This window comes from Synechococcus sp. CCAP 1479/10 (genome assembly GCF_019038515.1).
In the GTDB taxonomy this organism is placed as follows: Bacteria; Cyanobacteriota; Cyanobacteriia; order PCC-6307; family Cyanobiaceae; genus Cyanobium.
The window spans coordinates 1-55749 of the sequence record NZ_JAFKRJ010000029.1 but is presented as its reverse complement, the minus strand read 5'-3'; the positions used below and the strand labels follow the sequence as shown (position 1 = coordinate 55749).

General features: G+C 70.1%; 52 protein-coding genes (1 of these 52 only partly in view). 21 read left to right on the top strand and 31 right to left on the bottom strand.

The annotated features are described in order from the left end of the window. The 3 genes from KUG39_RS10975 to KUG39_RS10965 form a co-directional block, all read left to right on the top strand. A protein-coding gene (locus tag KUG39_RS10975; RefSeq protein ID WP_216912790.1) for a calcium/sodium antiporter crosses the window boundary here: on the top strand, positions 1-340 show its end. The gene continues 752 nt to the left of window position 1, outside the view; the window shows 340 of its 1092 coding nt (coding positions 753-1092); its start codon lies off the left edge, out of view; it ends in the stop codon at positions 338-340. Positions 341-412: 72 nt separating this feature from the next. Further along, the gene (locus KUG39_RS10970; RefSeq protein ID WP_216912788.1) at positions 413-832 is read left to right on the top strand and encodes a nucleotidyltransferase family protein; all 420 of its coding nucleotides are present in this window, start codon (positions 413-415) and stop codon (positions 830-832) included. Continuing rightward, complete coding sequence (locus tag KUG39_RS10965; protein ID WP_216912786.1) at positions 819-974, top strand: hypothetical protein; 156 nt, start codon at positions 819-821, stop codon at positions 972-974. The genes KUG39_RS10970 and KUG39_RS10965 overlap by 14 nt, the downstream gene beginning before the upstream one ends. Positions 975-1336: 362 nt before the next feature. Here the strand turns inward: KUG39_RS10965 and KUG39_RS10960 are convergent, their stop codons facing one another. Together KUG39_RS10960 and KUG39_RS10955 are read right to left on the bottom strand one after the other, a co-directional pair. After that, positions 1337-2164 (bottom strand): DUF8758 domain-containing protein, encoded by an 828-nt coding sequence (locus KUG39_RS10960; RefSeq protein WP_216918302.1) that lies wholly within the window; start codon positions 2162-2164, stop codon positions 1337-1339. A 7-nt stretch (positions 2165-2171) separates the two neighbouring features. Then, positions 2172-3041 carry a DUF488 domain-containing protein gene (locus KUG39_RS10955; RefSeq protein ID WP_216912782.1) on the bottom strand — a complete coding sequence of 290 codons (870 nt, stop codon included), beginning with the start codon at positions 3039-3041 and terminating at the stop codon, positions 2172-2174. Between the two features lie 1013 nt (positions 3042-4054). On the opposite strand from KUG39_RS10955, the gene KUG39_RS10950 reads away from it, so the two are divergent. Both KUG39_RS10950 and KUG39_RS10945 read left to right on the top strand, forming a co-directional pair. Beyond that, positions 4055-4762 carry a hypothetical protein gene (locus KUG39_RS10950; protein ID WP_216912780.1) on the top strand — a complete coding sequence of 236 codons (708 nt, stop codon included), beginning with the start codon at positions 4055-4057 and terminating at the stop codon, positions 4760-4762. Between the two features lie 110 nt (positions 4763-4872). Then, on the top strand, positions 4873-5253 hold the full coding sequence (locus tag KUG39_RS10945) for a thermonuclease family protein (RefSeq protein WP_216912778.1): 381 nt from the start codon (positions 4873-4875) through the stop codon (positions 5251-5253). A gap of 25 nt (positions 5254-5278) precedes the next feature. On the opposite strand, the gene acnB is transcribed toward KUG39_RS10945, so the two are convergent. After that, positions 5279-7921, bottom strand: coding sequence for a bifunctional aconitate hydratase 2/2-methylisocitrate dehydratase (gene acnB, locus KUG39_RS10940; protein WP_216912776.1), 2643 nt, complete (start codon positions 7919-7921; stop codon positions 5279-5281). A 148-nt stretch (positions 7922-8069) separates the two neighbouring features. Here acnB and KUG39_RS10935 point away from each other — a divergent pair, with 148 nt between their 5' ends. Beyond that, positions 8070-9143, top strand: coding sequence for a 3-deoxy-7-phosphoheptulonate synthase (locus tag KUG39_RS10935; protein ID WP_094586423.1), 1074 nt, complete (start codon positions 8070-8072; stop codon positions 9141-9143). 148 nt (positions 9144-9291) lie between these two features. After that, entirely contained in the window at positions 9292-9648 is a 357-nt protein-coding gene (locus KUG39_RS10930) for a hypothetical protein (RefSeq protein ID WP_094586421.1), read from the top strand. A gap of 11 nt (positions 9649-9659) precedes the next feature. Here KUG39_RS10930 and KUG39_RS10925 read toward each other — a convergent pair whose 3' ends face one another. The 7 genes from KUG39_RS10925 to KUG39_RS10895 all read right to left on the bottom strand — a co-directional run bounded on the left by KUG39_RS10925 (position 9660) and on the right by KUG39_RS10895 (position 18805). After that, the gene (locus KUG39_RS10925) at positions 9660-11123 is read right to left on the bottom strand and encodes a mechanosensitive ion channel family protein (RefSeq protein WP_216912774.1); all 1464 of its coding nucleotides are present in this window, start codon (positions 11121-11123) and stop codon (positions 9660-9662) included. Further along, positions 11123-11794: a diacylglycerol/polyprenol kinase family protein gene (locus KUG39_RS10920; RefSeq protein ID WP_216912772.1), complete on the bottom strand. Its 672-nt coding sequence runs from the start codon at positions 11792-11794 to the stop codon at positions 11123-11125. The genes KUG39_RS10925 and KUG39_RS10920 overlap by 1 nt, the downstream gene beginning before the upstream one ends. 20 nt (positions 11795-11814) lie before the next feature. Beyond that, complete coding sequence (locus KUG39_RS10915; protein ID WP_094586415.1) at positions 11815-12840, bottom strand: sigma-70 family RNA polymerase sigma factor; 1026 nt, start codon at positions 12838-12840, stop codon at positions 11815-11817. 117 nt (positions 12841-12957) lie between these two features. After that, positions 12958-15099, bottom strand: a complete 2142-nt coding sequence (gene ppk1, locus KUG39_RS10910) for a polyphosphate kinase 1 (RefSeq protein WP_286190979.1) — start codon at positions 15097-15099, stop codon at positions 12958-12960. Between the two features lie 55 nt (positions 15100-15154). Continuing rightward, on the bottom strand, positions 15155-16435 hold the full coding sequence (locus KUG39_RS10905) for an MFS transporter (RefSeq protein WP_190609962.1): 1281 nt from the start codon (positions 16433-16435) through the stop codon (positions 15155-15157). A gap of 7 nt (positions 16436-16442) precedes the next feature. Beyond that, positions 16443-17747: a glycosyltransferase family 4 protein gene (locus KUG39_RS10900; RefSeq protein WP_216912770.1), complete on the bottom strand. Its 1305-nt coding sequence runs from the start codon at positions 17745-17747 to the stop codon at positions 16443-16445. A gap of 65 nt (positions 17748-17812) precedes the next feature. Continuing rightward, entirely contained in the window at positions 17813-18805 is a 993-nt protein-coding gene (locus tag KUG39_RS10895) for a glycosyltransferase family 2 protein (RefSeq protein WP_216912768.1), read from the bottom strand. 138 nt (positions 18806-18943) lie between these two features. Between KUG39_RS10895 and KUG39_RS10890 the strand changes: the two genes are divergently transcribed. Together KUG39_RS10890 and KUG39_RS10885 are read left to right on the top strand one after the other, a co-directional pair. Then, a complete protein-coding gene (locus KUG39_RS10890) occupies positions 18944-19591 on the top strand; it encodes a succinate dehydrogenase/fumarate reductase transmembrane subunit (protein WP_216912766.1) in 648 nt (215 codons plus the stop codon). Between the two features lie 8 nt (positions 19592-19599). Then, a complete protein-coding gene (locus tag KUG39_RS10885) occupies positions 19600-21510 on the top strand; it encodes a fumarate reductase/succinate dehydrogenase flavoprotein subunit (protein ID WP_286194004.1) in 1911 nt (636 codons plus the stop codon). On the opposite strand, the gene KUG39_RS10880 is transcribed toward KUG39_RS10885, so the two are convergent. After that, entirely contained in the window at positions 21467-23200 is a 1734-nt protein-coding gene (locus KUG39_RS10880; RefSeq protein ID WP_216912762.1) for a putative bifunctional diguanylate cyclase/phosphodiesterase, read from the bottom strand. The two genes, KUG39_RS10885 and KUG39_RS10880, sit on opposite strands and share 44 nt — an antisense overlap. Before the next feature lie 229 nt (positions 23201-23429). Here KUG39_RS10880 and KUG39_RS10875 point away from each other — a divergent pair, with 229 nt between their 5' ends. Beyond that, entirely contained in the window at positions 23430-24173 is a 744-nt protein-coding gene (locus KUG39_RS10875) for a succinate dehydrogenase/fumarate reductase iron-sulfur subunit (protein WP_216912760.1), read from the top strand. Between the two features lie 4 nt (positions 24174-24177). Here KUG39_RS10875 and KUG39_RS10870 read toward each other — a convergent pair whose 3' ends face one another. The 3 genes from KUG39_RS10870 to KUG39_RS10860 all read right to left on the bottom strand — a co-directional run bounded on the left by KUG39_RS10870 (position 24178) and on the right by KUG39_RS10860 (position 28441). Further along, complete coding sequence (locus tag KUG39_RS10870; protein ID WP_216912758.1) at positions 24178-25281, bottom strand: acetate/propionate family kinase; 1104 nt, start codon at positions 25279-25281, stop codon at positions 24178-24180. Then, entirely contained in the window at positions 25278-27710 is a 2433-nt protein-coding gene (locus KUG39_RS10865) for a phosphoketolase family protein (protein WP_216912755.1), read from the bottom strand. The genes KUG39_RS10870 and KUG39_RS10865 overlap by 4 nt, the downstream gene beginning before the upstream one ends. Before the next feature lie 110 nt (positions 27711-27820). Further along, a complete protein-coding gene (locus KUG39_RS10860; RefSeq protein ID WP_216912753.1) occupies positions 27821-28441 on the bottom strand; it encodes a histidine phosphatase family protein in 621 nt (206 codons plus the stop codon). Between the two features lie 151 nt (positions 28442-28592). Here KUG39_RS10860 and KUG39_RS10855 point away from each other — a divergent pair, with 151 nt between their 5' ends. Beyond that, positions 28593-30791, top strand: coding sequence for a molybdopterin oxidoreductase family protein (locus tag KUG39_RS10855; RefSeq protein ID WP_216912751.1), 2199 nt, complete (start codon positions 28593-28595; stop codon positions 30789-30791). Here the strand turns inward: KUG39_RS10855 and KUG39_RS10850 are convergent. From KUG39_RS10850 to KUG39_RS10825, 6 genes are all read right to left on the bottom strand, one after another. Then, positions 30762-31343 (bottom strand): Crp/Fnr family transcriptional regulator, encoded by a 582-nt coding sequence (locus KUG39_RS10850; protein WP_216912749.1) that lies wholly within the window; start codon positions 31341-31343, stop codon positions 30762-30764. The genes KUG39_RS10855 and KUG39_RS10850 overlap by 30 nt on opposite strands. A 20-nt stretch (positions 31344-31363) precedes the next feature. After that, positions 31364-32197: a nitrate ABC transporter ATP-binding protein gene (locus KUG39_RS10845; RefSeq protein ID WP_216912747.1), complete on the bottom strand. Its 834-nt coding sequence runs from the start codon at positions 32195-32197 to the stop codon at positions 31364-31366. Positions 32198-32235: 38 nt separating this feature from the next. Further along, positions 32236-34272 (bottom strand): ABC transporter ATP-binding/substrate-binding protein, encoded by a 2037-nt coding sequence (locus KUG39_RS10840; RefSeq protein WP_216912745.1) that lies wholly within the window; start codon positions 34270-34272, stop codon positions 32236-32238. A 2-nt stretch (positions 34273-34274) separates the two neighbouring features. After that, complete coding sequence (ntrB, locus tag KUG39_RS10835; protein ID WP_094586387.1) at positions 34275-35108, bottom strand: nitrate ABC transporter permease; 834 nt, start codon at positions 35106-35108, stop codon at positions 34275-34277. Between the two features lie 52 nt (positions 35109-35160). Further along, on the bottom strand, positions 35161-36474 hold the full coding sequence (locus KUG39_RS10830) for a CmpA/NrtA family ABC transporter substrate-binding protein (protein WP_094586385.1): 1314 nt from the start codon (positions 36472-36474) through the stop codon (positions 35161-35163). A gap of 206 nt (positions 36475-36680) precedes the next feature. Next, the gene (locus KUG39_RS10825) at positions 36681-37733 is read right to left on the bottom strand and encodes an anthranilate phosphoribosyltransferase (RefSeq protein ID WP_353617164.1); all 1053 of its coding nucleotides are present in this window, start codon (positions 37731-37733) and stop codon (positions 36681-36683) included. 349 nt (positions 37734-38082) lie between these two features. Here KUG39_RS10825 and KUG39_RS10820 point away from each other — a divergent pair, with 349 nt between their 5' ends. Genes KUG39_RS10820 through KUG39_RS10810 form a run of 3 tightly spaced genes read left to right on the top strand, consistent with a single transcriptional unit; the run spans position 38083 to position 40927 of the window. Then, a complete protein-coding gene (locus KUG39_RS10820) occupies positions 38083-39678 on the top strand; it encodes a ferredoxin--nitrite reductase (protein WP_286192888.1) in 1596 nt (531 codons plus the stop codon). A gap of 7 nt (positions 39679-39685) precedes the next feature. Continuing rightward, positions 39686-40378, top strand: coding sequence for a hypothetical protein (locus tag KUG39_RS10815; protein WP_216912739.1), 693 nt, complete (start codon positions 39686-39688; stop codon positions 40376-40378). A gap of 30 nt (positions 40379-40408) precedes the next feature. Beyond that, the gene (locus tag KUG39_RS10810; protein ID WP_094586375.1) at positions 40409-40927 is read left to right on the top strand and encodes a universal stress protein; all 519 of its coding nucleotides are present in this window, start codon (positions 40409-40411) and stop codon (positions 40925-40927) included. Here the strand turns inward: KUG39_RS10810 and KUG39_RS10805 are convergent. The 5 genes from KUG39_RS10805 to KUG39_RS10785 are packed head-to-tail and all read right to left on the bottom strand — an operon-like array spanning position 40888 to position 45771. Further along, a complete protein-coding gene (locus tag KUG39_RS10805) occupies positions 40888-42492 on the bottom strand; it encodes a glycine betaine ABC transporter substrate-binding protein (protein WP_216912737.1) in 1605 nt (534 codons plus the stop codon). The two genes, KUG39_RS10810 and KUG39_RS10805, sit on opposite strands and share 40 nt — an antisense overlap. Continuing rightward, positions 42489-43865 carry an APC family permease gene (locus tag KUG39_RS10800; RefSeq protein WP_216912735.1) on the bottom strand — a complete coding sequence of 459 codons (1377 nt, stop codon included), beginning with the start codon at positions 43863-43865 and terminating at the stop codon, positions 42489-42491. The genes KUG39_RS10805 and KUG39_RS10800 overlap by 4 nt, the downstream gene beginning before the upstream one ends. Before the next feature lie 23 nt (positions 43866-43888). Beyond that, positions 43889-44992: an oxygenase MpaB family protein gene (locus KUG39_RS10795; protein WP_286192887.1), complete on the bottom strand. Its 1104-nt coding sequence runs from the start codon at positions 44990-44992 to the stop codon at positions 43889-43891. Positions 44993-45000: 8 nt separating this feature from the next. Further along, positions 45001-45546 (bottom strand): DUF924 family protein, encoded by a 546-nt coding sequence (locus KUG39_RS10790; RefSeq protein ID WP_216912733.1) that lies wholly within the window; start codon positions 45544-45546, stop codon positions 45001-45003. Between the two features lie 3 nt (positions 45547-45549). After that, a complete protein-coding gene (locus tag KUG39_RS10785) occupies positions 45550-45771 on the bottom strand; it encodes an amino acid transport protein (protein ID WP_190609996.1) in 222 nt (73 codons plus the stop codon). Positions 45772-45834: 63 nt separating this feature from the next. On the opposite strand from KUG39_RS10785, the gene KUG39_RS10780 reads away from it, so the two are divergent. Further along, positions 45835-46593, top strand: a complete 759-nt coding sequence (locus KUG39_RS10780) for a type 1 glutamine amidotransferase (protein WP_216912732.1) — start codon at positions 45835-45837, stop codon at positions 46591-46593. On the opposite strand, the gene KUG39_RS10775 is transcribed toward KUG39_RS10780, so the two are convergent. After that, the gene (locus KUG39_RS10775; RefSeq protein ID WP_286192886.1) at positions 46538-47689 is read right to left on the bottom strand and encodes an anthranilate phosphoribosyltransferase; all 1152 of its coding nucleotides are present in this window, start codon (positions 47687-47689) and stop codon (positions 46538-46540) included. The genes KUG39_RS10780 and KUG39_RS10775 overlap by 56 nt on opposite strands. Before the next feature lie 40 nt (positions 47690-47729). On the opposite strand from KUG39_RS10775, the gene KUG39_RS10770 reads away from it, so the two are divergent. The 6 genes from KUG39_RS10770 to KUG39_RS10745 are packed head-to-tail and all read left to right on the top strand — an operon-like array spanning position 47730 to position 53689. Further along, positions 47730-48386: a CbiX/SirB N-terminal domain-containing protein gene (locus KUG39_RS10770; protein ID WP_216912730.1), complete on the top strand. Its 657-nt coding sequence runs from the start codon at positions 47730-47732 to the stop codon at positions 48384-48386. A gap of 7 nt (positions 48387-48393) precedes the next feature. Next, positions 48394-49203 (top strand): uroporphyrinogen-III C-methyltransferase, encoded by an 810-nt coding sequence (cobA, locus tag KUG39_RS10765; protein ID WP_094585372.1) that lies wholly within the window; start codon positions 48394-48396, stop codon positions 49201-49203. Between the two features lie 20 nt (positions 49204-49223). Beyond that, positions 49224-50042 (top strand): molybdate ABC transporter substrate-binding protein, encoded by an 819-nt coding sequence (gene modA, locus KUG39_RS10760; RefSeq protein ID WP_216912729.1) that lies wholly within the window; start codon positions 49224-49226, stop codon positions 50040-50042. Next, positions 50042-51898 carry a molybdate ABC transporter permease subunit gene (modB, locus tag KUG39_RS10755; protein WP_216912722.1) on the top strand — a complete coding sequence of 619 codons (1857 nt, stop codon included), beginning with the start codon at positions 50042-50044 and terminating at the stop codon, positions 51896-51898. Before modA ends, modB begins: the two co-directional genes overlap by 1 nt. 41 nt (positions 51899-51939) lie before the next feature. Further along, positions 51940-52455, top strand: a complete 516-nt coding sequence (gene moaC, locus KUG39_RS10750) for a cyclic pyranopterin monophosphate synthase MoaC (RefSeq protein ID WP_216912720.1) — start codon at positions 51940-51942, stop codon at positions 52453-52455. Continuing rightward, positions 52448-53689 carry a molybdopterin molybdotransferase MoeA gene (locus KUG39_RS10745; protein WP_216912718.1) on the top strand — a complete coding sequence of 414 codons (1242 nt, stop codon included), beginning with the start codon at positions 52448-52450 and terminating at the stop codon, positions 53687-53689. The genes moaC and KUG39_RS10745 overlap by 8 nt, the downstream gene beginning before the upstream one ends. A gap of 1 nt (position 53690) precedes the next feature. On the opposite strand, the gene KUG39_RS10740 is transcribed toward KUG39_RS10745, so the two are convergent. Genes KUG39_RS10740 through KUG39_RS10725 form a run of 5 tightly spaced genes read right to left on the bottom strand, consistent with a single transcriptional unit; the run spans position 53691 to position 55621 of the window. Then, complete coding sequence (locus KUG39_RS10740) at positions 53691-54272, bottom strand: pyridoxamine 5'-phosphate oxidase family protein (RefSeq protein ID WP_216912716.1); 582 nt, start codon at positions 54270-54272, stop codon at positions 53691-53693. A gap of 34 nt (positions 54273-54306) precedes the next feature. After that, positions 54307-54792 (bottom strand): molybdopterin synthase catalytic subunit, encoded by a 486-nt coding sequence (locus KUG39_RS10735; RefSeq protein ID WP_216912714.1) that lies wholly within the window; start codon positions 54790-54792, stop codon positions 54307-54309. A 3-nt stretch (positions 54793-54795) separates the two neighbouring features. Then, entirely contained in the window at positions 54796-55083 is a 288-nt protein-coding gene (locus KUG39_RS10730) for a MoaD/ThiS family protein (protein WP_216912712.1), read from the bottom strand. Positions 55084-55087: 4 nt separating this feature from the next. After that, complete coding sequence (locus tag KUG39_RS17335) at positions 55088-55213, bottom strand: hypothetical protein (protein WP_286194003.1); 126 nt, start codon at positions 55211-55213, stop codon at positions 55088-55090. A gap of 12 nt (positions 55214-55225) precedes the next feature. After that, the gene (locus KUG39_RS10725) at positions 55226-55621 is read right to left on the bottom strand and encodes a GGDEF domain-containing protein (RefSeq protein WP_216918300.1); all 396 of its coding nucleotides are present in this window, start codon (positions 55619-55621) and stop codon (positions 55226-55228) included. Positions 55622-55749 lie beyond the last annotated feature (128 nt).

The window sequence follows — 55749 nt, the reverse complement described above, 5'->3', positions numbered from 1 at the left end:
CCTCTGCGCCGTGCTCTCCGGAGGCAAGGGGCTGGCGGTGGATCCGGTGATGGTGAGCCGCGACCTGCCGATCATGGTGGCCACCACCCTGGCCTGCCTGCCGATCTTCTGGACCAACGGGGTGATCTCCCGCCTCGAGGGCTGGATTCTTCTCGGCCTCTACGGGCTCTACCTGGTGGAGCAGGTCCTGGCCGCCACCGCCGGCGGCGAGATCGTCGACAACACCTACCGGTTCGTGGTGCTGGTGGCGGTGCTGCCCCTTCTGATGGTGTTCCTGGTCTGGCAGGTGCTGCGCTGGAAACAGCAGCGCAAGCTGCTGGCCGTTCAGGGCGGCGAATAGAAGGACGGCAGGCCTGGCTTGGTGTGAGTCGCGCCGATAGGCCCTTGCGTTCAGCTGCGGCAGCGTTTTGCCATGGTCTCCGCCTCCGCACAGCCGTTCGTGCCGCCCGCGATTCCCTGGCGTGAGCCCCGGGGGCTGGCGGCGCTGCCGGATCTCGGCCCCGGCCTGGATCTGGAGGCTTGTCGCCTGGCCCTGGCACGGCTCTGTGCCGACCCCGAGGTGAGGGCGGTCCTGGCGTTCGGCTCGCGGGCCCGGGGTGAGGCGCGCCCCGATTCCGACCTGGACCTGGCGGTGATCGTGGGCCGCGCCCAGCTCACCCCCGCCGAGAAAGCCGCCTGCTGGCAGCGCTTTCGAGAGGCCCTCGGGCCCCTGGGCGCCAGGGTGGACCTGGTGCTGGCCGGCGCCGCCGACGCCGAACGGTTGAGTGGCTCGCGCTGGCACGTGTTCGGCGATGTGGCCCGCGAGGGGAAGGTGCTCGATGTCGCCGGCTGAGGACGCGGCCCTGCAGGAATTCGCCGTGGAGGCCCGCTACGAGGCATGGCCCTTCCCGTTGCCGGCCGAGCGATCGGAACTGCTGGCTCTGCTGGAGGCCGAACTGGACCGCTGCGAGCGGGCTGTGGCGGGCCTCGGTTGATCGGCCAAGCCAGTGGGCGCCCAGTGTTCAGCGTTTCGGAGTGACGCTGGGAGGAGCTTCGCGCTCAAGCATTTCCATCAGAACCGGGCCCAATGCGCCGAGATTGGGTGCAACCACTGACTGGATGGACCGCTAATGGTTGGCAAGGTTGGACCACCACGGCAGCAGGGTGTTTCTCCGGGTCTGCCTAAGTCGACGGGATTGTGTAGCGCTGAGAGGTGAACCCAGGCGATGTCAAGGGTTTGGCGGCGTTGCCCTCAGAGCAACTTGCTTTTATGCTTCCCAAGGCTGAAAGTTTGGAACTTAGCTGGTTCCGCACAAGATGCGTTCGGTGGAGCGACTAAACAGGTCCTGCGACACCTCTAGAAAAGTGGTAACTGGGTCTGGTATGGCGCAGGAAAGACGCCAATGATTAACCAAGGATTAGGGGCAACAGAATGAAACTGGAGAGTTGTTCCGAGAAAGAAATGAAGATCTTTAGTGGTAAACTCATCAAAGTATTTTGCCCTGACCTTCTCAATCGCAGCTTGTTCATTCTGGCGTTGATCTCGCCACAAGCAGTTCCAGAATAGCGCCCCAATCTCCCAGTCAAGAATTTGCAGCTGGCTGCGCTGGCCATTTGCATCTTCGAAACGATATGAGAACTTATAAGGCAGTTTGGGAATCACCCTAAAGGTCTTTCGCCATTCGTTGTCATCAAAAAGAGAGAGCTGATCGATGTGTGCCCTCATTGCACTGAGCTTCTTCGGATCCCACTCTCGCGATTCTTCTCTTTCAGCGATAAAGTCAATAACCTTGGCGGGCTTGAAAACCGCTAGCGATATCTCATTCTGCTTTGCACCATGAATTAGCTCATCAAGCGTATGAGATACTTTTGCTTTGCCGAGTACTATTCTTCGCCTTTCGTGCCATTGGTCTTGAGTCCCAATATGGGCGGTTGCTTGCAATTCAGACTCATCTGCAGGCCGAAAGCTCTCAGGCCTTCGGTCCTGGGTGTTTCGTACAATACGGCATTCAAGCCAATCGTACTTCTTGTATTGCTCTGTCTCTCCTAAGCGTCGAAATGGAACTGGATAAAGGCGTACCCATGACCCATCCTCCCTGATTGCTGCTGTACAGACTGTTTCGCCGTACTTCGTTGAAAGTGTAGGATAGGTCTTAACAAGAATAAGCAGCCTTTCCCGTTTCATCTTGAAATTACAGATGCTTAACCTGAAGATCTTTAGAGCAAGACTGGATAAGGCTAGCTACACAACCTCGATGGCACTGCCTTACGTCAGCCTCGTAGCAGGTTAGGGCCACCCTCTCTCCTGATTCAATCCAAGAGGAGATCATCCTTAACTCCTTTTCTTGTCTTGGGAGATACTCGATTGAGTATCCGGATAATAAGTCATCGTAGTCCGCTTGTGAACTGAGATTGTGGCGCTTGCTTGACTCAATTCCAAGTTGTGGCACGTGCTCATATCTAATTCCAACTCGCGAGCATCCAGAGGCAAGTACTCGCTTTGAAAAGCCATACTTTCGGCTGATCGGATTACGCCTTACATCACACAAAAGGGTAACGCCGTCTTGCAGAAGAAGATTGAGATACGCTTCGATTGACTTGCCTTCATAGCCAATAGTCGCCAATCCGGAGATTACGGTACTGGGCTTGCTGTTTCGTATGGCGTCCAAGGCCGAAGAGTCGCTAGATAGTATATCGCTGGCAATCTCGCTATGAGTTGCGTAGTAGGGGAAATGCTTGTAAGTGTAGGCAATGAGCTCTCTGCCTCTCATCCAGCCAAGTCGACTGACAAAGGATTCCGCATCCTTTCGATAGCCAGGCTCTGAATAGATAGCGGCTTCTCCATCAGTAGAAAGTTCCCAATGATCACTAGAGCGGTTCAGGATTCCTTTCTCAATAAGCTTAAGCCGATCAGCATAAGAGGTAAACGAGAAGGCACCATACTTATAAGGTACAAACTCGTATAGAGGAGGATCGGCTGCCTCTCTGGAAAAAAGAAATAGCAACTTCTGAAAATCAGTATTTGATGCTCTGCCGCCTATTGCCTCAAGCAGTGCAAGCAAGTATCGATGCCTCCGATAGAGCCGAGCCGCGGGGATGCTGGTTCTCACTACTGAGGCTTCAAGGCTCGAGGCATCCTAGCGGCTTAAGGCACCAGCCGGAAGTGAGGCGGACTTATTTCAACACGGCTCAACGAGACTACCCAAGAGCTTCTGATAGTGTCGAATACACATGGCCCACCGAACATCCAGATTCAGAAGACGGGAGCCGGCGTTGTCTGCCAAGGCGATGCTTGCCTACCCGCTTCTGATCTGGAGCGTTAGATCGCATAACCTATGCCTCTCGCCGCCCGAACCGTTCTTGAAGACTGTAGGCAAGCATCCGCCCTATTCACGCCGGGGCTCCAAGGCAGCCAGTGGCGCATCGCTTACATGGCAAACGTGGCACTGCTGCGTGCTGTTTACCACGTACTCAAGAGCAAAGACGCTGCTGTCGATCCCGCGTTCCGAAACAAGTTCGAGACTTGGGATTCAAGCCATTTAGCATCGAAGCCCACTCCCGAGATCTATTGGGAGTTTATTGTTAGCGAGAGGAACCTACTCTTGAAGGAGTATCAATCTCTCGCTGGCCAGGGTGTTACTGTTCCTGGTGTGCAGATCGAGGTAAACGTTCAATCTGGAGAGCAAAGAGCCACTCGCTTGGGAGAGGTAGAGCACCACTACACAATGAATGGAGGAGGTTTTGCTGGAAGGGACCAGCGGGAACTTATCGCAGAGGCAATCTCTTGGTGGGAAACGCAACTTGATTCATTGGAGGCAACGCCATGTGCGCCCTAACATCAAGACCCAGCGGTCGGGATCAGAAAAGCTCGAGGAGTAGACAGAGCTTCTGCCCGCTGCTGATCTTTAGCGTTAGCTCAATAGTTCATTTCACCCTTCTCAACAAATCGGAACTCCCCACTCTGTCCTTCCATCGGCTGTAAGAAACGTTCCCGAGAGCAAGCGAGGTAGGGTATGCATTGGCCCCAAGCCAAGGACCGATGCGTTCTCCCCTCGCCATAGCTGCCGCTGGCCTCATGGCCATTAGCCTCCCTGCTGGAGTCGGACTGGCCCAGAGCGCGATCGAGAGTCAAAGGGTCACGTTTCGAGCCGGCACTGATTCCACCCTGCTGAAGGGCCAGCTCAAGGGCGATCAGACCGTGGATTACAACCTGCGGGCCGGTGCCGGTCAGACCCTGACCGTGGAACTCAAGGGTTCCAACCCCCAGAACTACTTCAATGTGATGGCGGCCGGGACCGACACCGCCCTGTTCATCGGCAGCAGCTCCGGCAACCGCTTCCGTGGAGCTTTGCCCAGCGATGGCGATGTCAGGGTGAGGGTGTATCTGATGCGGCCGGCGGCGCGCCGCAGTGAATCCAGCACCTACAGCCTCAAGGTGGGGATCAGTGGTGCTCCCCTCGCCCCCGTGCCCGCATCCCGCGATGCCCTGATCCCCGGCACGCCGTACCACGCCTCTGCGGAGGTGCCCTGTGGCTCCGGCAGCAGTGCCAAGGCCGCCCGGTGCAAGGCCTCCGTGATCCGCCGCGCCAACAACAGCGCCACGGTGGTGGTGATGAACCCCGAGGGCCAGACGCGTCAGTTCCTGTTCGTGAAGGGCAAGGCGGTTGCTTCCGATCAGCCCGAAAAGCTCACGGTGCAGCGGCGCGGCGATGTGTCGGTGCTGCTGCTTGGCGAGAACGTCGAGCGCTACGAGATTGTCGACGCCCTGGTGGTGGGGGGGTGAGGGATGGCGCCGTGAATCGCCCGTTGGTTGGTGTGTCCGCCCTGCTCCTTTCGATGACGGGGGCTCCGGTTCTCGCCATTCCCCCTCCTCCCGCTGACGACGTCCGGGTCGTGAAGGTGCTGGATGGCCGCACCATCGTCGTCACCTCCTACGGCGACCCGTTCAAAGTGCGGCTGGCCTGCATCCGTACCCCGCAACTCCCACAGGGCAGCTCGGGCCTGGCCGCCAAGGCCGCCTTGGAGGCCCTTCTTCTGCCCGGTGCCTGGGTGACGCTATCGAAGCGCAGCAAGGCCGCTGATGGCGTCGAGCTGGCGGAGATCATTCCCGTTGGTTCGAGGGTGCCGATCAACCTGAGCCTGGTGCAAGTCGGCCTGGCGACCCTGGATCGCCAGGCCGCGAGCCCATGCCACCAGGAGATCTACCGAGAGGCGGAGATGAGAGCCCAAGCCATGCAACTGGGACTCTGGTGGCCATCGCCGGGCACCCGATAGGGGCAGCCCGGCTCCTTTCGCCCCGTCACACCTCCGCCAGCACCTTCTCCTCCTCCTCCACGCTCACCACCCGGCCGGCATCTTCGAAGCCGTCGATCTGGTCGAAGTTGAGGTAGCGGTAGAGCTGGTCGGAGAGGGGGTCGATCTTGGCCGCGGCGATCTCCAGGTACTCGGCCGGGCTGGGGATGCGCCCCAGCAGGGCGCACACCGCCGCCAGTTCGGCGCTGCCCAGGTACACCTGGGCGCCGTTGCCGAGGCGGTTGTTGAAGTTGCGGGTGCTGGTGGAGAACACGGTGGTGTTGTCCTCCACCCGGGCCTGGTTGCCCATGCACAGGGAGCAGCCGGGCAGCTCCATGCGGGCGCCGGCGGTCTCGAACTTGGCGGTGTAGCCCTCGGCCCGCAGCACCTCGTCGTCCATGCGGGTGGGGGGACACACCCACAGACGGGCGGCGCTGGTGCCGGCCCCGTCCATCACCGTGGCGGCGGCGCGGTAGTGGCCGATGTTGGTCATGCAGGAGCCGATGAACACCTCATCGATCCGGTCGCCGGCCACCTCGCTCAGCAGCTTGACGTTGTCCGGGTCGTTGGGGCAGGCCAGGATCGGTTCGCTCAGCTCGTCCAGGTTGATGTCGATCACCGCCGCGTACTCGGCGTCGGCATCGGCCTCCATCAGCACCGGATTGGCCAGCCAGGCCTCCATCGCCTTGATCCGGCGGGCCATGGTGCGGGCATCGCTGTAGCCCCGGGCGATCATGTTCTTCAGCAGCGCCACGTTGCTGCGCAGGTATTCGCTCACCGTCTCGACGCTCAGCTTGATCGTGCTGCCGGCACAGGAGCGTTCCGCGGTGGCGTCGGTGAGCTCGAACGCCTGCTCCAGCTTCAGGTCGGGGAGCCCCTCGATCTCCATGATCCGGCCGCTGAAAATGTTCTTCTTGCCGGCCTTCTCCACCGTCAGCAGGCCCTGCTGGATGGCCACATAGGGGATGGCGTTGACCACGTCCCGCAGGGTGACGCCGGGCTGCAGGGAGCCGGAGAAGCGCACCAGCACCGACTCGGGCATGTCGAGCGGCATGGCGCCGATGGCGGCCGCGAAGGCCACCAGGCCGGAGCCGGCCGGGAACGAGATGCCGAGGGGGAAGCGGGTGTGGCTGTCACCGCCGGTGCCCACCGTGTCCGGCAGGAGCATGCGGTTGAGCCAGCTGTGGATGATGCCGTCGCCGGGCCGCAGGGCGACGCCACCCCGGGAGCTGATGAAGTCGGGCAGTTCGGCGTGGGTCTTGAGATCCACCGGCTTGGGGTAGGCGGCGGTGTGGCAGAAGCTCTGCATCACCAGATCGGCGGAGAAGCCCAGGCAGGCGAGCTCCTTCATCTCGTCGCGGGTCATCGGCCCGGTGGTGTCCTGGCTGCCGACGCTGGTCATCAGCGGTTCGCAGCTGGTGCCGGGGCGCACGCCCGCCAGGCCGCAGGCCTTGCCCACCATCTTCTGGGCCAGGGTGAAGCCCTTGCCCGTGTCGACCGGGGCCACCGGCCGGATGAAGGCCTCCGAGGGGGGCAGGCCCAGCTGCAGCCGCACCTTGTCGGTGAGCGAGCGGCCGATCAGCAGGGGGATGCGGCCACCGGCCCGCACCTCGTCGGCGATGGTGCTGGGCTTGAGCTCGAAACGGGCCAGCACCTCCCCGGCCCCCGGCTCGCCGGCGGCCCGCTCGATCGTGCCGGCGTGGGGCCGGATCGTGATCACGTCGCCGCTGTTGAGGGCGCTGACGTCGCACTCGATCGGCAGGGCGCCGGAATCCTCGGCGGTGTTGAAGAAGATCGGCGCTATCTTGCTGCCCAGCACCACCCCGCCGCTGCGCTTGTTGGGCACGTGGGGGATGTCGGTGCCGATGTGCCAGAGCACCGAGTTGATGGCGGATTTCCGCGAGCTGCCCGTCCCCACCACATCGCCCACGTAGGCGAGCGGGTGGCCCTTCGCCTTCAGCTCGGCGATCAGGGCCAGCCCCTCCGGCATCCGCGTCTCCAGCATCGCCATCGCGTGCAGGGGGATGTCGGGCCGGGTGGTGGCGTGGGTGGCCGGCGAGAGGTCGTCGGTGTTGGTTTCCCCGGTCACCTTGAAGACCGTGACGGTGATCGCCTCGGGCAGGGGCGGCCGGGCGTGGAACCATTCCGCCGCCGCCCAGCTGTCCACCACCTGGCGGGCCAGGGGGTTGGTCTCGGCCAGCTCCAGCACGTCGTGGAAGGCGTCGTACACGAGCAGGGTGCGGCTCAGCCCCCGGGCAGCCTCTTCGGCGACGGCGGCCTCCGGGCAGGAGAGCAGCTCGATCAGGGCGCCGACGTTGTAGCCGCCGATCATGGTGGCCAGCAGCCGGGTGGCCTCCAGGGGGCTCACCAGGGGGCTGGTGGCCGTTCCCTTGGCGATCCCACTCAGCCAGCCCGCCTTCACATAGGCGGCCTCATCCACCCCCGGCGGAATTCGTTCGCTCAGCAGGTGCAGCAGGAAGGCCTCCTCGCCTGCGGGCGGCTGCTCCAGCAGCTGGGTGAGGGCCTGGGCCTGGGGGGCGGTGAGCGGCAGGGACGGCACGCCCAGGGCCTCGCGGGCCGCGGCGGCCTCCCGGTAGCTGGGCAGCAGCTCGGCGGGGGAGAGGGGGGCGGAGCTCGGGGAGACGGACATATGGACGCAGGACCGCATGGGCATCCCTTCCATTGTTCTTCCCCGCGGGTCCGCCCTCTGGTGACGACGGCTGCAGAAGTCGGCGCTGGCATCGGTGCCGCCAGTTCGTAGGCTGGGGGGTCTGACCAATCCCCGCCGGCCGCAGCGCATGATCCCCACCTCCGATCTCCACGTGGTGGAAACCCGGCCGCTGGTGCCGCCGGCGGTGCTGCATGCGGAGCTGCCCCTGTCGGAGCAGGCGGCCCGCACCGTGCAGCAGGCCCGGGAGCGGATCAAGGCCATCCTGCACGCCGGCGACCAGCGGATGCTCGTGATCGTCGGTCCCTGCTCGGTCCACGACGTGGCCGCCGCCCGGGAGTACGCCGAAGCTATCGCCCAGGCCCAGCGCCGCCATCGGGACGAGCTGGAGATCGTGATGCGGGTCTACTTCGAGAAGCCCCGCACCACCGTGGGTTGGAAGGGGATGATCAACGACCCCCACCTCGACGGCAGCTACGACATCAACACCGGCCTGCGCCGGGCCCGTTCCCTGCTGCTGCACCTGGCGGAGCTGGGCCTGCCGGCGGCCACCGAGGTGCTCGATCCGGTGGTGCCCCAGTACCTCGCCGACCTGATCAGCTGGACCGCCATCGGCGCCCGCACCACCGAGAGCCAGACCCACCGGGAGATGGCCTCGGGACTGTCGATGCCGATCGGCTTCAAGAACGGCACCGACGGCAGCGCCGCCACCGCCATCAATGCCATGGAGGCGGCCGCCCGGCCCCACCATTTCCTGGGCATCAACAGGGAGGGCCAGGCCGCGATCGTGTCCACCACCGGCAACCCGGATGGCCACCTGGTGCTGCGCGGCGGCAAGAGCGGCACGAATTACCACGCCGAGGCTGTGGAGGCGGCGGCGGCCCTGCTGGCCAAGGACGGCCTGCCGGCGCGGCTGATGGTGGACTGCAGCCACGGCAATTCCAACAAGGACTACCGCCGCCAGGGGGAGGTGCTGCGCCAGGTGGCCGAGCAGGTGCGGGGCGGTTCGGTCCACGTGATGGGGGTGATGCTGGAAAGCCATCTGGTGGAGGGAAATCAGAAGATCTCCGCCGACCTGGACTCGCTCACCTACGGCCAGAGCATCACCGATGCCTGCATCGATCTGCCCACCACCCTGGATCTGCTCGTCGAGCTGGCCGAAGCGGTGCGCCAGGCCCAGGCCCGCAGTCTGGCCCTGGCCTGAAGGGCTCTGCTCTTCTCCAAGGCAGGACAATCAGCACTCGAAAGGTGAGAGTGCTGATCCGATCTTCTGCAACAGAGTGTTCCTGGTGAACAGCTGACTGGCGTGCCCTGGGTACGTTTGGGGCCAGCAAGATCGTGGTGGGACGCTGATGACCTATCTCCTGCAGTTCTGCGGGTTGTCCGACCCCTTGCAGCTGTTCTATCTCGAGCAGAAATCCGTCGCCTCCCCCTCCGGCGGCCCACCCGCCCCCGGCCCGATCTACGGCGGTTTCCGCCCCTTCCAGCTCGATGACCTGCTGGACTGGGCCCTCGACACGGCCCGGGGCCGCTGCTGGGACGGCGAGGCCATCCAGCGTCTGGTGATCGATGTCTGGATGGAGCGGGCCGATGTGATCCGCCAGTGGCAGCTGCGGCTGCGGGAGGAGCCGGCCGAGCGGCTGCTGGTGGCCGGCATCGGCACCCAGCGCGACTGGGAGCTCCGCTGCGAGCAGCTCCTGAGGGCCTGAGCGGCGTCCCCTCAGTCGACCTCGAGGCCGAACAGGTGGCGCATGCGCTCCAGGATCGAGGTCTGGCGGCGGGCTGCATCCGGTGAGGAGAGCTTCTCCAGTTCCGAGCGCCGCTGGCCCACGATCGCCGCCAGCGCCTCCAGCACCCCGGCATCGTCCTCCACCAGGGGCATGAAGTCGTCCCGCTCCACCTCCAGCAGCACGCATTCCCCCCGCGAGCGCACCGTGGCCGTGCGGGGTTCGCCGGTGCAGACGGTCATCTCCCCGAAGATCTGATCCCGGCCCAGCACGGCCACCGAGCGCCCCAGGGGGGAACCGTCGGCCTTGAACACCTCCACCTCGCCGTCCACCACCTGGAACAGGGCCACGCCCTCCTCTCCTTCCGCCACGATCGTTTCGCCGGAGCCGAAGCGCAGGCAGCGCACCTCCGAGGCGAGTCGGTTCACCTGTTCGGGGTCCAGCTGGGCGAACAGCCAGCTGCGCCGCAGCAACTGGGCCGTCAGCGAGGCATCCACACCGGTGGGGTGGGCAGGATCCCGCTGGGTCTGGCGCCGCTTCAGTTCCCGCACCGGGTAGGGCAGCTCCCAGCCCTGGCGCTCCAGGGCGTACCAGATCTGCTCCAGCAGTTCGCCGCGCAACCGCAGCCGATCGCCCTCCGAGGGCCCCCGCTGGTACCCCTGCAGCTCGTAGCGGATGCGGGAGTCCTCGTAGGAGCTGATCAGCACCTCCGGCTCCGGTTCGAGCAGCACCAGGGGGTTCTCGGCCATCACCCGCAGCAGCAGCTGGCGCGCCCGGGCCGGCGGGATTTCGTAGCCCAGGGCGATTTCGAAGCGGTTCCCCACCGGTTCGTGCTGGCTGAAGCGCCGCATCGGGTTGTCCGCCACCGTGTTGTTGGGCAGGTTCACGGTGGAGCCGTCCTTGCGGCGCAGGCGGGTGCTCATCAGATGCAGGGACTCCACCGTGCCGCTCTCGTCGCCGACGCTGATCCAGTCCCCCTCCCGGAAGGGCGGATCCACCTGCAGCTCGATGCCGGCGAACAGATCCTTGAGCGTTTCCTGGGCCGCCAGGCCGATCACGGCCGTGAGCACCGCCGAGGTGGTCACGAGGCCCACCAGGTTGAGGTTGGCGAGGCGCTGCAGCACCAGCACCGTGGCCAGGGCCGAGAGGCCCAGCATCAGCAGGTCCCGCAGGATCTTGGCGGTGGGTCGCCACCAGCCCAGGGCCTCCGGGCACTCCAGGGCCAGCCAGGCCACCAGGGCGATCAGGGCGTAGACGGTGGCCAGCTCGTCGACGGCGCCGAGCCACTGCACCCCGGCTGGTCGGGCGGTGCCGCCGATCACGCCCCACAGCAGCACCGCCACCAGCGGCAGCAGCAGGGGCGGTGGCGGCAGCTGGAAGCGGCGGGTGGCCAGCCGCAGCCCCAGCAGGACCGCCGCCAGGGCCAGGCCGATGAGGATCCGCTCGATCGGTCCCATCAGCTCAGCACCCGCCACAGCCCGGCCACCGCCAGGGGCACGCTGATGTTGTCGATGCCCAGCAGGGCCCACTGCTCCAGCCCCGTGGCCACCAGGGCGATGAGGGCGATCGAGGCCGGCGCCGGGCCACCGCCCAGCAGCCCCAGGCTCAGCAGCGCCACCAGGCTGGCGATCCCCATGGCGGCGGTGCCCGCCAGGGAGCGGCGCTCGCCGAACACCGTCCAGCTCGGTGACGGGATCAGCGGGCCCAGCAGACCGGCCAGGCCGTCACCGAACGCCATCACCAGCACTCCCGCTGCCACCGTGTCGGGGTGGGCGGGCCACCAGAGCCACAGCAGCAGGGTGATCGAGGCGCCGTAGGCGACCGTGCCGTAGCTGTGCCGGTCCACGTCCTCGATCGCCGGCAGCACCCGCACCCGGTGGTTGAGGGCGGCCAGCAGGGTGATGGCGGCGGCGGCGGGTATGGCGATCAGCCGTTCGACACCGAAGGCCCAGGCGATCAGCACCACCGGCCCGGCTCCGATATGCACCAGCTTGCGGCTCCATTCCCGCTGAGCGGGCCAGCGGCGGCGCAGCAGCAGGGCACCGGCGCTGAGCAGCGCCAGCCAGAGGGCCACGGCCAGCACACCGGTGAGCCGGGCCAGGTCGTCATGCTCCGGGGGAAGGACCAACGCCAGCAGGGAAGCTTGGGTCAGGCGGCCTGGTGAAGGTTGCTCATCAGGCGCAGTTTCATGATCGCCTTGGCCTCCAGTTGGCGCACCCGTTCGCGGGAGACGTTGATCTGGCGGCCGATCTCGGCGAGGGTGAGCGGTTCGGCGCCCTCAAGGCCGAAGCGCAGCCGCAGGATTTTCTGTTCCCGCTCGTTCAGCTGGGAGAGCCAGGCGCCGAGGTGCTCCTTCTGCAGATGGCGGTCCATCGAGTCGAAGTGCTCGTTGCTGGCCGGGTCGGCGATCAGCTCGCCCAGGGTGCTGCGATCCTCCTCGCCACGGGCGTGGGCGTCGAGGGAGGCGCAGGGGGCGCTCTGGGTCATCAGTTCCTCGAGCTCCTCCGGCTGCATGCCCATGGCATGGGCCAGCTCGAGCCGGTTGGGCTGGCGCCCGAGACGGTGGGAGAGCTCGCGGGTGATGCGCCGCATCTTCGAGAGCTTCTCGCTGATGTGAATCGGCAGGCGAATCGTGCGGGCGCTGTTATCGATGGCGCGCGTCATGCCCTGGCGGATCCACCAGTAGGCATAGGTGGAAAACTTGTAGCCCATGGCGGGGTCGAACTTGTCGACGGCCCGCTCCAGACCGATGGCCCCTTCCTGGACAAGATCGAGCAGTTCGAGACCCTGGTTCTGATACTTCTTGGCGACGCTCACCACCAGCCGCAGGTTGGCGGCCATCATGCGGTCGCGGGCCCGCTGGCCCATGCGCAGCTGGCGCCTCTGGCGGGCGGTGAGCTCACCGTCGACGAGTGCCTGGAGCTTCTTGCCCGCCTGGACGTGGTGGGCGAGTTCGATTTCCTCAGCCGGTGTAAGAAGAGGCACACGGCCAATTGTGCTGAGATACCAACCGATGGAGTCGGCGCTGATGCGCCCCCCCTGGCGGGCCGTGGTCTTGGCTGTGGCTGTCGGCTTGGAACTGACTGAACCGCCGCTGGATTTCGTCCTGCTGGACGAAGCCCCTTCTGCACTGCTCTTCAGCAGCGAGAGGGCGGAATGCAGAGGTGTCCCCATCACCCCAGGCTCCCGAATGAATTTGGCCGGAATGTAGCACCGCAGGAAGGTTGAAACCCGGATCCGGCGGAAGATTGTATGTATTTTGACTGAAAGAAGTTGCTTATGTCGTGATGGCTACGCTTTGGCCTCCGGAACGAGGCCGCCGCGCCAGCGTTCCATCAGCAGCTTCTGGGTCAGTTTTGGCTCGCCGGAGTGCTGACGCTGTGCAAAGTGTCCATCGCTGTGCATGTGCCAGGCGCCCGTATCGGTGAGGTAAAGCTCAAGCAAGGCCTCGATCTGCTGCTGGAGCTTCGGGTCCTCAATCGGCGCCACCGCCTCGACCCGCCGGTCGAGGTTGCGGGGCATCCAGTCGGCGCTGCCGAAGAACATCTCCGGCTGGCCGCCGTTGGCGAACCAGAACAGCCGTGAATGCTCCAGGAAGCGACCGATGACACTGATCACCGTGATGCCCTCGCTGACCCCTTCGAGCCCGGGCCGCAGCGAGCACATGCCCCGGATGATCAGCTCGATCCGCACCCCGGCGGCCGAGGCTTCGTAGAGCAGGGCGATGATCGCCGGATCGACCAGGGCATTCATCTTGGCCTTGATGTGTCCGCCGCGACCGGCCTTGGCATGGTCGATCTCCCGCCGGATCAGCCCCTCCATGCCCTTGCGCAGGGTGACGGGCGCCACCAGCAACTTGCGGAAACTCTGCTGCTTGGAGAATCCGGTCAGGTAGTTGAACAGTTCCACCAGATCCTGGCCGAAGTCCTCCCGGGCCGTCAGCAGACCGACGTCGGTGTAAAGCGAGGAGGTCTTGGAGTTGTAGTTGCCGGTGCCGATGTGTGCGTAGCTGCGCAGGGATCCCTTCTCGCGCCGCACCACCAGCAGCACCTTGGTGTGGGTCTTGAGCCCCAGCACGCCATACACCACATGCACCCCGGAGCGTTCCAGCTGGCGGGCCCACTGGATGTTGTTGTCCTCGTCGAAGCGGGCCTTGAGCTCCACCAGGGCCATCACCTGCTTGCCGTTCTCGGCGGCGCGGATCAGGGAGGCCACCACCGGCGAATCCTTCGACGTCCGGTAGAGGGTCATCTTGATGGCCAGCACCGAGGCGTCGGCGGCCGCCTGGCTGAGGAATTCCTCCACCGAGGTGGAGAACAGGTCGAAGGGATGGTGCAGCAGCACATCGCCCCGCCGCAGCACCGAGAAGATGCTCTCGAACTCCTCCTGCTTGATCGAACCGTCCTCCAGCTGGCTGCGCTGGGCCCGCACCAGGGCCGGCGCCGTGCGTCCCTTGTGGGGGGCGTCCCGCAGCTGGCTGAGGGGGATCGCCATCAGGCTCATCAGGTCGTCGAGGCCCAGGGGGCCGTTGGTGCGGTAGACGTCCGCCGGCTCCACGTCGGTGCCCTCCATCAGCAGGTGCACCACCTCCTCGGGCATCTCGTCGGCCACCTCCACCCGCACCACCTCGCCGCCCACCCGGCGCTTGCGCAGGCCCTCCTGCAGGGCCTCCATCAGGTCGTCGGCCTCCAGATCCCGCAGCTCCAGGTCGGCGTCCCGGGTGATCCGGAAGAAGTAGTGCCCCTCGATGGTCATGCCGGGGAACAGCCAGCGCAGGTTGAAGGCCACCAGCTGCTCGAGCGGAACCGCCGTGTAGCCCGGCGTGGGCACGACGCCGCTCAGCTCGGTGGGGATCGGCACGAAGCGCGGCAGGATCTTCTGGGGCACCTTCACCCGGGCGAACTGCTGGCGGCCCGTGTCCGGGTCGCGGATCAGGGCCGCCACGTTGAGGCTCAGGTTGCTGAGGAACGGGAACGGGTGGGCCGGGTCCACCGCCAGGGGGGTGAGCACCGGAAAGATCGCCTTGCGGAAGTAGTCGTCGGCCCAGGCCTTCTGGGCCTCGTTGAGCCGCAGGTAGTCGAGCAGCTGGACCCCGTACTCGGCGAGGTGGGTCTTGAGGGAGTGGCGGTAGTGCTGCTGCTGCATCTCCAGAAGGGGCCGCAGCTTTGTCTGGATCGCCTCCAGCTGCTCCTGGGGCGTCAGGCCGTCGTCGCTGCGGCCGGTGACCCCCGCTTCCAGCTGCGACTTCAGCGAAGCCACCCGCACCATGAAGAATTCGTCGAGGTTGTTGCTGAAGATGGCGCTGAATTTGGCCTGCTCCAGCAGCGGCGTGTGCTCATCAAGCGCCAGGGCCAGCACCCGGCGGTTGAACTCAATCCAGCTCAGCTCGCGGTTGATGTAGAGATCGGGAGCGACGACCGGCTGCGACGACATACGGCGGGGCTCCGCGAGCATCAGAAAAGGCAAGGTAGCAATGGCGATCCCGCCGTCAGGGTGTCGCCTCTGCTTGACGGTGGGATCCTGCCGCCACCAGCCACACCACGACGGCCATCAGCAGAATCCCCAGCCAGAACGGACTGCGGCGGCCGATGGTCTCGTAGGCCAGCCCCGCCAGGGGTGGGCCGAGGAAGCTGGCCAGGCTCTGGAGTCCCTGCAGGCTGCCCAGGGCGGCGCCCTGGCCGCTGTCGGCGAGGCGCCGTGACACCAGGCTGCGCAGGCTGGGGGTCACCAGGCCGGTGCCCAGGGCCAGGATCGCCACCGCCGTGAACACCAGGGGCACGGCGTTGCCCTGATCCGCCAGGGGCACCAGCAGGAAGCCCGCCATGACACAGCCCAGGCCGATCTGGGTGAGGCGCCACTCCCCCAGCCGCTGCACCAGCGGACCGATCAGGCCCCCCTGCACCACCGTGGCCACCACACCGACCACCAGGAAGGCGCCCGCCGACAGGCCCGGGCCCCAGCCGAAAGCCTGCTTGAAGTACAGCACCAGCAGGGCGGTGAAGCCGCTGAACCCCAGGAAGAACAGGAAGAAGGCGGCGCAGAGGCGGCGCACCCTCGGATCGGCGAACACCCGCTGCAGCTGGCCGAAGGGCTGCAGCTCCCAGACCCGGGGCAGGGGCAGCCGCTCGTTGGGCGGATGGGTTTCCGGCAGCAGGGTCACCACCACCACCAGGTTCAGCGCGGCGAAGCCCACGGCGAGCAGCAGCGGCAGGCTCACGTTGATGCGGCCCAGCAGGCCGCCCAGGGCCGGGCCGAGGATGAACCCCAGCCCGAAGGCCACACCGATCAGGCCGAAGGCCCGGGCCCGCCGTTCCGGCGTCGAGATGTCGGCCAGCACGGCCGCGGCGGTGGCGGCGGTGCCGCCGCTCACCCCGTCGATCAGGCGGGCGGCGAACAGCAGGGCCAGGGGCAGGCCGGCGGCGGCGGCCTCGGGCCAGAGGCGGCTCCAGGGCAGGATCACGGTGAGGGCGAACAGGCCCAGGCCCAGCACCGAGCCGGCCACGCAGGCGGTGATCACGGGCTTGCGGCCGTAGCGGTCGCTGAGGGCCCCGATCAGGGGGGTGAAGCTGAACTGGGCGATGGCGTAGCTGCCGGCCAGCAGGCCCAGGGTGCGGCCGTCGGTGGTGAAGTCCGCGAGCAGGAACGGCAGCAGCGGGAAGACGATGCTCTCCCCCAGCCGGTCGTTCAGCAGCGTCAGGAAGGCGCAGAGGAGGGTGGAGGGGCGCGATAGTCGCACGGCCGGGCGCCGGGGTTCCCTGCACCCTCCCATGCCGGGGTCACCCCTTCCGGCGACGGCCCAGGACCCCCTTGATCCGGTGCTTGGCCCTGGCGACGGCCGTGCGCAGGGCCTGCCGCAGGGCGGCGGAGCGGGATTGGGGGGCCCGGTACTCCTGATGGAAGGAGGGCGGGATCCCCCGCAGGCCCTCGATGCGGCGGCAGGGGATCGGGTAGGGGCTGGACGGGGCGGCCCTGCCCTGCTGATCGAGCTCCTCCAGCAGCCGGCGCCACAGCAGGTAGCTGGCGTCGGCGTTGTAGTGGCCGCTGACGAGCTCCCGGGCCGCCGTTGAGCAGCGCCGCCAGAGGGCGGGATCGTCGGCCAGCCGCCCCAGGGCAGCGGCGGCCTCCTCGGGATCCTCCGACACCAGCAGGCCGGTGCGCCCATCGTCGACCAGCTCGGGGATGCCGCTGGGGATGCGCCGCACCACGGGCACCACGCCGGCCGCCATCGCCTCCAGCAGGGCGATCGGCAGCCCCTCGAAGTCGGACATCAGCAGGATGGCCTGGGCATCCAGCAGCCGGGCCTTCACCTGCTCGGGGGGCAGCGATCCGGTGAAGTCGATCGCCGCGGCGAGGCCGGCCTCGGCCACCTGCCGTTCACAGTCCGCCCGGGCATAGCCATCGCCGATCAGGGTGGCGCGGATGGAGGCCTTCGACCGGCAGGCCTGGATCAGCGTCCGGATCACCAGCGAGGCGCGCTTCTGGTGCTCCCAGATCCTGCCGCTGAACACCACCCGGAAGGGATCGGCGCGGACGTCCGTCGCCGTCGCCGGCACCTGCACGCCGTAGGGAATCACCCGGGCTGGCCGATCGATGCCCCTGGCGGTGCAGGCCTCGCGGATGTGGCGGGACACGCAGACCAGGACGCTGCCCTGGCGGGCGCCCCCGAAGGCCGCCACGGTCGCCCAGTAGTCGGGATCATCCGAATGCAGGGTGAGCGCCCAGGGCAGCCCCCGGCGGCCGGCCTGGGCCGCCGCCGCGTAGTTGGCCGGCTTGCACTGGGGCAGGAACACCGTGGGCCGCCAGTGGTTGAGGAAGGCCAGGGTGTCCCGGGCGTCCGCTTCGAGGCTGGCCCGCCTGGGCGTGGCGAACACCTCGATGCCCTGGCGCCGCAGCGCCTTGAACAGCGGCGGTTCGCCACGGCCTTCCGCGCTCCCTTCGCTGCTTCCTGCACCGGGGGCGTTCACGAAATGGATGGCGACGCTGACACCATCGGCCGCCAGTCGTCGGGCCAGTCCCAGCACCCAGGTGGTGACGCCGCTGATGTCATCCGCCTGGCTGTAGTGGGCAAAGGCGACGCGCAATGACCACCCAGGGCTGCCGGGCCCAACGATAGTCGCGGCCACCGGGCCGGCCCGGTGGTGTCGCCTCAGCCGGTGGGCCAGCGGAGGTAGCGGCGGCGAAGTTGCGGCGACTGCAGCAGCCGCGCGTACAGCCCCAGGCGCAGGGGGCCGTGCAGGATCCGGATCAGCAGCTTCTCGGCCAGCGATGGCTTGTAGCGCCAGAGGTATTCGTAGAGAATCCAGTCCCAGCCGCCGCTGGTGGCCACGGCATGCCAGTGCCAGGCCGGCTTCGGCCGGGTGATGCGCAGCACCGAGGCGATGGCGGAGGAATATTCCGCGAAGCGGAGTCTTTCCTGGCCGCGGCTGACGGTGCTGCGGGTGGTCTTGTCGTGACAGCGGAAGCCGGAGAGGGCCTCGGCGTCGAAGGCCACGGTGCCACCCATCCGCATCAGGTAGTGGCTCCAGAACAGCCAGTCGCCGGTGCAGCGCCGGCCGGCGGTCAGCGGGCCGAGGGCCTCCAGGGTCGCGGCATCGGGCTTACGGAACACCACGCCACTGGCATTGGCGATGACATTGCCCCGGTCCATGTAGGTGCGACACAGCTGCGACCCTTCGAGGGTGAAGGAGTGCTGCCAGCGCTCCGCGTCGAAGTGATCCGGCCAGAAGCTCTGGTCGGCGATCGGATCGCCCGTGGCATCCATCGTGGTGGTGCGGCAGTACGCCAGCACGCTGCCGTTCTCGAGGTGGGTCACCATCCGTTCGAGAAACAGCGGTGCGCAGGTGTCATCCGATTCGGCGATCCAGATGTAACGCCCCGCGGCCATGTCCATGCCCTTCAGCCATTGCGAGCACGGCTGACCTGAGTTGACCGCATTGCAGACCAGCCGGTGGGGATGGGCCTGCAGCCGCTCCCTGATCACTGCGAGGGAATCGTCGCGGGAGGCGTCATCGAGAACGATCAGCTCGAAGTCCTGAAATGTCTGGTCGAGAATCGATCGCAGCCGCTCCCCCAGGAAGGCCCCGTGGTTGAAGTTGGGTACGATGACGCTCACCAGGGGCGACTGGTCGGACCGCTTCATGTCGGCGCAATGCCCAGCGCACCACCCAGCACACCGCCTGGCGCCCCGCCCGGCTTCCGGCGGCCGCATGCCCCGCCCCGGCCCCTTCCCCCGATGCCTTCTGCCACCTTGCCTCCAGGGGCGCTGACCTGCAGCTGAATGATCATCGGATTCTGGATCGCCGTCACCGGCCTGGCGCTCGTGCTGTTCCTCGCCGTCCACCTCGGCGGCGTGCTGCTGGCCCTGGTGGATCCGCCGGCGTTCGAGAGCTATGCCGCCTCCCTGCACCAGCAGGGCTGGCTGCCCTGGCTGGAGCTCGCCCTGCTGGCGGCCGCCCTGGGCCATCCCCTGCTCTCGCTGCACCGGGCCCACGTCAATCGCCAGGCCCGCGGCCCGGCGGCCGGCCCCCTGCGCAGCCGCCGGACGGGAGCGTGGGAGCCCCTGGCGGCCCTGGCGGGCCGGGCCATCCCCTGGAGCGGCTCGCTGCTGCTGCTGTTTCTCTGCCTGCACCTCGCCCAGCTGCGCTGGCATCGCCCGGCGGCGGGGGCTGAGCTGGCCGCCGTGCTGGAGGTGCTGGCGACGCCTTGGTGCCTGGCCCTCTACGGGGCCGCCGGGGTGGCGGCGGGTCTGCACCTGATCCACGGCACCGAGAGCGCCGTGCGCCGGCTGGGGCTGCTGGAGCCCGCCAATACGGCCGCCCTGCGGCTGGGGGGCCGGGGGCTGGCCCTGCTGCTGGGGGCAGGCTTCACCCTGGTGCCGATCGCCCTGGTGCTGCGGCCCGCGGTCCCGCTGCTGGCCGGCGGATGAGCACGCCGATGCCGCTGGATCCGCGCCTGCCCGACGGCCCCGTCGCCACCGCCTGGCAGCGCTGCCGCGAGAACCTGCCGCTGATCAGCCCCAACCGCAAGCAGCGGCTGCGGATCCTGGTGGTGGGCAGCGGTCTGGCGGGGGCCTCGGCCGCCGCCAGCCTGGCCGAGCAGGGCTACCGGGTGCAGGTGCTCACCTATCACGACAGCCCCCGGCGGGCCCATTCCGTGGCGGCCCAGGGGGGCATCAACGCCGCCCGCAACTACGCCAACGACGGCGACAGCGTCGAGCGCCTGTTCCGCGACACGGTGAAGGGGGGTGATTTCCGCGCCCGGGAAGCCGGCTGCTACCGGCTGGCCGAGATCAGCGGCGCGATCATCGACCAGTGCGTGGCCCAGGGGGTGCCCTTCGCCCGGGAGTACGGGGGCACCCTCGCCAACCGCAGCTTCGGCGGCGCCCTGGTGAGCCGCACCTTCTACGCCCGGGGCCAGACGGGCCAGCAGCTGCTCTATGGCGCCTACCAGGCGATGCTGCGCCAGGTCGCCGCCGGGCGGGTGGAGCTGCTCTGCCGCCGCGACATGCTCGACCTGATCGTCCATGACGGCAGGGCCAGGGGGGTGGTCTGCCGTCACCAGCTCACCGGCGCCCTGGAGGTGATCAGCGCCGATGCGGTGCTGCTGGCGACCGGCGGCTATTCGAACGTCTTCTACCTGTCCACCAATGCCCTGAAGTCGAACGCCACGGCGATCTGGCAGGCCCACCGGCGGGGGGCCTGCTTCGCCAACCCCTGCTTCACCCAGATCCACCCCACCTGCATCCCCAGCGGCGACGCCCACCAGAGCAAGCTCACCCTGATGAGCGAGAGCCTGCGCAACGACGGCCGGATCTGGCTGCCGCTGCACCCCGGCGACGACCGGCCTCCGGCGGCGATTCCGGAGGCGGAGCGGGACTACTTCCTTGAGCGCCAGTACCCCAGCTACGGCAATCTGGTGCCCCGGGATCTGGCCTCACGTCGGGCCCGGGAGCTGTGCCTGGAGGGCCGGGGCGTCGGGCCCGGCGGCCGCTCCGTCTACCTCGACCTGGCCGGCGCCATCGCCCGGGACGGCACCGGGGCGATCGACGCCCGCTACGGGAACCTGCTGGAGATGTACGAGCGGATCACCGGCGACGACCCCAGGGCCACGCCGATGCGGATCTATCCCGCCCCCCACTACACGATGGGTGGGCTGTGGGTCGACTACCACCTGATGAGCACGGTGGGCGGCCTGTTCGTGCTCGGGGAGGCCAACTTTTCCGAGCACGGCGCCAACCGGCTCGGGGCCAGTGCCCTGATGCAGGCCCTGGCTGATGGTTACTTCATCGCCCCGGCGACGGTGACGGGCTGGCTGGCCGGCGCCGGTGCCGGCGCCTTGGCGGACGACCACCCGGCCTGCCGGGGGGCCGTGGCGGCGGTGGAGGCCCGCATCGGGGCCCTGCGAAGCACGGGGGGAAGCCAGCCTGTGGATGTTTTCCACCGCCGGCTGGGCCACCTGATGATCGACGCCTGCGGCATCAGCCGCCGCTCCGATCGCCTCACGGCGGCGCTCACCGAGCTGGAGGCCCTGCGCCAGGACTTCCTCCGGGACCTGCGCCTCCCTGACCAGGACGGTGTGCTCGACGGCGAACTGGAGAAGGCCCTGCGCCTGGAGGACTTCTTCGGACTGGCGGATCTGATGCTGCGGGACGCCCTGGCGCGGGAGGAATCCTGCGGCGCCCACTTCCGCGAGGAGCATCAGACCCCGGACGGCGAAGCCCTGCGGGACGACGAGCGCTTCGCCCACATCGCGGCCTGGGAGCACCGCCCCGGCGGCACCCCCCTGCGCCACAGCGAGCCCCTCACCTACCGATCCGTTGTGCCGGGACCGCGAAACTACGGCTGAGCGGTTCGGGCCGGCCGAAGAAGAATCCCTGGCCCTGGTCGCAGCCCATGGCCAGCAGTCCTTCGTGCTGCTCGGCGGTCTCGATGCCTTCGGCGATCAGGCCCAGGCCCAGGTCGTGGGAGAGGCGGATCATGGCCTCGAGCACCACGGCCTTGCGGTGGTCGTTGAGAAAGTCGGCGATGAAACTGCGGTCGACCTTGATCGAATCGATCGGCAGCCGCGCCAGCCACGACATGCTGGAGTAACCCGTGCCGAAGTCATCGAGATGCACCTTGACGCCGGCCTCCCGCAGGCGGCTCAGCTCGGAGGTGGCCAGTTCGGGGTGCTCGATCAGGATGCTTTCGGTCACCTCGATCACGGTCCAGCCGGGATCCACCCCGAGCCGTTCCGCCTGGGTGAGGAAGTAATCGCTGAGGCCGCTTTCCTTCAGCTGCAGGGGACTCACATTGATCGCCATCGTGATCTCCGAGCCCTCGGCGCGCAGCTGGCTGAGATGGCGGAGGGCTTCGCTGATCACCCAGCGGCCGATCGGCAGGATCAGGGCCGTGCGCTCGGCGAGGGGGATGAATTCCGAGGGGGTGGCGATCGGCGCCGTGATCGCCCCGAGGCGCAGCAGTGCCTCCATCCCCACCACCGCCCGATCCTCAAGCCCGACGATCGGCTGATAGGCGAGGAACATGGCCTCGTGCTGGATCGCCCCCTCCAGCTGATGGCGCAGATGGATGTTCTTCCTGACCTTCTTGTCGATGGAGGAATGGTAAAAAGCGATGTGCTGATCGTTGGTCTTGGCTTCGTACATGGCGAGATCAGCCCGCCGGATCAACTCATCCACGGTGATGTCCGGATCATCCGAGATGGTGATGCCGATGCTCATCGACGGGCGGATCGTGTGGTCCTCCACCGACCACGCCTGACCGACGGCATCATTGAGCCGCATCGCCAGCTGCAGGGCATCGGCCTCATTGAAGATGCCCATCGTCAGCACGACGAACTCATCGCCACCAAGGCGGGAAAGGATGTCGCCGAAGCGCAGGGAGTGCTGCAGCCGGCGGCCGATCTCGATCAGCAGGTCATCGCCGATCTGATGGCCGTGCAGATCGTTGATCTCCTTGAAGCTGTTGAGATCGCAGAACAGGATGCTGATCCGGCCGCCACTCTGGCGCTGAGTCTTGAGGGCGGCCCGGATGCTGACGTGGAGCCCGCGGCGGTTGGGCAGGCCGGTGACGGGACACTCCATCACCTTGGTGGCCAGGGCGAGGCGTTCCAGTTCCAGGGCCCGGTTCAGGTTCTCGGTCTGCTGGCGGCGCCGCTCAATCCGCTCGGCCTCGACCCGCAGCTGCTCGTAGGAGAGCAGGGCGCTGACGTCCCGGAAGCAGAAGATGAGCGGCCTCAGCCGCTCGCTGCGAATGGGCTTCCACTCGATCTCGATGGCCCGCAGCTCGCTGCGGTCCAGCACCCGGGTGAAGTGGCCCCCCAGGTCGCCGCCGGCGAGCACCAGCTCCGGGTTGAGCAGGGGGGCACTGTCGCAGTCGCGGGGCAGCTGGTCGTAGATCGATTCCCCCAGGACCGCCGGGGGGGTGCGGTCCACCAGCCGCGCGTAGCTGGCGTTGCACCAGAGCACCCGCCCCTCGCAGCTGGTGATCACCAGGGCATCGCTGATCGTGCCGAGGGCCGCCTCAAGCCGTCCCATCGACCGGCGAAGCTCCACGACTAGTTTTCGGTGATCGTTCACGCGGCAGCAGGGACCCGATCGGGCATGGCGGGCCGGAACCCTATTTCTGAAAATTTACTGAGTATTGCATCTTTCGCCTTGGGACCGGGGCCATTGCGGCGTGGATGAAGCGGAACGACAACATCCCCGCCGCCTGACCGGCAGAATCAGCCCCGACGCCACGGCTGTCCCCGCCACGGCCGTTTCCATGCAGACCGTTTCCCTCACCCTGAGGATCTGGCGCCAGGCCGGTCCCGACCAGCCCGGCGGCTTCGAGGTCCATGGGCTGGAGGGGGTGTCCACCGACCTCTCCCTGCTGGAAGCCCTCGACCTGCTCAACGAACGGCTGATCGCCGCCGGTGGCCGGCCGGTGGGCTTCGAGCACGACTGCCGCGAGGGCATCTGCGGGTCCTGCGGCTTTCTGGTCAACGGCCAGGCCCAGGGGCCCCAGCGGGCGACCAGCGTCTGCCAGCTCTACCTGCGCCAGTTCCGCGACGGCGCCGTGCTGACGCTGGAGCCCTTCCGCGCCCGGGCCTTTCCCGTCCTGCAGGACCTGGCCGTGGACCGTTCCGCCTTCGACCGGATCATCGCCAGTGGCGGCTACTGCTCGATCAACACCGGCAGTGCGCCGGAGGCCAACGCCCTGCTGATCGGCCGGGAGCAGGCGGCCCAGGCCTTCGACACCGCCGCCTGCATCGGCTGCGGCGCCTGCGTGGCCAGCTGCCGCAACGCCTCCGCCAGCCTGTTCGTGGCCGCCAAGCTGGCACACCTGGGCCAGCTGCCCCAGGGCCAGCCGGAGCGGCGGCAGCGCGCCCGGGCGATGCAGGACCAGATGGTCAGCGAGGGCTTCGGCAGCTGCAGCAGCCACCTGGAATGCGAGGCCGTTTGCCCCAAGCAGATCTCCGCCGACTGGATCAGCTGGATGCACCGCGAGTCCTGGCGCCGCCCCTGAGGCCTCAGGGGCCGGCCGCACCGCAGTGCCGGGCGATCACCCCCTCCTCATCGGCGGGGATCCGCAGCAGCTCGAAGGGCGCCAGCCAGGCCAGCGCCGCCTCCAGCTCCTCCCCAAGGGCCCGGTCGTGTTCACCGATGCCGCCGGTGAGGGCGATCACGTCGACCCCGCCCAGGCTGGCGGCCATGGCCCCGATGCCCTGCAGCAGCTGGTGGCGGAACACCGCGATCGCCAGCTCGGCGCCGGCGTGGCCTGCGGCGGCGGCCTGGCGCAGGTCCTTCATGCTGGCGCTCAGCCCCGAGAGGCCCAGCAGGCCGCTCTCCTGCTGCAGCCCGTGGTCGAGTTCCTCGGCCGTGACGCCCCGGCGCAGCTGGTGCAGCAGCAGGCCGGGATCGATGGAGCCGCTGCGGGTGGCCATCACCAGCCCCTCCAGGGGCGTGTAGCCCATGGTGGTGGCGATGCTGCGGCCCCCCCGGATGGCGCAGAGGGAGCAGCCGGCGCCGAGGTGGCAGCTGATCAGCCGCAGCTCCTCGCCGCGGTGCTCGCTTTCGGTGCGGCGGGCCACGGTTTCGGCCACGTGCTGGTGGTTGAGGCCGTGGAAGCCGAAGCGCCGCAGGCCCTCGGCGCGCCAGCGGGCCGGAATCGCGTAGGTGCGGGCCGCCTCCGGCAGGGTGCCGTGGAAGGCCGTGTCGAAGCAGGCCCACTGGGTGATCCCGGGTTGCCAGCGGCTCAGCCAGCGCATCACCCGCAGGGCCGGACCGTTGTGCAGCGGCGCCAGGGGCACCAGCTCCTCCAGGACCGCGAGCACGGCGGCATCGAGCCGGACCGGAGCCGTGAATCGCTCGCCGCCATGGACGACCCGGTGGCCGGCCACCGTCAGCCCGTCAACCCGGCCGGCCAGGGCCCCGGGCAGCCAGGCGTCCAGCACCGCCTCCAGCCGCTCCTCGGGGGCCGACCCTTCCGCGGCGCCGACGCTCCAGCTGCGCTGGTCCCTCCAGAGGCAGTCCCCCGAGCGGGCGTGCACGGAGACCTTGAGGCTGGAGCTGCCGGCGTTCAGCACCAGCACCTCCCCAGCCACCTCGCCGGCCAGCGTCGCCGGCTCCGTCATCCCTGCGCGGACGCCGGGGGCGTCCAGCGCCAGTCGGTCACCTCCGGGGCATCGGTGCCGTGGGTGTGGGCATAGGCCCGGTGGGACAGGATCGCGTCCTGCATCCGCTCCTTGACGTGGGCGGCGCGGGAGCGCAGGAAGGGCACCCGGTTGACGACGTCGATGACCAGATTGAAGCGATCGATCTGGTTGTTCATCGCCAGTTCGAGGGGCGTGTTGATGTTGCCCTTCTCCTTGTAGCCGCGCACGTGGATGTTGGCGTGGTTGGTGCGGCGGTAGGTGAGGCGGTGGATCAGCCAGGGGTAGCCGTGGAAGTTGAAGATCACCGGCCGGTCGGTGGTGAACAGGGTGTCGAAGTCCCGGTCACTGAGGCCGTGGGGGTGTTCGTTCGGCTCGGTGAGGGCGAACAGCTTGACCACGTTGATCACCCGGATCCGCAGGCTGGGGATCTCCCGGTGCAGGATCTCCACCGCCGCCAGCGTCTCCTTGGTGGGGATGTCGCCGGCGCAGGCCATCACCACATCCGGCTCATCGGGGGTGGCGCCGCAGTCGTCGTTGCTGGCCCAGCCGACGATGCTCACCCCCTTGGCCACATGGCGCCGGGCCTGCTCCAGGTTGAAGTACTGCAGGTGCTTCTGCTTGTCGGAGACGATGATGTTGCAGACGTTCGTTTCCTGCAGGGCCTCCTCCGCCACCGCCAGCAGGCAGTTGGCATCCGCCGGCAGGTACACCCGCACCACGTCACCGCTCTTGTTGCCCGCCAGGTCGATGAAGCCGGGATCCTGGTGGGTAAAGCCGTTGTGGTCCTGCCGCCACACCGTGGAGGAGATCAGGCAGTTCCAGGGGCCGATCGGGGCCCGCCAGGTGGCATGCAGCAGGCAGGATTCCAGCCATTTGGCGTGCTGGTTGAACATCGAGGCGATCACATGGGCGAAGGCTTCGTAGGTGTGGAAGAAGCCGTAGCGCCCGGTGAGCAGGTAGCCCTCCATCATTCCCACCAGGGTGTGCTCGCTGAGCATCTCCACCACCCGTCCGCTGCGGGCCAGTTCACTGCCGTTGAGGTCTTCAGGGAGGAATTCCTCCATCCATACCTTCTTGCTCACCTCATAGATGGCCTGCAGCCGGTTGGAGGCGGTTTCGTCGGGGCCGAACACCCGCATGGAGGTGGGATTGGCGCGGATGATGTCGCGAAGCAGTTCGCCGAGGGGGTAGGTGTTCTCCTCCTCCGTGGCGCCGGGGGCCACCACCTGCACCGCGTAGTCCTCCAGGGGCGGGAACTGCAGCTTGCGGCGCAGCAGGCCGCCGTTGGCGTGGGGGTTGGAGCCCATCCGCCGGTGTCCCTGCGGGGAGAGCGCCTGCAGGTCAGGCCGCAGGGTGCCGTGCTCGTCGAACAGCTCCTCGGGCCGGTAGCTCTTGAGCCACTCCTCCAGCAGCTGCAGCTGCTCGGGATCGGTGTTCGGCGCCGCCAGGGGCACCTGGTGGGAGCGCCAGAATCCCTCCAGCTTCTTGCCGTGCAGGGAGGCCGGTCCGGTCCAGCCCTTGGGCGAGCGCAGCACGATCATCGGCCAGGCGGGGCGGACGGCCTCGCCGCTGGCGCGGGCCTCGGCGCGGATCTCCAGGATGCGCCCGACCGCCTGGTCCATGGCGGCGGCCATGGCCCGGTGCATGGCCATCGGCTCGTGGCCTTCGACGAAGATCGGCTCCCAGCCGTAGCCGCGCATCAGGCTGGCCAGCTCCTCGTGGGGGATGCGGGCCAGCAGGGTGGGGTTGGCGATCTTGTAGCCGTTGAGGTGCAGCACCGGCAGCACCGCCCCGTCGCCGATCGGGTTGAGGAACTTGTTGATGTGCCAGGAGGTGGCCAGGGGGCCGGTCTCGGCCTCGCCATCGCCCACGCAGGCCAGGGCGATCAGGTCGGGGTTGTCGAACACCGCCCCGCAGGCGTGCGACAGCACATACCCGAGTTCGCCGCCCTCGTGGATCGAACCGGGGGTTTCCGGGGTGCAGTGGCTGCCGATGTGGCCGGGGAAGGAGAACTGCTTGAAGAAGCGGCGCATCCCCTCGCTGTCCTGGCTCTTGTCCGGGTACACCTCGCTGTAGCTGCCGTCGAGGTAGGTGGGCCCCAGCACGCCGGGGGCGCCATGACCCGGCCCCGACAGATAGATCATGTCGAGGTCGTGGCGGCGGATCGCCCGGTTGGCATGGGCCCAGAGGAAGGCCTGGCCGGGGGAGGACCCCCAGTGCCCTAGCAGCCGGGCCTTGACGTGCTCATGCCGCAGCGGCTGGGCCAGTAACGGGTTGTCCCGCAGATAGATCATCCCGACGGCCAGATAGTTGGCGGCGCGCCACCAGGCATCGATCAGGGACAGCTCCTGCTCCAGTTCCGGCGTCATGGCCTGGGCCTCGAAGGGGGCCATCGTCGAGATGGTCATGGCCGTCACATGCAGGGGGCTCTCGGTTCAACTTTCGCCTGCCTGCAGGGAAAAGCAGGTGATTCGGCGAACCCCCCTGGCGGGGGTCAGCAATCCGACATGGACCGCCCTCAGGGGCCCGGAGCCAGGGGGGCGTTCCAGCACTTCACGGCCGGCAGGCCGCGGTAGTCGGACAGGACTGTGAGGGTGGCGGTGTCGAGCAGGAAATGGGCGCCGTGGCTGGGCGTCAGACCGATCCAGCGGGCCACGAACACCCGCAGCAGATGGCCGTGGGCGACCAGGGCCACCCGGCCGCCCTCCTGCCGCAGCCGGCCGATCACCCGGTCGACCCGTTCCCCCACCTGGGCGGGACTCTCCCCGTCGGGACAGCCATCCCGGAACACCATCCAGCCCGGCCGATCCCGCTCGATCTCCGTGCTCGTCAGACCTTCGTAGGCCCCGTAGTTCCACTCGACCAGATCGGGCTCGAGGCAAGCCTGAGCAGCCAGCCCCGCCAGTTCGCAGGTGCGCCGCGCCCGCTGCAGGGGGCTGCACAGCACCAGGGAGAACGGGCTGGCCGCCAGCAGCGGTGCGAGGCCGCGGGCCGCCTCCTCCCCGCGCGGGGTGAGCGGGATGTCGGTGTTGCCGGTGTGCTGGCCCGAGAGGCTCCAGGCCGTTTCGCCGTGACGGATCAGGACCACCTCAACGGGGCCGGTGGGGGTGGCGGTTGGGCCGTTCTGAATCGTTGTCACGGAAGGGCTCTCGGGGGATGACGTCGTGACACTCACTTAAGCTCGGTGCTCCGGCCGGAGTGGTGATGGGGGTGGCCGCAGCGGACGCCCGAACGTCCGCCGGGAGGCTGCCCGTCGCTGTCGTGCCCCCGCCATCTTGAGCCTCCCCGCCATGCCCCCCTCCCCCTCCGACGGCCCGGCCCGGGCCCAGTGCCCCTATTGCGGCGTCGGCTGCGGTCTGGAGATGAAGCCCCCCGCGCCGGCCACCGAAGGAGGCGCGGCGATCTGGACGGCCCGCGGCGACCGCCACCACCCCTCCTCCCTGGGGCAGGTCTGCGTCAAGGGGGCCACGGTGGGCGAGACCCTGCACCGCAACCGCCTCACCACCCCGCTCTACCGGCCGCGCACCGACCAGCCCTTCGAGCCGATCAGCTGGGACCGGGCCTTCGACCTGATCGAGGCCCAGGTGCGCCGCACCCTGGCCGAGCAGGGCCCCGACGGGATCGCGATCTACGGCTCCGGGCAGTTCCTCACCGAGGACTACTACGTCGCCAACAAGCTCATCAAGGGGGCGCTGGGCAGCAACAGCTTCGATGCCAACTCGCGCCTGTGCATGAGTTCGGCCGTGTCCGGCTACGTGCGCAGCTTCGGCAGCGACGGTCCCCCCTGCTGCTACGACGATCTCGATCAGGCCGACACGGTGCTGCTGATCGGCACCAACACGGCCGAGTGCCATCCGGTGCTGTTCCAGCGGCTGCTGAAGCGCAAGCGCAAGCAGAAGCAGGACCTGCAGATCGTGGTGGTGGATCCCCGCGCCACCGCCACCAGCGACGCGGCCGACCTGCACCTGGCGATCCGGCCCGGCACCGACCTGGCGCTGCTGCATGGCCTCGGCCACCTGCTGCTGGAGCAGGGGGCGGTGGACCGGGCCTACGTGGCGGCGTCCACCGAGGGTTTCGAGGCGCTCGCGGAGCTCTGGGCGGGCTGGACGCCCGAGAAGGTGAGCCTGTTCTGCGGCATCGAGGAGCAACAGCTGCGCCAGCTGGCGGCCCGCTGGGCGGCCAGCACGGGAGTGGTGAGCCTCTGGTCGATGGGGGTGAACCAGAGCGTGGAGGGCACCGCCACCGTGGCGGGGATCATCAACCTGCACCTGGTGAGCGGCCAGATCGGCAGGCCCGGGGCGGGGCCCTTCTCCCTCACCGGCCAGCCCAATGCCATGGGGGGCCGGGAGGCCGGGGGGCTGGCCGGGCTGCTGCCGGGCTACCGCTCCGTCACCGACGCCGGCCACCGCGCCCAGATCGAACGGCATTGGGGCCTGGCGCCGGGGAGCATCGCGCCGGCCTCGGGCCTCACCGTGTGGGAGCAGATCGAGGCGATGGAGCGGGGGGACCTGGGGCTCTGGTGGGTGGCGGCCACCAATCCGCTGGTGAGCTTGCCCTGGCTCGATCGGGTGCGGGCCGCCGTGGCCCGCTGCCCGCTGGTGGTGCTCAGCGAGGCCTACGCCGGCACCGAAACCGCCGCCATCGCCCACCTGGTGCTGCCGGCGGCGCAGTGGAGCGAAAAGGCCGGGGTGATGACCAATTCCGAGCGCCGCGTCACCCTTTGCCATGCCTTCCGTGCGCCTCCGGGGGAGGCCCGTCCCGACTGGGCGATCTTCGCCGAACTGGGCCGGCGCCTGGGTTTCGAGGAGCAGTTCCGCTATGGCTCCTCGGCCGAGGTGTTCGCCGAGTTCGCGGCCATCACCGCGGGCCGGGTGTGCGATCTGAGCGGCCTCAGCCATGGGCTGCTGCAGGAGCACGGTCCCCAGCAATGGCCCTTCCCCGCCGGTACGGCGCCCGGCGGCGGTACCCCGCGCCTGCACACCACCGGCCGCTTCCCCACCCCCTCCGGCCGGGCCCGGTTGATCAGCGAGCAGCCGATGGGCCTGGGGGAACCCCCCGATGGCGAGTACCCCCTGGTGCTTACCGTGGGCCGCTATCTGGAGCAGTGGCACACCATGACCCGCACGGGCCAGGTCGAGCGGTTGCTGCGGCCCCATGCCGAGCCGCTGCTGGAGGTCCATCCCGCCGACGCCCGGGCCCACGGACTGGTCGATGGCGGCCGGGCGCAGGTGAGCTCCCGGCGGGCTGCCGTGACGGCCCGGGTGCTCGTCACCGACCGCATCCGCCAGGGCACGGTGTTCCTGCCGATGCACTGGGGGGCGGCCCAGGAGCAGGCCTGCGAGGCCAACCGGCTGATGCATGCCCTGGGCTGCCCCATCTCCCAGCAGCCGGAGCTCAAGGCCGCGGCGGTGACGCTGCAACCGGTGGCGGTTTCTTCGACACAGGCGCTCGCCGACGCTTCAGCCGATCGGCCCCCAGCCAGCCCCTGAGCCGGCGACCAGCGGCTCCACCAGCCCGGGCGCCAACCGCAGGTCACCGGCCGGGCCACGGCAGGTTTCGATCAGCCGGGCGCGGCGGAGAAGGGAAAACTGCTGGGTCACCGTCACCCGCGTGTGGCCGATCAGATCGGCGATCTGGGCGTGGGTGAGTTGGAGCGGCAGCACGTACCAGTCCTTCTGACGCCGGCCGATGCGTTCGGCCAGCAGCCGCAGCAGGGCCGTGAGCCGTTGCTCGGCCGTGGTGAGCCGGCGGATCAGCAGCAGATCCACGGCCCAGTCATTGAGGCTGTGCTGCCCGGGCTGGGGGGCTTCCACGCCGCATTCGCTCAGGTGCACCGGGGTGATGGCCTCCAGGTGCATGGTGGCCCGTCGCTGAAACTCCAGCGGCAGCTGGTCGCCGGCCTGGAGAAATCCCAGGGTGATGGGCTGGCTGTCGGTGGAGGACAACGACACCTTCAGCAGCCCCCGTTCGATCAGGAAGCAGCGCACGCCATCCTGACGGTCAGGTTCCAGCAACAGGGTGTGGCCTTCGGCGATCGTCACCCCGTCAGGGTGTGGCGGCCTCACTGGTCGTCGTGGGCGAAACGGCGGTAGAGGAAGTCAAGGGCGTGGTTCCGGTAGTCGTAGTACTCCGGCATCTCCATCAGCTGGGCCCGGTGGCGGGGACGGGGGAAGGGCAGTTCGAGGATCTCGCCGATCGTCGCCGCCGGGCCGTTGGTCATCATCACCACCCGGTCGGCGAGGAACAGGGCCTCATCGATGGAGTGGGTGATCATCAGCACGGTCACCCGGTGCTCCTGCCAGATCTTCAGCAGCTCCTCCTGCAGCTCCTCCTTGGTGATCGGATCGAGGGCGCCGAAGGGTTCATCGAGGATCAGCACCTTGGGCTGCAGGGCCAGGGCCCGGGCGATCGAGACCCGCTGCTTCATCCCTCCTGAGAGGCTGCCCGGCTTCTTGTCGGCGGCCTCACTCAGCCCCACCATGGCCAGGTGGCTCTCCACGATCCGGCTGGTGTCGCCGTTGCGTTTGAGGTGGGGGAACACGTTGTTCACCGCCAGGGCCACGTTCTCGGCGGCCGACATCCAGGGCAGCAGCGAATAGTTCTGGAACACCACCATCCGGTCCGGTCCCGGTTCCCGGATCGGCACCGATTCCAGTCGCACCTCGCCGCTGGTGGGCTGGCCGAAGCCGGAGACCAGATCCAGCAGGGTGGATTTACCGCATCCGGAATGGCCGATGACGCAGATGAACTCCCCTTCGGTCACCTCCAGGCTGATGTTGTCCAGCACGGTGTAGGGCCCGTTGGGGGTGGGGTACACCTTGCTGACCCCGTCGATCACCAGGAACGGTTCGGCGGCGCCGGTGGTGGTGGGCTGGGGCGTCGTCAGGGTCTGCATCTGGGCGAAGGAGCGGAAAGGGAGGGGAGGGCGTGGGGTCAGCGGCCGGCCGGGGCGGGCACCGGGGCGTCCGCACTCCGGGCGGGCGGCGGTGGCAGGGGTGCCGGGGCCACGGTCACCTGGCCCTTGATGGGCAGGCGGTCGAGGTAGCTGAGGGGATCGAGCGGGTCGAGGCGATCGCTTTCGAACGCCGCCGCCACCGCTGACGGGGGGCGCTCCGCGGCCGGCAGCCCCAGGGCGGCGGCCGCGCTCCGGAACAGGGCCCGATCCTGCACGCGCTCGGCCACCTCCTGCCAGTTGCTGGGGAAGCTGGTCAGGCCCCAGCGGCCCAGCTGGCTCAGGATCCAGACCGCCTCCGCCGGGTTGGGCTCGTTGACCTCGGGGCCGAAGAAGCGGTTGAAGGAGGGCATGGCGGTGGGGGCGCCGGTGCCGCGGTCGTAGGCATCGACGAGGCCCGGCCGGATCGTCGCCAGATCGGTGCCCACGTACGGACCCTGGGAGAGCAGCTCGGCCAGTTCGTCGCGGTGGGCCGGGTCTTCGCAGTAGCGGCAGGCCTCCAGCAGCGCCAGCACCAGGGCCCGGTGGGTGCGGGGGTAGGCGGTCGCCCAGGCCTCCTTCACCCCCAGCACCTTCTCGCCGTGGCCGTTCCAGAGCTCCACATCGGTGGCGATCACCGTGCCGAGACCCTCCAGGACGGCGCGGGAGTTCCAGGGTTCGCCGACGCAGTAGCCATCGATGGTGCCCGCCTTGAGGGCCGCCACCATCTGGGGCGGCGGGATCACCAGCAGTTCCACGTCGCGCTCGGGGTGGATCCCCGCAGAGGCCAGCCAGGCCCGCAGCATCAGGTTGTGCATCGAGGCCGGATGCACCACGGCAAGCACCGGCCTGGACTCCGGGTGGGCGGCGATCCAGTCCTTGAAGTCGGCCAGGGTGTTCACCCCGGCCTCGTGGAAGCGGCGGTGCAGGGTGATGGCATTGCCGTTGCAGCTGAGGGTGAGGGCACTCACCATCGCCAGGGGCGGCTGGCCGCCGCAGCCGAGGGTCATGGCGATCGGCATCCCCGCCACCATCAGCGCCCCGTCGAGCACGCCCTGGCGCACGTGGGTCTCGAGGGTTTTCCAGTTGCTCTCGCGCCGCAGCCGCACCTGGGTGAGGCCGTACCTGGCGAAGAAGCCCTTCTCCTGGGCCACCACCAGCGGCAGGCAGTCGGTCAGGGGAATGAAGCCCAGCTCCAGGTTCACCTTCTCGAGGCCGTCGGCGGCGACCGGCTCGGCGGGCTTGAGCCGCTGCTGCCGGGCCCGGCGCTGGTCCGTCAGGAAGTTGACGATCTCGGCCCGCAGCCCGTAGTAGCGGGGGTGCTCCACCGTGCCCAGCTGGGTGCGGGGCCGGGGCAGGGGCACCTCGAGAACCTGGTCGATGTGGGCCTCGGGGCCGTTGGTCATCAGCACCACCCGGTCGGAGAGCAGCAGGGCTTCGTCGACGTCGTGGGTGACCATCAGGGCGGTGACCTTCGCCTCCTGGCAGATCCGCATCAGCTGCTCCTGCAGGTTGCCCCGGGTGAGGGCGTCGAGGGCGCCGAAGGGCTCATCGAGGAGCAGCAGCTTCGGCCGCAGGGCCAGGGCGCGGGCGATGGCGACCCGTTGCTTCATGCCGCCGGAGATCTCCCGGGGGTACTTGTCGGCGGCGGCCTTCAGGCCCACCAGCTGGATGTGGTGCTCGATGATCGCCTCCCGCTCCCGGCGGTCGCTGGCGGCGATCACGTTGTCGACGCCCAGGGCGATGTTCTGGCGCACCGTGAGCCAGGGGAGCAGCGAGTAGTTCTGGAATACCACCATCCGATCCGGGCCTGGATCGGTGACCTGCCGGCCGTTCATCAGGATGCCGCCCTGGGTGGCGCTGGTGAGGCCGGCCAGGAGGTTCAGCAGGGTGGACTTGCCGCAGCCGGAGTGGCCGACGAGGGAGATGAATTCGCCTTCGGCGATATCGAGAAAGATGTCCCTCAGGGCCACGTATTCACCCCCGCCGGGCAGGGGGAAGGCCTGGGTGACGTGGTCGACGGTGAAAAGGGCGGCCATGGTCAGGCGGCTCCCTTGCTGAGCTTGCGGCCGACGAAGGCCACCAGGCGATCGAGCAGCAGACCGACGATGCCCACATAGATGATGGCCAGCACAATCTCGCTGGAGCTGCCATCGCCCCCAGAGTTGTAGGCATCCCAGATGAAATAGCCAATGCCGCCATCGGCCTTGAGCATCTCGGCGGCCACGATCGCCAGCCAGGCCAGTCCCACGGCGATCCGCAGTCCCGCGAACACGAAGGGCACCGTCGCCGGGATGACGATGTCTTTGATGTAGGCGCTTTTTCGCAGCTTCAGCACCCGGGCCACGTTGATGTAGTCCTCGGGAATCTGACGAATGCCCACGGCCGTGTTGATGATGATGGGCCAGATCGCCGTGATGAAGATGACGAACACGGCCGAGACGGCGGAGTCCTGAAACACCATGAGGGCGATCGGGAACCAAGCCAGGGGCGGCACGGTGCGCAGCACCTGGATCACGGGATCAAAGCCCTTGCCGAGGAAGCGGCTCATCCCCAGGAGGCCGCCGATGGTGATCCCCACCACGGCGGCCAGCCCATAGCCCATGGCCACCCGCTGCAGCGAGATCAGGATCTGCCAGGCCAGGCCCTTGCTGGTGCCGCCATCATCGAAGAAAGGATGGATGATGTAAGGGTCCCAGGTGTCGGCGACGACATTGATGGGCCCTGGCAGGCGGGCAACCCCCAGGATCAGGGACACCAGCTGCCACACCACCAGAAAGGCGCCGATGCAGATCACATAGGGGGACACCCAGGAGACCCAGATCGGCGTGATCCTTCTGGACCGGTTGTGGGGTGCTGCTGCGCTGAGGGCCATGGGGGAAGGGTGGGAACGGGCTGGAGGAACAAGGGAAGGGGCGTCTTCCGTGTCAGGACATGGCCTTGATCTTGAGGGCGTCCAGGTAGGCCTTCGGATTCTCCGGATCGAAGACGACACCGTCGAAGAAGGTTTCCTTGCCGCGGGAATCACTGGCGGGAATCGCCTTCTCCTGCCCGATCGCCTTGGCCGCCTCCTTCCAGAGATCGGCCCGGTTCACCTGGTTCACAAGGGCGTCGATGTCAGTGCTGGCGGGGAGATAGCCCCAGCGCATGTCTTCAACGACGAACCACTGGTCGTGGCTCTTGAACGGGAAGGAGGCGTTCTCGCTCCAGAAGCGCATGCGATACGGGCTGTCGGTCACGACGCGGCCGTCGCCGTAGTCGAAGTTGCCGGCCAGCCGTGGCTTGATGTCGGCCACCGAGGCCTTGAAGTACTTGTCCTTCGAGGTGATCTCGCAGAGCTCGTCGAGGTTGGCGGGGTCTTCGCACCACATCTGGGCTTCCAGGACCGCCTTCAGCAGGGCCTGGGTGGCCTTGGGGTTCTTCTCTACCCAGTCGGCACGCATCGAGAAGGATTTCTCGGGGTGGAACTTCCAGAGTTCACCGGTGACGGCGGCGGTGTAGCCAAGCTTCTTGTTGACCAGGCGCTGGTTCCAGGGCTCGCCGACGCAGAAGGTGTCCATGGTGCCGGTCTGCATGTTCGCCACCATCTGGGGCGGGGGGACCACCACCAGGTCGGCGTCCTTGTTGGGGTCGATGCCGTTCGCCGAAAGCCAGTAGCGCATCCAGAGGTCGTGGGTGCCGCCGGGGAAGGTGACGGCCGCCTTGAACTTCCTGCCGGTCTTGGCCGTGGACGCCACGGCGTCGGCGAGGCCGGCCTTGTTGTCGATGGTGAGCTTGTTGGCCAGGAAATCCTTCGAGACCGAGATTCCCTGGCCCTGTGTATTCAGCCGGGCCAGGGTGGCCATCGGCAGCGGCTGCTGGCTCTTGGTGATCTTGCCCGCCGCCAGCAGCAGGGGCATCGGCGTGAGGATGTGGGCGCCATCAATGCCGCCGCCGCCGCCGCCCAGTTCCAGGTTGTCGCGGGTGACGGCCCAGGAGGTCTGCTTCATCACCTTCACATCGGGCATGCCGTGCTTGGCGAAGAAGCCCTTCTCCTTGGCGATGATCAGCGGGGCGGCATCGGTGAGGGCGATGAAGCCGAGGGTCACCCCGGGAACTTCAGGCGCATCGGCGCCACCTCCGGCCGGGGCCGGGGTGGGGGCGGCCGCTTCCTTGGTGCCGCCACAGGCACTCAGCCAGATGGCACCGGCCGTGGTGCCGGCGGCGGTGATCAGAAACTTGCGACGGGAAAGATTCGACATGGAGCCGGAGGGGGAGCCAGGGGGGACCGGAGGGACGCACCAGCAGGTGCATGGGTTCTCAGGACGGGCTCCACAACGAAGCGCACCGTGCTGGCGAAGATTGGGTTGGCTGGCGCGCATGCTGACCAGACACGAATCAAGAGACCACGGCGACAGCCCTTGCCAGGGTCGCGACGGTTACCGATTCGGATTTTCGAGCGGTCGGCTCAGCCTTCCGGTGCGGCCAGCTGGCGGCGCAGCCGCTCGCCGCTGCGGGCTACGAGCAGGGCCGTCGCCTGGGCGAGGGCGTCCTCGAGCCGTTCGAACCGGCCGGCGAACCAGAGGTAGGCCGCCACGTTCCAGCGCAGCGCCGGCACCAGGGCCCCTTCGCCGCAGAGGGCCGCCAGGGCCTCGGTCCGCCAGGCTTCCAGGCCCTGCCACGGCACCTCCGCGCTGGTGATGCCGTGGTCGCGGGGGTGGAGCAGGATCCGCTCGGTGGTTCCGTGGCGCACCCGGGCGGTGATGCCGGCGCGGGAGGTGGGCAGGTCGGTGGAGCCCTCCAGCCCCTTCACCGTCAGCAGGTCGGTCTCGCCGCAGTCCTGCAGGGCCTGCCAGGCGCGGGTCTCGGTGGGGGGATGGACGAAGCCGCTGACCAGCAGGTGCTCCCCCCGGTGCGGCGTCCAGAGCAGCTCCAGGCTCGCCACCGGCGGCCGTTTGCCGATGGCGTCCCGCACCGGCACCAGCCGCTCCGCCCAGACGAAATGGTCGGGCTGGTGGGTGAGGGCCAGGCCGTGGCGATCAAGGCGCCGCTGCACCGCTGCGAGCGACAGGCCGGTGGAAGGGATGCCGATCGCCTCGAACAGTTCCGCCAGGGTGACGCCGAACTTCACCGGCATCGGATCGCCGCCGTGCAGCACCACCGGCACCGCGTCGCTGGCCAGCACCAGGGCCACCAGGGGCAGCAGGGGGGCGGTGCGGCTGCGGCCGTCGTAGGGCACGCCGAAGCAGAGCGGCCGCCGGCCGGGGGTTTCCAGCACCGGCCCGCAGCGCCGGTAGCTGTCGAGCATGCCGGAGAGCTCGGTGGGATGGGGACGGCGGATCCGGTGGGCGATCAGGAAGGCCCCCATCTGGGCGTCCGCAACCCGACCCTGGAGCATCAGGTCCATGGCCTCGGCGGCCTCCCGGCGATCCAGGCCGGTGCTGGTGTGCTCGCCGCTGCCCACCTTGCCGATCAGCTCGCGGAACCGGGCCCGCTCGGGGCCGAGCGCCTGCAGGCGCACCTGGCGCCGATCGTCGGCACCGTTCCGGGGCTCCGCCGTCCCCCCTGGGGAAGCGTCAGGTCCCGGCCTGGCCGGTTCTGGTAACAGTGACGACATGGGTGGACGGTTCCATGCCGGAAACTAAAGCCTTCCGGATCGGTGGGTTCGCGCAGCTTTCCCCGGCGCTCCCCGACACAACGATCCTTCCGGACGACGCAGCTCTCATCGGCGTCCCGGGTTCCCGTCTCGCCGCACCGGCTTGAGACGCGCTCCCTGAAGCACCCCCCGAGGCACCCCCGAGGCTCCGCTTCCGCCCACCTGCCTGGCAGGAATCCGCCGCATGGCTGGCCATGCGGACCGCCGTTTTCGCATGAACAGCACCGATACCAGCACCGATACCAGCGTCGCCACCGACACGTCCACCCCGCCCCCGGAGGCCCTCAGCAAGGTGGAACGGGCCAAGGCGGAGCTCTGCGGCCTCGACCTGGCCCCGCAGCTGGCGGAGCTGGCCGCGGCGGGCTGGGAGTCCCTCGACGAGGCCACCCTGACGATCCGCCTCAAGTGGCTGGGGATCTTCTTCCGTCCCGTCACCCCCGGTCGCTTCATGGTGCGGCTGCGGCTGCCCAACGGGGTCATCCGTGCTGAACAGCTGGAGCTGCTAGCCGACGCCGTCGACCGCTGCGGCGAGCACGGCAGCGCCGACATCACCACCCGCCAGAACCTGCAGCTGCGGGGTCTGTTGCTGGAGGACATGGCGCCCCTGCTGGCGGCGATGGAGCAGGTGGGCCTCACCAGCCGCCAGTCGGGCCACGACAACCCCCGCAACATCACCGGCAACCCCCTGGCCGGCCTCGATCCCGAGGAACTGATCGACACCCGGCCGCTGGTGGACGCGATCCAGGCCCGGCTGCTGGCCGATGGCGGCCCCCGCAACCTGCCGCGCAAGTTCAACGTGGCCGTCGGCGGCGCCCCCGACAGCTTCCTGCTCCACAACGACCTGGCCTTCCTGCCGGCACCCCATCCCCAGGAGTCGGCCGGGCCGCTCGGCTTCACGGTGATGGTGGGCGGCTTCTTCTCGGCCCAGCGCAACGAACTGGCGGTTCCCCTCGGCCTGTGGCTGCGGCCCGACCAGCTGCCCGACTTCACCCTGGCCCTGCTGCGGCACTACGACGCCCAGGGCAACCGGACCCAGCGCAACAAAAGCCGGCTGATGTATCTGGTCGATGGGCTGGGGCTGGAGGCCTACCGCGATGCCGTGGTGGCGGCCTATCGGCAGCTGGCCGGATCGGCGGCGACGGCTCCGCTGCCCCACGACGGCCGCCATCTGGTGGTGCGGCCCCCCCGCGACGGGCTGGGAGTGCAGGCCCAGAAGCAGGCGGGCCTCCACTGGGCAGGCCTGCATGTGCCGATGGGGCGCCTCGACGCCGCCTCCATGCTGGAGCTGGCCCGCCTGGCCCGCACCTACGGCAGCGGTGAACTGCGCCTCACCGAGGCCCAGAACGTGCTGATCGTGAACGTGCCCACCGACCAACTCGCGGCGCTGGAGGCCGAACCGCTGCTGGAACGGTTCCGCCTGGAGCCCGGCGCCCTGCAGGCCGAAGCGGTGAGCTGCACGGGCAGCCGCTACTGCAGCTTTGCCCTGATCCCCACCAAGCGCACCGCCCAGGCGGTAATCGACGAACTGGAGCGGCGGCTGGAGCTGCCCGAGGCCGTGCGCAGCCACTGGACCGGCTGCCCCAACGCCTGCGGCCAGCCCTACATGGGCCAGATCGGCCTGATGGGGGCCAAGGCCCGCCAGGACGGCCAGATGGTGGAGGCGGCGAAGATCTTCCTGGGGGGCCGCCTGGATCAGGACCCGCAGCTGGCCGAGCTGCACGAGAAGGCGGTGCCCCTCTCCGAGCTCCCGGATGTGCTTGAAGGGTTGCTGGTGGAACGCTTCGGTGCCCGGCGGCGGACCGCGCCGTGAGCGCCCCGTGAAGGCCGCCCGCGCCTCCTGGGAGCCCCTGGCGCTGCCGGCCGGCGGCAGCCCCGAGCGCTGGCCCTGGCTGCAGGGCCTGCGGCGGGCCCGGGACCTCGACCTGGAGCCCTGGCTGCAGGCGGTGGAGGCGGGATCGCTGCGGCCCGCCCCTGACCTGCTCGCCGCCCTGGCCGAGCGGCTCGATGGCCCGGCGGCGGCACGGCTGCTGGCCTGGTGGCTGGCCCAGCCCGCCGCCGACCCCGCCCTGCTGGCCGTGATCGGCCGCCACCGCGATTCCCGCTGCCGCACCTTGCTGCGGCAGGCCCTGGCAGCGTCCGCCGCCTCCCCCGCCGACGGCTCGGCAGCGGCGGCACGGGCCGCGCTCCTGCTGCCCCTGCTGGGCCATCAGCGCCACCCGGACGATTTCCCCCTGCTGCGGGACCAGGCTCTGGCCCCTTTGCCGCTGCAACGGCGCCGGGCCGCCCTGGAGGGCCTGGCCGTGGGGCTCGGGGTCTGGCCGCCGCTCCCCCTGCGGCAGGCGCTCGGCGCCCTTGTGGGGGATCTGGACCCCGCCCTGGCCGCCACGGCCGTGGATCTGCTGGCCCGCCTGCCGGGGGGAGGGGAGGACCTGGCCGCCCTGGATCGCCGCCGCCTGGACCCGGAGCTGGCGCGGCGCGTGGAGCGGCGCCTGGCGGCCGGGCGATCATGAGCGCACCCCAGCGCGCGTGAGGCGAGGCCGATGTTCCGTCACCTGCTGGTGCCCACCGACGGCTCCGATCTTTCCGACGGCACGATCCGCCGGGCGGTGAGCTTTGCCCAGGAATCGGGGGCCACCATCACCTTCCTGCACGTGCTCGCCAACCTGGCGATGCCGCCCCAGGGCTCCCTCTATGGCGATCCGGTGCTGCTCGATCCGGCCGTGGTGGAGCAGTTCACCCAGGCGGAGCGGTCCTATGCCGACGAGCTGCTGGGGCGGGCCAGGGCCCTGGCCGAGGAGGCCGGGGTCCCCTGCGACACCGCCATCGGTGAGCATCCGGTCGTCTACGAGGCGATCATCGACGCCGCCACCCGCCACGGCTGCGACCTGATCTTCATGGCCTCCCATGGCCGCCGCGGCCTCGCCGGGCTGCTGCTGGGCAGCGAGACCCAGCGGGTACTGACCCACACCGAGTTGCCGGTGCTGGTGTTCCGGCGCCCCGGGCCCGCCGCCGGCAACGGTCAGGAGTCGCCCTCGGCTCCGGCCGCGCCGGCCTCCTGAAGGCGCCAGCGGCGCACCACTTCGGCCACGTCCAGTCCGTCGAGGTCGACCTGGGCATTGAGGCGCTGCATGGTGGCGGCGGGGATCCGGCCGGCCAGCGCCTCGATCACCGGCACCAGCTCCGGGCGCCGTCGCAGCGTCGCCGCGTTGAACACGGGCACCGCGTCGTAGGGGGGGAAGTAGTGGCGGTCGTCCCGCAGCTGCTGCAGGTCGAGGGCGGGGATCAGGCCGTTGGTGGTGTCGCCGGCGATCAGGTCGACGCGCCCCTCGGCCAGGGCGCGGTAGGTGAGGCCCAGATCCATGGCCTCGGGCGGCTGGGCGAAGCGCAGCCCGTAACGCTGGGCCAGGCCGGCGAAGCCGTCGGGGCGGTTGAGGAACTCGTAGCCGAAGCCCGCCCGCCAGCCCGGGGTGTGGGGGGCCGCCTCGCTGATCGTGGCGATCCCCAGCCGCCGGGCCTCGGATCGGCGCACCAGGATCGCGAAGCTGTTCTCGAAGCCCAGGGAGGGGAACACGGTGAGCCCGAAGCGCTCGCCATAGAGCCGGCGCGTCTCCTCGAACACCCGCCGCGCCGGATCAGGCGTCTCCGGCGGAGGAGGTGGCTGGCTGAGAAGCGTGGTCCAGGCGGTGCCGGTGTACTCCACATAGCCGTCGATGCGGCCACTGCGCACGGCGGCATGGATCAGGCCGGTGCCCCCCAGGCCGAAGTCCCGCTTCACGTTCAACGGCGTGGAGGCCTCGATCTGCTGGGCCAGCAGTTCGCCCAGGATCAGCTGCTCGGTGAAGCTCTTGCTGCCGATCCGCACCGTGCCGGCGCCGGCGGGCGGCAGCAGCTTCAGCGCCAGCACGGCCCCCAGGGCCAGTCCCGCCAGACCCCAGGCGAGCCGCAGCAGCCGTCGCCGCCCGCCGCTGGGGCCCTTGGCGCGGGGCTGGGCCAGCCGCCGCTCCAGCCACCCCAGGCCGCCGTCGGCGAGCAGGGCGATGGCGGCGGCCGGCAGGGCCCCGGCCAGGATCAGGCCGTTGTTCACCGTGGCGATGCCCCGGAAGATGAACACCCCCAGGCCGCCGGCGCCGATGGCGGCGGCGATCGTGGCCACCCCCACGCCGATCACCGTGGCCACCCGCAGGCCGGCCATCAGGGTGGGCAGGGCCAGGGGCAGCTCCACGTGCAGCAGCACCTGACGCTCGCTGAGGCCGAGGGCATGGCCGGCCTGCTTCAGCCCCGGAGGCACCTGGGCCAGGCCGGTGACCAGGCCCCGCAGCAGGGGCAGCAGGGCGTAAAGGGTGAGGGCCACGATCGCCGGGGTGGTGCCGATCCCCCCCAGCAGCGGCACGGTGAGCAGCAGGCCGAAGATCGCCAGGCTCGGCACCGTCTGGACGGTGCTGGCCAGGGCCAGCACCGGCCCGGCCCAGCGGGGCCGGCGGCTGATCCACAGGCCCAGCGGCAGGCTGATGGCCAGGGCCAGGCCGATGGCGGTGCCCACCAGCAGCAGGTGCTCGCCGCTGCGCTGCAGGATCTCCCCCGCCAGGGCGCCGTCCCACCAGGCCGGCGGCCACCGCGAGGTCATGGGGCTTCGGCCGGCGTCAGGGCCCGGGTGGCCTGGAACACCGGCACGCTGACGCCGATCAGCAGCAGGGCCCAGCCGCTGTTGGCGGTGTCGTTGAGCAGGGCGCCCACCAGAAAGGCGATCGACCCCACCAACACGATGGCGGTGCTCCACGGGTGGCCCCAGGCCTTGAACGGCCGTGGCCGCTCCGGCTCCCGGTGGCGCAGCACGAACAGGCAGACGATCCCCACCAGGTAGAGGCTCACGTAGAGGAACGCGGCCAGCCCGAGCAGGATCGTGAAGTCGCCGCAGAGCACCAGCAGGGCTGAGGCCAGACTGGTAAGCACCAGGGCCACGGTGGGGGTGCCGCCCCTGTTCACCCGGTCGACCAGCGTGCTGAACAGCCTGTCCCGGCTGAGGCCGTAGAGGATGCGGGGGGCGCCCATGATCGAGGCGTTGATCAGGCCCGCCAGGGACAGCAGCGCCAGCACGGTGATCGCCTGGCCGCCGAAGGCGCCGAACAGCAGGGCGGCCGCGTCCGCCACCGGCAGGCTGGAGACGGCGATCACCTTCAGGGGCAGCACCCGCAGCAGGGCCAGGTTGAACAGGGTGTAAATGGCGATCACGGCCAGCACGCCGCCGATCAGGGAGCGGGGCAGGTCCTCCTGGGGTTCGCTGAACTCCTCGGAGAAATAAATGGGGCTGTGCCAGCCGTCGTAGGTGGTGACGATCGCCTGCAGGGAGAACACCAACGCCACCGCCATCCCCGTCCAGCCCGCCGGGGTGGCCAGGGCCGTGGCGGCGGTGGGGATCGCCGCGCTGGCGGCGGCGCGGCTGTCGGGGCCTCCCAGCAGGAAGCAGGCCGCCACCACCGCCAGGAAGGCGGTCGCCTTGGCCAGGCTCAGCAGCTTCTGGCTGCCGCTGCCGGCCTCCACCCCCAGCAGCTGGATGAGGGTGAACAGGGCCACCACCCCCAGCCCCACCAGCTTCCCGGGCAGCTCCAGGCCCGGCAGCAGGAAGGCCGCGTACTCGCCGATGGTGACCGCCACCCAGGCGATGCCGGTGCAGTGGCCGATCCAGTCCATCCAGCCCACCGTGAAGCCGGCGGCATCGCCGAAGCAGCGGCGGGCGTAGACGTACCAGCCGCCGGCCAGGGGCAGGCTGGCCCCCAGTTCCGCCACGGCGTTGGCGCCGAGCAGGGCGTAGAGGCCGCCGGCCAGCCAGGCCGCCACCACCCAGGGGCCGCTGCCCAGCTGGGCCGCCACCAGGCCGGGGGTGCGCAGGATGCCGGCGCCGATGGTGCCGCCCACGGCGCCGGCGATGCCGAAGGTCACCCCCAGAACGTTGAGCAGGCGGCCCGGGGTCTGGGCGGTCGCGGGTTGGTCCGGGACCACGGGATCGGGGGGAGCGGCGGGAGTCAGGAGGCGATCACCCGTTCCAGCAGCCCGTGCAGTTCCTCCAGCTCGTGGCGGCTCAGCAGCCAGTCGCCCTCCAGATCCTTGGTGACGCGGGCCTCGAGGATCCAGCCGTCCTCCGTGCGCACGAGGGCGAAGTGGGGGGACTGGAGGGGGGCGGCCATGGGCTGGCGGGAGGGGGGCGTTACCTCCTGCTTAGCCAGGGCCGGTGGGGCGGGCAGCGCCAGATCCGCCAGCAGCGGCGGTGGGCCCAGCTGCTCGAGCCGGAACGTGGCGCCGTAGCTGGGGGTGGGCTGCTGGGAATAGAAGCGGGCGGGGGCGGGCCGGCCCAGGCGGGCGCGGCCTCCGGCCACTAGGGCGGCGGCCCGGCTGCGGGCCCGCAGGGCCTGCAGTACCAGCGCCTGCAGCCAGTCGGGCGGGGTGCTCCAGCCCAGGGCGGCGCAGGTCTGGCGGTCCAGCAGGCCCAGCAGACCCCGCCGCAGGGCGGGGCGCAGGGGGCCGGGCCAGTCGGCCAGGAGCATGGCCAGGGTGGCCTCGGCGATGCGCCGGTTGGTGGCCGCCGGGGCGAAGGCCTCCCGCTCCACCCGTTCATTCAGGGCCAGCAGGTCCGCCAGGGTGTCCGGCAGCGCCCCGATCCCCATCCGCTCGCCCACCCCGCGCCAGAACCGGAACAGGTGCTCCTGTTCCAGGGGGGTCAGGGGCCGCCAGCCGTAGCGGGCCAGCCAGCGGATCGGCTCGGCCACGAAGGTGGAGAGCACGTAGAGGAAATCGTCGTTGCCGATCGCGTAGTGGCCGTGGATGCGGTTCATGCGCTCGATCACCGCGGCCCCGGCCGGGCTGTCCAGGCCATGGCGCAGCAGTTCGGCCACCATCAGGCCGGTGTCGTCGTAGCGCTTGCGGGGTCGTTGCTCGAATTCCCCGGTGCGGGCCAGCAGCCCGGAGATGGAGGGCACGCAGAAGGTCTTGAGCAGGGCCAGCTCCAGGGCCCGGGTGAGGTCCCAGGGAAACAGCTCGCCTGCCAGCCGGTGGGCGGTGGCTTCGGCGGCCCGCAGGGTCGTGTCGGCGTCGGCGTCGGCGGCGTCGGCAGGGTCGGTGGGGGAGCGCATCGGGGGCCTCAGAAGCGGGAGCCGGGCTGCTGCAGGAACACCCGTTCCTCCGGGCTGCTTGGCCGCCCGAGGGTCTGGTTGCGGTGGGGGAAGCGGCCGAAGCGGGCGATCACCGCATGGTGACGGCGGGCGAACTCGGAGGTGCGGGCGTCGGTGTGGCGCTCGAACAGGGGCAGGCCCAGCTCCTGCACCGCCAGATCCTCGCTGTGCATCAGGGGCATCAGCCAGAACGGCCGCCGTTCCGGTGCCGGCTCCGCTTCGACCCAGCCCGCCTCCACGGCCCGCAGCGTCAGGGCCAGGGCCTGCCCATCGCCAGCGAAGGCGCGGGCCTGGTCCCGCCAGATCTGACGGGGGAACTGGTCGAGCACCAGGAGCAGGGCCAGGGCGTCCACGGCGCTCTCGCCCCAGGCGGCCCGGTTGCCGGCCAGGGCCTGGTCGGTGAGGGCCCCGAACCGTTCCCGCACGATCCGGTCGCGGTCGGGACCGGGTCGGAACCAGGCGGAGGAGGGCGTCTCCTCGAACCAGAAGTGCAGCACCTCCTGCGGCGTCGGCATGGCTCAGACGAGGAAGCGGTGCAGGAGGAATGGAAGCACCATCAGCAGCAGGGCCACGGCCACGAGGGCCGGCAGGTGGCTGATGCCGTAGGGAACCACCACCAGCAGCACCCCGCAGCCCAGGGCCACAGCATGGGCCTGCTTCCTGCCATATAGCACGTAGCCCAGTCCGATCGACCCGATCACCAGCATCAGCAGCTGGCGGAGGCTGGGATCGCTGCCCATGGAACCTGGCCCGGAGCGGCGGACGCCCCCATGCTGGGGCTCCCATCGCCGTCCTGCCCACCCATGACTGACCTGGTGGTGATCCAGCACCTGGAGCGGGAAGGACCGGGCCGTTTCGGCGAGGAGGCCCGACGCCGGGGCTGGGCGGTGACGGTCTGCCGGCCCGACCTGGGGGAGCCGATGCCCCGGCTCGGGGCCGACCAGGCCCTGCTGGTGCTGGGGGGACCGATGGGGGTGGGCGACATCGGATCGCCGTCCTTCCCCTGGCTGGCGGCGGAGGTGGCCCTGCTGCGGGAGTGCCTGGCGTGCGAGCGCCCGGTGGTGGGGCTGTGCCTGGGGGCCCAGCTGCTGGCCTTCGCCGCCGGGGGGCAGGTGGTGCCGCTGACGGCGGGGGACCCGCCGGTGCGGGCCTACGAAGTGGGCTGGGGGCTGGTGGACTGGACACGGTCCGAGGGTCAGGAACCGGTGCTGGCGGGGCTCGGGGCCGGCCTGCCGGCGCTCCACTGGCACGGGGACCGGATCCGGCTCCCCGCCGCCGCCACCCTGCTGGGGTCAACGCCCCTCTGCGCCGAACAGATGTTCCGCATCGGCCATCACGCCCACGGGCTCCAGTTCCACGCGGAGGTGACGGACGCCGCCCTGGAGGTCTGGCTCGAAGAGGACGGCGACTACGTGCGCCAGGCCCTCGGACCCGACGGGGTGGAGCAGATCAGGGCTGGCCGGGAGCGCTGGGGGGAGGAGGGGGAGCGCCTGGGGCGCCGGCTGATCAACAACCTGCTGGATCGGGTGGGCGCCCTGCTGGGGGGGTATCCCCTGCTGTGAGGGCCAGCTGGCGGCGCCGGTCCTCCACCGCCCCGTCCTCCAGCAGCCGCTCCGCCCGGGTCAGCCCCGCCTGGAGGCTCTCGCTGATCCCGGCGCGCCAGAGCAGGAAGCCACCGTTCCAGATCAGTCCGGGCCGCAGGGGTCCGGAGCCCGTCAGGGCCTCCCGGGCCTGGCCCCGCCACTGGGCCACGCTCTCCAGCGGCACCTCGGGGGCCCCCAGGCCGTGGTCGCGGGCCCGCAGGATCAGCCGCTCCGCGTCACCCGCCGCTGACCCCTGCCGGTGGGAGGCGATCGCCACCCGGTTGGTGGGCAGCTCCACGCCCCCCTCCATCCCCTTGATCAGCAGCAGATCGTGCTGGCCCGTGGCGGCGAGGGCCTCAGAGGCCAGCCGCTCGGTGGGGGCGTGGACGAAGCCGCTGACCTGCAGGTGGGGTCCGGGGTGGCAGCTCCAGAGCAGTTCCAGGGTGGCGACCGGCGGGCGCTTGCCGACCTGCTCCCGCAGCGTCACCAGCCGCTCGGCCGCCGGGAAGTGGGCCGGCTGGTGCAGCAGGGCCAGCCCCTCCGCGGCGAAGCGCCGGTTCACCGCGTCCCAAGGGAGGCCGCGGCGGTCGAGGTCGAGGGCGGCCAGGGCCTCGGCGGTGGTGAGGCCGTACTTCACCGGCATCGGATCGCCGCCGTGCAGCACCACGCCGGCCCCCGCCGCCAGCAGCAGCAGGGCCACCAGGGGCAGCAGCGGCGCGGAACGGCTGCGGCCATCGAAGGGCACGCCGAAACTCAGCACCCGGCGGGGGCTCGCCGCCAGCCGCGGGCCGCGGCGTGCGTAGCTGTCGAGCATGCCGGCCAGCTCCTGGGGCTCCGGGCGCCGCAGGCGATGGGCGATCAGGAAGGCGCCGGCCTGGGCGTCCGTGCAGCGCCCGTCCAGCAGGTGATCGAGGGCTTCACCGGCTTCGGCCCTGCTCAGGGCCCGGCCGCTGCGTTCGCCGCTGCCCAGGGCGGCGATCAGCTCGCGGAAGCGGCGCTGGTCGGCCCCCAGCGCCTCCGCCCGCTCCTGCCGCCGCTGCGCCGTCCATTCCCCCCCGGGGCTCGGCGTCGACATGCGCGGCGGCCTCCTTACGGTGATCCCTAGGGTGAGGGGCATGCCCGGGATCATCGCAAGCCCCCTTCTGCTGGTGGTGCATGGCCGTTCCGGTGGCGTCATCCCCGCCGAACTGCAGGCCCTGGCCAGGGAGCTGGAGGCGGGGCGCGGCGCTCCGGTGGGGCTGGAGGCCCTGACGGCGGGCGAGCCGCCGGATGCCCCCCGCGGCAGCGCCGCCGCCCCCCTGGCCCTGGTGCCCCTCTTCCTCCTGCCCGGCAGCCATGTGCGCCGGGACGTGCCGCGGATCGCCGAGCGTTGCCGCCGGCGCGGGCCCGTGCGGCGTCTGCCGTTCCTGGGGGCCTGGCCCGCCTGGCAGCGGGCCCTGGCCGCCGAGCTGGCGGCGCTGCCGGCGCCAGTTCAGCCGCCCGGAGCCCCTGCCCAGCCAGCACCCTGGCTGCTGCATCACCCGCTGGAGGGGCCGCTGGGGGCGACGTTCCTGGCCCACCTGGAGGCGGTCACCGGTGGCCGCTGCCGCGCCACTCCATACAGTGCCCCCAGTCCCGAGGACGCTCCGCTGCCCCTGTCTGGCCCCGCCCTGCCCCTGGCCCTGGCCGCCAACCGGCTCACCGACGCCCTGCCGCCGTCGCTGGGCCTGCCGCTGCTGCAGCGGCCCCGGTTCCGGGCCGTGGTGCTGGAGGCCCTGATGGCGTTGCCATGACGGAGCCATGACGGACGAGACCCTGGCCCCCAGCGTCGATGACGGCCCCGGGACCGTGTACCTGGTGGGGGCGGGCCCGGGGGATCCGGACCTGCTCACCCTGCGGGCCCACCGGCTGCTGCAGCAGTGCGACGCCCTCGTCTACGACTCTCTGGTGCCCACCGCCCTGCTGGACTTGGTGCCCGAAGGGTGCGAGCGCCATTTCGTCGGCAAGCGCCGCGGCCACCACTCGGTGCCCCAGCCCAGCACCAACGCGGTGCTGCGGGAGCTGGCCGGCCGCCACCGGCTGATCGTGCGCCTCAAGGGCGGCGATCCGTTCCTGTTCGGCCGCGGCGGTGAGGAGGCGGCCCACCTGGCGGCCCACGGGATCCCGGTGCAGGTGGTGCCGGGGGTCACGGCCGGCATCGCCGCCCCCGCCTACGCCGGCATCCCGGTCACGCACCGGCGGGCGGGATCGAGCGTCACCTTCGTGACCGGCCACGAGGAGATCGACAAGCGCCGCCCCGGCGTCGACTGGCGCGGCCTGGCCCGCAGCAGCGACGGCCTGGTGATCTACATGGGCCTGCACAACCTGCGCCACATCATCGCGGAGCTGATCGAAGGCGGGCTCGCCCCCAGCACCCCCGCCGCCGTGATCCAGCAGGGCACCGTGCGGGGCCAGCGGCAGCTGGTGGCCACCCTGGACGTGCTGGCCGACCGGGTCGAGGCCGAGGCGTTCGCCTCTCCGTCGATCGTGGTGGTGGGCGCCGTGGTGCAGGAGCGGGTGCCGTCCTGCGCCCCGTCGCCGGCCGATGTGGCGATGCCGATACCCTTCTGAGGCCTCCGACTGCGCCGCCGATGGCCACCCCCCTGCCCCGGCGCGCAGCGGTTGCGGTTCTGCTGGCCGGACCTCTGCTCGTCGTTGGCCTGGTGGCCGCGGCGGGCGGCCGCCAGGGCGAGGCCAGGGCCGCGGCCCCGCCGCTGCTGGTGAGTGCGGCGGCCAGCCTTTCGGGGCCGCTGCAGGCCCTGGCCGTTCCCTTCACCAGGGGCCAGGGAACGGCGCCGCCCCAGTTCAACTTCGGCGCCTCCGGTCTGCTGCAACAGCAGATCCAGCAGGGGGCCCCGGCGGATGTGTTCCTCTCCGCCGGCGCCCGGCCGATGGACACTCTGGAGCGGGCGGGCCTCCTGCTGGCCGGCAGCCGCCGGGATCTTCTGGGCAACCGGCTGGTGCTGGTGGTGCCGGCCCGGGCGCCGCGGCGCCCCCTGGACGTCACGGGACTGGCGGGCCCCGGGGTGCGGCGCATCGCCATCGGTGACGGCACCGTGCCGGCCGGCGACTACGCCCGCCAGGTGCTGGCCCACAAAGGACTCACTGCGGCCGTGGCCCCGAAGCTGGTGCCCCTGGGGTCGGTGCGGGCCGTGGCCCGGGCCGTGGCTGACGGCAACGTGGACGCCGGTTTCGTGTACCGCAGCGATGCGGTGCAACTGGGGGGCCTGCGGGTGGTGGCCACCGCCCCGCTCACCAGCCATGCCCCGATCCGCTACAGCGGCGCGGTGCTGCGCAGCAGCCGCCAGCCCCAGCTGGCCCTGGCCTATCTGCGCTCCCTGGGCAGCCCCGCCGCCCGGGCCCTGTTCCGTCGCGAGGGCTTCGAGATCCTGCCCGGTCGGGCCCCCTGATGGAGGCCGGCCCCGGCCTGTCGCCCCTGGTGCTGTCGCTACGTAGCGCCACCCTGGCGGTGCTGCTGGTGCTCCCGGCTGGGTTCCTCGCCGCCGATCGGGTGCGGCGCTGGCGGGGCGCGCGGCGCGCCACGGCCGACCTGCTGCTGCTCTCCCCCCTGGTGCTGCCGCCCACGGTGCTGGGGTTCGTGCTGCTGCAGCTGCTGGGCCGTTACGGCCCCCTGGGGGAACCCCTGGCGCGGCTGGGGCTGGAGCTGGTGTTCAGCTGGCCCGCCACGGTGCTGAGCGCGGCGGTGGTGGCCTTCCCCCTGATGTACCGCACCCTGCTGGCGTCGCTGGAGCAGCTGGATCCCGGCCTGGAGGGGGTGGCCCGCAGCCTGGGGGCTGGGCCGTGGCGGGTGTGGCGGCGGATCACCCTGCCCCTGGTGCTGCCAGGCCTGGGGGCAGGCCTGAGCCTGAGCTACGCCCGGGCCCTGGGGGAGTTCGGCACCACCCTGATGCTGGCGGGCAACATCCCCGGCCGCACCCAGACCCTGCCCCTGGCGATCTACGCGGCCGTCGATGCCGGCGACCTGCCCCGGGCCTGGGCTTGGACCGGCCAGGTGCTGCTGCTGAACGGGCTCTGCCTGGGGCTGGTGCAGCTGTTCCTCAGCCGCTCCCGCCGGACGCGCCGGCCGGGCACACCCGCGGCTGCGCCTGCCCCGGCCGTGCCCCCGTCGCCGCCGGGGCCTCCAGTGCCCCCCCTGGTGCTCGAGCGCCCCTTCGGCCTCCGCTTTGCGCTCCAGCAGTGCCACGGTGACTTCCGCTTCGAGCTGGCCCTCGACACCTCCTGCCGCCGGCTGGCGATCCTGGGGCCCTCCGGGGCCGGCAAGAGCCTTCTGCTGCGCCTGCTGGCCGGGCTGGAGCGCCCCCGGGCCGGGCGGATCGAGCTCAACGGCCGGGTGCTGTTCGATGCGGAGCGGGGCATCGACCTGCCTCCGGAGCGGCGCCGCATCGCCGTGATGCTTCAGAACGATGCCCTCTTCCCCCACATGAGCGTGGCCGCCAACGTGGGCTTCGGCCTGGCCCACCTGCCGCCGGCCGAACGCCACGCCCGGGTGGCGGCCCAGCTGGCGGCGGTGGGGCTGCAGGAGCAGGCGCGGCTGTTCCCCGCCCAGCTCTCGGGGGGCCAGCAGCAGCGCACGGCCCTGGCCCGGGCCCTGGTGACCGAGCCGGACCTGCTGCTGCTGGATGAGCCCCTCTCCTCCCAGGACACCCACCGCCGCCAGCACCTGCAGCAGCTGATGGAGGACCTGACGGCCCGCTCCGGGGTGCCCACCCTGCTGGTGACCCACGACATGGAGGAGGCCTACCGCCTGGGCGAGGAACTGCTGGTGATCGACCGGGGGGCGCTGCTGCGCCATGGCCCCCGCGAGGAGGTGTTCGAGCGGCCCGGGGCCGTGACGGTGGCGCGGCTGACGGGCTGCAGGAACATCTCCGCGGTGCAGTGGCTCGGGCCCACCCGGCTGCGGGCCCTGGCCTGGGGCCTGGACCTGGAGCTGCCGGAGCCCCTGGAGGCGGCCGTCAGCCACGTGGGGATGCGGGCTCACCAGCTGGAGCTCGCCGCCGCTGCCGTGCCAGGGGCGGCCCACCACTGGTTCTGCCGGGTGGTGGGGGTGAGCGAGGGGCCGCGCCATGTCAGCGTCTCGGTGGTGCCCCAGGCCAGCCCCGCGGGGCCCGGCCTCCCGGGGGGCGGGCCCATAGAACCGATCCTGGTGGAGCTGCCCCGAAGGGCCTGGAGCGTCCTTGCCCCGGCTGCAGCAAGCGGCCCCCTGGTGCTCTCCCTGCCCGCGGGCGGGCTGCTGCCGCTGCGATGAGCGCCATGCTGGGGGCACCGTCCCGACGCTTGCGCCCCGGCATGAACCAGCCTGGCCTCTCGCACCTCAACGCCGCCGGCCAGGTGCACATGGTGGAGGTGGGCGACCGGCCCGCCAGCGACCGTCGCGCCGTGGCCGAGGGCTGCATCACCATGGCCCCCGAGGTGCTGGCCCTGGTGCTGGAGGGCCGGGCGGCCAAGGGGGACGTGCTGGCGGTGGCCCGGGTGGCGGCGATCCAGGGAGCCAAGCGCACCTGGGAGCTGATTCCCCTGTGCCATCCGATCGCCCTGACGGGCCTGGAGGTGTTGATCGAGCCGATGGCCGACGGCAGCGGGCTGCGGCTGGAGGCCAGCGCCCGCACCACCGGCGCCACCGGCGTGGAGATGGAGGCGCTGACGGCGGTGCAGGTGGGCCTGCTCACCCTCTACGACATGGTCAAGTCGGCTGATCCGGCCATGACCATCGGCCCGGTGCGGCTGCTGCGCAAGGAAGGGGGGCGCCGGGGCCCCTGGGTGCATCCTGCTGTCCAGGCCCTGGCCGGGGAGTCCGATGGCTGAGCCGTTCCCCCGCGAAGGCCTGCCCCTGGAGGAGGCGCGGCGCCGGGTGCTGGCGGCGATCACCCCGCTGACGGGCCGTGAGCGGCTGCCGCTGGCGCGCTGCCTGGGCCGGGTGAGCGCCGAGCCGGCGCGGGCCGCCGAGGCTGTGCCGGGGTTCCGGGCCTCGATCATGGATGGCTACGCCATCGCCGAAGCCGAGGCCCCCAGCCCTGGCCGCCGCTGGTCCCTGGTGGGCCGCTCCGCCCCCGGCGCGCCCTACGGAGCGGTGCTGGCGGCGGGGGAGGCGATCCGGATCCTCACCGGCGCGCCCCTGCCCGAGGGGGCCCAGCGGGTGCTGCCCCAGGAGCTGGTGACGCCCGATCCCGCTGCCGACAGCCTTGTGCTCACCGGAGAGGCGGGCCCCAACCCCTGGATCCGGGCCCCGGAGGAGGAGGCCGCCGCCGGCGACGCACTGCTGCCGGCCGGGGTGCGCCTGGGGGCCGCCGCCCTGGGGCGGCTGGCCAGCTGCGGTGTGGCGGCGCTGGAGGTGCGTGTCCAGCCGCGGGTGGGGCTGCTGATCAGCGGCGATGAGCTGGTGGCGGCCGGCGCGGCCCGGGGGCCGGGGCAGATCTGGGAGAGCAACGGCACCCTGCTCCGGGCCCTGCTGGAGCGGCTGGGTTACCCCGTCAGCGAGCAGCGGGTGGTGGCCGACGATCCCGCTGCCCTCCGCCAGGCCCTAGGGGAGCTGGCCGCCGGCTGCGACGTGGTGGTGAGCACCGGCGGGGTGTCGGCCGGCGACAGCGACTGGATCCGGCCCCTGCTGAGCGAGCTGGGGGAGGTGGGCTTCTGGAAGCTGTTCCTCAAGCCCGGCCGGCCCTTCGCCTTCGGCCAGCTGGGGACGCGGCCCTTCTTCGGCCTGCCCGGCAACCCGGTGGCCGCGGCGATCACGGCCCTGCAGCTGCTGTGGCCGGCCCTGCAGCAGCTGGAGGGGGGTGAGGTGCTGCTGCTGCCGCGGCTGAAGGTGCGGCTGGCCTCGGCACTGAAACGGGGCGCCGGCCGGCCCGAACTGGCCCGGGCCCGGTTGGCGGTGGCTGGCGACGGCGCCCTGCTGGCGCTGGTGGAGGGCAGCCAGGCCTCCTCCCGCATCGGCTCGCTGCAGGGGGCCGACCTGCTGCTGGAGATCCCCGCCGAGGTGGGTGCCCTGGAGGCCGGCACGGAGCTGTGGGCCCAGCTGCTGCGGCTGCCGCTGCTCTGAGTCAGTCGCTGCTGGCGTCCGCCGCTGTGGGGGTGGCGATCGGCGCCGGAATCGGGGCGGGGAGGCCGTCGATGCTGCGGCGGTTCTTGCGCTTCCAGTAACGCTCCAGGCCGTCGTTCCCCTTCCGGCGCGCCCAGCTGTCGAGCTCGGTGCGGTCGCCGCCGTAGCTGTAGCGGGGCACCGCCATGCCGCAGGAGGTCTGGACCCGTTCGATGGCCAGGTCGAAGATCTGGCGGGCGCCGGCCAGGGGCTCGAAGTGGGCGTACAGACCGTCCCAGCCGGCCTCGCCCCGCTGGATGGTGCGGGCGGTGCCGTAGAGCCGCAGGATCTGGGGCGGGCCCTCGAAGGCACAGAACATCAGCGTCATGCGCGGGCACGCCTGGACGTGGGCGGCGGTCTCGTTGCCGCTGCCAGTGAGGTTGAGCCAGATCACCCGGCGCTCGTCGAGCACCCGCAACGCATCCCGCCCCTTGGGGGACACGTTCACCGTGCTGTCCGCGGTGGCGGTGCCGACGAAGAAGAGCTTCTGGGCGGCGATGAAGGTGATCTGGTCGGCCGAGAGGGCGTCGCTGGACTGGCCCATGGAACGGGGTGCGAAGGGAGGGGAGTGGAAGGGTTCACAGCGGGGTGTTGCCGGCCACCCAGGTGCCGCTGCCGCCGCTCCACTCCCGTTTCCAGAAGGGGGCGTGGTGCTTGAGATCCTCCAGCAGCTCCTGGACGCAGCGCAGGGCGGGACCGCGGCGGTCGGCCTGGACGGCCACCAGCACGATGGCCTCCCCCGGCCGCACCCGCCCCACCCGGTGCGCCACCAGCACCGCGCCCGCCCCGTGGCGCGCCGCGCAGGCCTCGGCGAGGCTCCGCAGCTGGGCCTCGGTCATGCCGGGATAGTGCTCCAGTTCCAGGGCCTCGAGGGGCTCGCCGGCGGCGGTGGTGGGGCGGACGCGGCCGATGAAGTGGCTTTCGGCAGCTGATCCCGTGGCGTCGGGCCCCTCGGCAGCCAGGCTCCGCTGCCAGGCCGCCAGCCGCTCCAGCGGCTGGAAGGGGGCCTCCAGGAGCTGCACTTCGATCGGGGGGGCCGGGCGGACGGGGCTGGTGGTGGACATGGGTCAGCCTCCGGTGATCGGGGGCAGGAAGGCCACCTCGTCGCCGGGGGACAGGGGGCTGTCGGGGGCGGCGAAGGCCTGGTTGATGGCCACCCGGACCGTGGCCGGCAGCTCGGCGCCCTCCTCGCTGGGGCCGCCGTCCAGGGCCAGCTGCCGCCAGAGATCCGCGGCGGTGGTGCGCTGGGCACCTGGGCGGGCGTCGAGCTGGATGAGCCGTTCGCCCCAGCCCGCCTGTTCGCGCAGGCCGGCGAACAGGCGCACATGCACGGGGGGGACGCTCGGGTGGGTCATGGGGTCAGGCGGAGAGGCCGACCTGGCTGTGCAGGGACCGGCAGACCACCCGGTTGCGGCCATGGCGTTTGGCTTCGTAGAGGCAGTCGTCGGCCAGCTGCAGCAGCCTGTCGGCGTCGCACTCGGCCATCGAGTTCGGATCCTAGGCCGCGATGCCGATGCTGACGGTGAGGACGTTGCCGGTGGCGACTCCCGGGTGGTAGATGCCCTTGTCCTGGATCGACTCGCGCAGCTTCTCGCACAGGAGCAGGGAGGCATCGGCATCGGTCTTGGGCAGGATGATGGCGAATTCCTCGCCCCCCAGCCGGGCCACGAAGTCGCTTTTTCGGCGCAGGGACGTCCGCAGGGCATCGGCGATCTCCTTGAGGCATCGGTCGCCGTAGGCGTGGCCCAGAACATCATTCACCACCTTGAACTGATCGATGTCGATGAGTGCCAGGGACAGGTTGACCTGGGCGGCTCTGGAGGCGGAGACATTCCCCTTCAGGAAGGAATCGAAGCTGCGGCGATTGGCGAGCTGGGTGAGGGGATCCAGCATCGCCAGCCGCTTCGAGCGCTCGCTCTCAAAGGCATAGAACAGTGACGTGACCCCCTTTATCGGTCCAGGCCTTATGAGAGTGGTTGGTTGTGATCATGCGGCAGCTCCCTGTTGAGCTGCCTCCAGGG

Bases quoted from the DNA above. Each gene is read 5' to 3' on its own strand.
- KUG39_RS10820 (WP_286192888.1), top strand. From the start codon at position 38,083: ATGAACAGCACCGATACCAGCACCGATACCAGCGTCGCCACCGACACG.
- KUG39_RS17335 (WP_286194003.1), bottom strand. From the start codon at position 55,213: ATGGCCGAGTGCGACGCCGACAGGCTGCTGCAGCTGGCCGACGACTGC.
- KUG39_RS10855 (WP_216912751.1), top strand. From the start codon at position 28,593: ATGCCCCCCTCCCCCTCCGACGGCCCGGCCCGGGCCCAGTGCCCCTAT.
- KUG39_RS10935 (WP_094586423.1), top strand. From the start codon at position 8,070: ATGATCCCCACCTCCGATCTCCACGTGGTGGAAACCCGGCCGCTGGTG.
- modA (WP_216912729.1), top strand. From the start codon at position 49,224: ATGGCCACCCCCCTGCCCCGGCGCGCAGCGGTTGCGGTTCTGCTGGCC.
- KUG39_RS10740 (WP_216912716.1), bottom strand. From the start codon at position 54,272: ATGGGCCAGTCCAGCGACGCCCTCTCGGCCGACCAGATCACCTTCATC.
- modB (WP_216912722.1), top strand. From the start codon at position 50,042: ATGGAGGCCGGCCCCGGCCTGTCGCCCCTGGTGCTGTCGCTACGTAGC.
- KUG39_RS10865 (WP_216912755.1), bottom strand. From the start codon at position 27,710: ATGACCATCTCGACGATGGCCCCCTTCGAGGCCCAGGCCATGACGCCG.
- KUG39_RS10775 (WP_286192886.1), bottom strand. From the start codon at position 47,689: ATGTCGACGCCGAGCCCCGGGGGGGAATGGACGGCGCAGCGGCGGCAG.
- KUG39_RS10915 (WP_094586415.1), bottom strand. From the start codon at position 12,840: ATGGGGACACCTCTGCATTCCGCCCTCTCGCTGCTGAAGAGCAGTGCA.
- KUG39_RS10745 (WP_216912718.1), top strand. From the start codon at position 52,448: ATGGCTGAGCCGTTCCCCCGCGAAGGCCTGCCCCTGGAGGAGGCGCGG.
- KUG39_RS10930 (WP_094586421.1), top strand. From the start codon at position 9,292: ATGACCTATCTCCTGCAGTTCTGCGGGTTGTCCGACCCCTTGCAGCTG.
- KUG39_RS10885 (WP_286194004.1), top strand. From the start codon at position 19,600: ATGCCGCTGGATCCGCGCCTGCCCGACGGCCCCGTCGCCACCGCCTGG.
- KUG39_RS10735 (WP_216912714.1), bottom strand. From the start codon at position 54,792: ATGTCCACCACCAGCCCCGTCCGCCCGGCCCCCCCGATCGAAGTGCAG.
- KUG39_RS10905 (WP_190609962.1), bottom strand. From the start codon at position 16,435: ATGGGAGGGTGCAGGGAACCCCGGCGCCCGGCCGTGCGACTATCGCGC.
- ntrB (WP_094586387.1), bottom strand. From the start codon at position 35,108: ATGGCCCTCAGCGCAGCAGCACCCCACAACCGGTCCAGAAGGATCACG.
- KUG39_RS10880 (WP_216912762.1), bottom strand. From the start codon at position 23,200: ATGGGACGGCTTGAGGCGGCCCTCGGCACGATCAGCGATGCCCTGGTG.
- acnB (WP_216912776.1), bottom strand. From the start codon at position 7,921: ATGTCCGTCTCCCCGAGCTCCGCCCCCCTCTCCCCCGCCGAGCTGCTG.
- KUG39_RS10770 (WP_216912730.1), top strand. From the start codon at position 47,730: ATGCCCGGGATCATCGCAAGCCCCCTTCTGCTGGTGGTGCATGGCCGT.
- KUG39_RS10960 (WP_216918302.1), bottom strand. From the start codon at position 2,164: ATGAAACGGGAAAGGCTGCTTATTCTTGTTAAGACCTATCCTACACTT.
- KUG39_RS10965 (WP_216912786.1), top strand. From the start codon at position 819: ATGTCGCCGGCTGAGGACGCGGCCCTGCAGGAATTCGCCGTGGAGGCC.
- KUG39_RS10830 (WP_094586385.1), bottom strand. From the start codon at position 36,474: ATGTCGAATCTTTCCCGTCGCAAGTTTCTGATCACCGCCGCCGGCACC.
- KUG39_RS10730 (WP_216912712.1), bottom strand. From the start codon at position 55,083: ATGACCCACCCGAGCGTCCCCCCCGTGCATGTGCGCCTGTTCGCCGGC.
- ppk1 (WP_286190979.1), bottom strand. From the start codon at position 15,099: ATGTCGTCGCAGCCGGTCGTCGCTCCCGATCTCTACATCAACCGCGAG.
- moaC (WP_216912720.1), top strand. From the start codon at position 51,940: ATGAACCAGCCTGGCCTCTCGCACCTCAACGCCGCCGGCCAGGTGCAC.
- KUG39_RS10795 (WP_286192887.1), bottom strand. From the start codon at position 44,992: ATGCGCTCCCCCACCGACCCTGCCGACGCCGCCGACGCCGACGCCGAC.
- KUG39_RS10925 (WP_216912774.1), bottom strand. From the start codon at position 11,123: ATGGGACCGATCGAGCGGATCCTCATCGGCCTGGCCCTGGCGGCGGTC.
- KUG39_RS10845 (WP_216912747.1), bottom strand. From the start codon at position 32,197: ATGCAGACCCTGACGACGCCCCAGCCCACCACCACCGGCGCCGCCGAA.
- cobA (WP_094585372.1), top strand. From the start codon at position 48,394: ATGACGGACGAGACCCTGGCCCCCAGCGTCGATGACGGCCCCGGGACC.
- KUG39_RS10805 (WP_216912737.1), bottom strand. From the start codon at position 42,492: ATGACCTCGCGGTGGCCGCCGGCCTGGTGGGACGGCGCCCTGGCGGGG.
- KUG39_RS10725 (WP_216918300.1), bottom strand. From the start codon at position 55,621: ATGCTGGATCCCCTCACCCAGCTCGCCAATCGCCGCAGCTTCGATTCC.
- KUG39_RS10810 (WP_094586375.1), top strand. From the start codon at position 40,409: ATGTTCCGTCACCTGCTGGTGCCCACCGACGGCTCCGATCTTTCCGAC.
- KUG39_RS10785 (WP_190609996.1), bottom strand. From the start codon at position 45,771: ATGGGCAGCGATCCCAGCCTCCGCCAGCTGCTGATGCTGGTGATCGGG.
- KUG39_RS10950 (WP_216912780.1), top strand. From the start codon at position 4,055: ATGGCCATTAGCCTCCCTGCTGGAGTCGGACTGGCCCAGAGCGCGATC.
- KUG39_RS10790 (WP_216912733.1), bottom strand. From the start codon at position 45,546: ATGCCGACGCCGCAGGAGGTGCTGCACTTCTGGTTCGAGGAGACGCCC.
- KUG39_RS10780 (WP_216912732.1), top strand. From the start codon at position 45,835: ATGACTGACCTGGTGGTGATCCAGCACCTGGAGCGGGAAGGACCGGGC.
- KUG39_RS10970 (WP_216912788.1), top strand. From the start codon at position 413: ATGGTCTCCGCCTCCGCACAGCCGTTCGTGCCGCCCGCGATTCCCTGG.
- KUG39_RS10840 (WP_216912745.1), bottom strand. From the start codon at position 34,272: ATGGCCGCCCTTTTCACCGTCGACCACGTCACCCAGGCCTTCCCCCTG.
- KUG39_RS10890 (WP_216912766.1), top strand. From the start codon at position 18,944: ATGATCATCGGATTCTGGATCGCCGTCACCGGCCTGGCGCTCGTGCTG.
- KUG39_RS10895 (WP_216912768.1), bottom strand. From the start codon at position 18,805: ATGAAGCGGTCCGACCAGTCGCCCCTGGTGAGCGTCATCGTACCCAAC.
- KUG39_RS10870 (WP_216912758.1), bottom strand. From the start codon at position 25,281: ATGACGGAGCCGGCGACGCTGGCCGGCGAGGTGGCTGGGGAGGTGCTG.
- KUG39_RS10875 (WP_216912760.1), top strand. From the start codon at position 23,430: ATGCAGACCGTTTCCCTCACCCTGAGGATCTGGCGCCAGGCCGGTCCC.